Origin of the sequence: Mucilaginibacter sp. (genome assembly GCF_039921305.1) — a bacterium.
GTDB lineage: Bacteria > Bacteroidota > Bacteroidia > Sphingobacteriales > Sphingobacteriaceae > Mucilaginibacter.
This window is the reverse complement of the sequence record NZ_JBDSCA010000043.1, coordinates 229,615-287,285: the sequence shown is the minus strand read 5'-3', so window position 1 is coordinate 287,285 and position 57,671 is coordinate 229,615. Positions and strand designations below refer to the sequence as shown.

Here is a 57,671-nt window from a genome sequence, read left to right as displayed (position 1 = left end):
CTTTTTAATGGAGCATTTAGCCAACAATGACCTGAATGTTTTACCAGACTATTTGGCTAAAGCCAGCGAGCATGGCCTTGATCCTAAAATGTTCCAGACAGAAAAATTAAAATCTTTGCTGGCCAGGTTTTATGATAAGAAAGCGATAAAGACTACGGATGAAGCTTATGAGGATATGGCACAGCTGGAGCTGACCATTGCCAATTCGTTGATCAATTATTCGAACGCGTTGCAGTTTGGTGTGATGAACCCGAGAAGAATTTATGCTAATTATTATACCGCAACCAAACGCCCGGATAGTATAAGTATGAGCAGTGTTTTTGCGGTTAAGAGCCTTAAAACATTTTTAGATAGCATTCAGCCAAAAGACTCGCAATATGTTACCTTACAAAAAGCGTTGATAAGTAATGTGATTGTGCCGGGATTAACCAAAGAAGAAACCCAACGTACTTTACTGGTGAATTTAGAACGCTTGCGCTGGAAGAATAAGCCTTCCGAATCAAGGTATGTGCTGGTGAATATTCCCGCATTTGAATTGGATTTAATGGATGGCGGTAAATCAACCTTAAATATGAAAGTTTGTGTTGGAGAAGGCCGGAACAACGACCGCAGCGATAACCTGGTTGAATATGATGAAAGTGATAAGGTTGACAGACCTTTTCAGCGTGAAACACCCCAATTGAACAGCGAAATATATGTTGCCGAGGTTAACCCGATATGGAACATTCCGCAAAGTATTGCCGGGAAGGAAATTATTGTAGAAGCCGCCAAGGATAAATATTACCTGGCAAACAAAAACATTAATGTTTACAAAAACGAAAAACTTGTTGATGACCCTGAAACTATAGATTGGGCTAGTATATCTGACAGTGAAAAGGCTGAGTATTCTTTTAAACAGCAACCCGGAGAAGATAACTCTTTGGGCAAAGTTAAATTCCTGTTTAAAAACTCAAGCAGTGTTTACTTGCATGATACGCCCGCTAAGCTGGCCTTTAATAAACCAGTTCGCGCAGTTAGCCATGGTTGTGTACGGTTAGAAAAACCTCTTGATTTTGCACACGCCCTGTTTGGCGATGGCCCTAAATATAATTTAATAGCCAAGTACATGGGTGAGGATAAGCCGGAACCAACCAGCGTTATGCTGAATAAAAAGATGCCCGTTTATATAACGTATGTTACTTGTTGGGCAGAGCCCGGTGGAAACCTTCAGTTTAGGAAGGATGTTTACGGGTTGGATATTGTATTATACGCGCACTTACAAAAGTTTTTAGCAAACATATAAAAACAATAAAGGCGTTAAGGAAAACCTTAACGCCTTTATTATGAATATCTATAACTATTACAACATTGCTTTTTCGGGAGAATTGCTGTTATCCTGGAAAGCTAAACGAGCTGCCATGTTGGGGTTTAAGTACTTTGATGTATAGCTTGCATCGTTACCGTTGATGAATAATACATTTTTACCTTTTATGGTTTCTATAATGCGGTTGCAATATTGCGGTGCAACGGCAGGGCAACCCTGGCTGCGGCCCAAACGGCCTAACGCTTTGATAGAACCCTCGCCAACATACTCCGCGGCATGCAGTACAATATCACGTTCGTTTGCACGATCATTAAACCCCTGATCCATACCATTTAACCTTAATGAACGGCCATGTTTGCCCATGTAAACATTATCGGTAACATAAAAGCCCAAACTGCTTTCAAACGAATCTACATTGTTTGAAAAACGACTGGCAATATCATTACCGCTATTTGAGCCATGGGCTACCCAGGTGTTTAATACCAATTCCTTTTTTTGCAGATCAACGATCCACATCCGTTTGGTGCAGCTTGATTTAGCCAGATCAACAATGGTTATTACCGAACTGTTTGCCGATAATTTATTCTCTGTTTTTAAATTATAATAGCCAACTACGGCTTTTTTAAATACACCGGCATCCAAACCGCTTGATTGCAGATCGGCAGCTTGATAGATGCTTTCGACGTATTGGTTAAATAACTGGCCAGACAAGGCCTCGCTTGAAATTTCGGTTGAATCTTTAGTTGAAAAGCTGTTTGGTGTATAAACAGGGCTGCTAACGGTTAGCGACAGTACAAAACACACACATGGGATCCACAAAGATTTAATCATACTTAAATAAGTTAGTTAACAATTAATTAGTTAGGCGTTGTTATACGCAAGTTGTAAACAAAAAGTTAGGCTTATTGAGGTTGAAGTGCAAAAAGGTAAACTATTACGCTGTTTTATTGCTTAATATATAAATAACGATAAATGAAAGGAATTATTTTATCGTTTAATTATTAAATTGGTATATACAAAAAGCGGGGGCACTTTTGATGCCCCCGCTTTACTTAATTTTTGTTTGTTAAAATTTATATGCCAGTGTGGTTATAAATTGTGTTGGTGGTATTGGTGTAACACTGTAATTATCGTGAATTAAGTAATTCATGGTGTTGGTTACATTGGTTACAGCGGCCAGTAACGAAAGTTTTTTATAGGTATAACCAGCTGATAGATCAACTGTTGCAAAACCACCTACAGGTAATAAACGATTATATTTTTGTGTTTGGTTTATGGTATTGTTGTACCCTGCGTAACGGAAGCCTGTATAGAATGCAGATGCACCTAATTTAAACCCTTTTAGTTTAGGGCCATCAAATGTATAAAATAATGAGCCGTTAGCGGTATGGGTTGGGTTTATCACAATAGGTTCGCCTTCCAGATTTGAACCTGTTAAGCCGGTTGTGTTAGAGAAATAGGCGTGGTTATAACTGTAGCCCGTAATGAAGTAAAAGTTTTTTGACAGATTCCCGCTCAGATCGATCTCTAAACCATCGCTGGTTGTTTGACCACTGAATTTTTTAATTGTAGTAATTGAATTGGTGCTTCCGTCCTTTAACGTTGGTGACATTACAGCAAGGTTACTGTTTATAATACGATAGATGCTGACATTCAAAGCTATCTTACCATCAAACAATTGATTTTTTGAACCTAATTCATATTGGTTAACAATGGATGGCGATAGGGGTACATTATCAACATCGGTACCGGTATTTACAATAAAGTTGTTGGTGTATGAAGCATAAACGGATGTTCTATTTGATGGCTGATAGATTAAAGCAAACTTTGGTGAAAAGGCTTTATCATCTTTGGTAACAGTAGTATTAGGCGTAGATGACTCTGCACCAGTAGCAACATCTTTAATGTTCGTACGCATTATTTCTTGTATAGACCAACGGATACCTGCCAATACTTTAAATTTATCGCTTAAGCTAATTAGATCCTGCGCATAAGCTCCAAAACGAGAAACCGGGGCTGTGGTACGCGTGATATTGTTCGCTACAGGCATATCGGTACGTTGCTGGTACTTATCAAGGTCAACAATATTGATCAGATCGTATGAACTGGCTGTGCCATTAATTGTACCCAGGCCAGTAAAAGTGTATCCATTGGTTAAATTAACCACACGGGCAACATCGGTACCAATTAATACCTGGTGTGCAATTGCCCCGGTATTAAATTTACCGTTCAAGTTAGCCTGCGCGGTATAATTGTTTTCGGTTGTGTTAGCCCGGGCTACGCCGCGTGCCCAATCGCCTGTGGCGCTTACGCTGTTTGGCAAGCTTGAACCATATGAATCTATTTGGGTGCCCTGCGCCGAAGTAATAAATTTAAAGTGCCATGCATCATTAAACTGATGGTTAACCGTTAACGTTCCGGAGTATTGATCCATGTGGCTGTATGCCCAGGCGGTATTGATGAATTGAGAACGAGGAACAGCGGTTGGTATTTGCTGGCCTGTGTTTAATGTTCCAATACCCCAATCAGGTGTAAGGTTTGATTTCAGGTAATCGCCAGATAATAAAATGGTTGTTTTATCGCCCACTTTGTATAGCAATGATGGATTAACGTAAGCGCGTTCGGTTTTTACCTGGTTACGGTAGCTACCGTCGTTTTCATAGGTGCCCACTACACGGAAGGCAAGGTTTTTACTAATGGGCCCATAAACATCAATCGTTGGTTTATACATATTGTAACTGCCATAGCGCATTGATACTTCGCCACCAAAATCAAACTTGGGTTTTTTGGTCACCATGTTGATGATCAACCCGCCAGATACATTACCATATAACAAGGCCGAACCGCCTTTGAGGATTTCTACCGACTCTAATGTACTTGCTTCCGGGAAACCCGCGGTGTTGGTTAAAACACCATCTTTAAATATACTGCCCGAGCCACCGCCGATACTTATACTATAACCCCTGGCTGTAAATGTTTCGCCAACGCCACCTCGTGTTTGTGTTAATGTAACACCGCTTACGTTTCTTACAGCATCTCCTAATCTATTGATCTGTTGATCTTCGATCACCTTGTTACTTACTACGCCTGTGCTTTGTGGTAAATCCATCGGGCTGATATCTGCTTTTCCTAAAGCTACATGGGTGGTGTTAACGTTTTTACCCGAATTAATATTGATATCGCACAATTGATTGGCGTTTTGCGATAATGTAAAATTTAGTGTAGTTGTTTTACCCGGTTCAACCGTTACGGTTTGCTGCTGCTGTTTGTGCCCAATATAACTTATGGTAAGGTTATAACTACCTGAATTTAGATGTTGTATGATATAGTTGCCATTATCGGCCGTTATGGCTTGCTTATTTATTGATTTTATACTAACAGTTACACCAGCCGCGGGCTTGCCATCGCTGGTTAAAACCTGACCTTTAATATTTCCACGAGTAGATTGAGCCTCGGCATAGAAACTTGTTAATATCAGCAAATAAACCAAAACTGTTTTTGCGAATAGGTTGAGATAGAATTTTTTCATATTTATTTAGACCAATTATAAACAGTCGCAAAGAAATAGAAAATATCTTCACAAAACAATTTTATTTATAATTAGTCTAAATAGACGGAGATTGGTTTAGAATTTGCTTTTAGATGTTTTTAGCATCTATTATTTTAAAGAAATTATCGCGATAGGTATCGCCAACGGGAATTATTTTGTCTTTGATCCAAATGCGGCTGCGTTCGATGCTATCGATCTTGTTGAGTGCTACGATGTATGATTTGTGCACACGGATAAAATGTTTTTCGGGTAGGGCATCTTCCATTTTTTTCATGATCTGGAGGGTGATGATGCGCTCTGTTGGGGTAAATATGGAAATATAATCTTTTAATCCTTCGATAAAAAGGATATCGTGCAGATAAACTTTTTGGATCTTATGTTCAGTTTTAACGAAGATGAAATCGCTTAACAGATCTTTTTGTGTTGGCTCTGGCAATGCTGCAGCAGGCACTGGTGTTGTTGAGGGATTAATGATAGATTGCGCTTTTTGCACTGATTTGTAAAACCTGTCGAACGCGATGGGTTTTAACAGATAATCAACAACATCTAATTCATATCCTTCCAAAGCATATTCGGAATAAGCTGTGGTTAATATCACTTTGGCTTTACCGTTGGCTATTTTAAGGAATTGAATACCGGTTAGTTCGGGCATTTGAACATCCAGAAAAACCAGATCGGCTTCGCCATTTTGGACCAGTGACAGTGCCTCGATAGGGTTTGTGGTAGCTTTAATTAGAGTTAAAAACGGAATTTTGCGAATATAGTCTTCTAATATATGCAGGGCCAATGGCTCATCGTCAACTACCAAACATCGTATCATGGCTATAAATCTAAGGATAATTCGCTTGTGTACACCTCGGTGCCATCATCAATTTTCAATTGGTATTTATCGGGATACAGCAGATCAAGCCGGCGTTTTACGTTGTTAAGGCCTATTCCGCCGGTTGCATCCTTATTAAACTGATGTTTTTTGTTTTCCATTTTAAATGAAAGATGATCTGGCTGAACATCCATTAAGATATGGATAGGTGTGGCCGGATCATTAGCTACACCATGTTTAAAAGCGTTTTCGATAAAAGATATCAGCAAAAGCGGAACTATGCGCTGGCCGCTGATAAGCCCGTTCACTTCAAAATCAACAAAGGCTTTGTTGCCATAGCGTATTTTTTGCAGGTCGATATAGTTTTGCAGGTATTGGAGTTCTTTACCCAGGTCTACTTTATTATCGTTACACTCATAGAGCATGTAGCGCATGATCTCGGAGAGCTTCAGGATAGCTTCGGGTGTGGTTTCTGATCGCTGGTAGGCCAGCGAATAGATACTGTTAAGAGAGTTGAATAAAAAATGAGGGTTGATCTGCGATTTTAAAAAGGCCAGTTCGGCACTGAGGCGTTGGTTTTCCAGATCGCGCTGGATGCGCTCGTTCAGGAACCAGTCCATTGTAAATTTGAGTACAGTGCTTAGAAAAACAAATATCAAACTTGTGAAAAAGGCACTTTCGTAATAAGACACAAAGCCGATAGCTTCGTGCTTGCTACCCCGTATCAGCACATAATCTTTAAAATAAAGCGCTATTCCGTATTTAATAAAACCATAAACCAGTATCAGGATGAGTAGGTTTATATTGTAGATGAGGTACCTTTTTTTATTTAAAAATTTAGGTATCAGGAAAAGGTAATTGATGTAGAAAAGACTAATGTTTATTAATCCGTAAAGGCCAAAAATGACCAACAGCGCCAAGTTGCTCAGTTTTGTGCTGCTGTGCGTAATGAAGCTGAAGAAGGCTATCATACACACCCAAAAAGCTACATGGAAGAAAACTTGCCAGCCTTTTTTCATAATTTAATTAAAGGGACGAAAAAATATTTTTTACTGCATCTAAAGTAAAATAAATAACAATATAACAGACTGCCTTTAGATGTACCCTCTGATTTTACCGATGAACGGGAATTAACAGCCGACCAACGGGTTTGCACCTGTATTTGCCTGTTCATCTATAATTAGTGCCCGTTGGTCTAAATGTTTTTAGCAGGTTAAACCTTTGATGTTCTTTTGTATCATCAAAACAATCAAACAACAAACCTGTCATGAAAAAACTAATTACTAACACAAACCCATTCATACTTTTAATATTACCTGTATTATTTGCAATGGCAATAGGCGTTAACTACCAGTTTAAACAGGATAGCGCTGAATTAAAGAAAGTTGCAAACATTACAAATCAAAGTAAACAAGCTACCTCATTGTTCAATAAAAGTATAACTTTGTTTAAAGCGGTATGTTCCGTTAGTAAACAAAGAGAATGGTAATCAATACCGATCAGCTTTCTTTCCACTTTGGCGATCAGCAGGTTGTAAAATCACTGTCGCTACAAGTTCCGGAAGGGTGCATATATGGTTTCCTGGGCCCGAATGGGGCAGGTAAAACCACCACAATTAAATTACTGCTTAACCTGCTGCATCCGGATAACGGCACCATCAAAATATTTGATCAGGATATTACCACTCACCGGATCGAGATATTATCGCAAATAGGCTCATTGATTGAGCAGCCTGCCATTTACAGCCACCTATCCGGACGTGAAAATTTATGTAACCGGGCCTTGCTTTTGCAGGTTCCGGTTTCGCGCGTTGATGAGATGCTGGAATTGGTTAGATTAAAGCAAGCGGCCAATAAAAAAGCCGGGCAGTATTCGTTAGGGATGAAACAGCGTTTAGGTATTGCGCTGGCTTTATTATCTGACCCGAAACTGATCATTTTAGACGAGCCTACTAATGGGTTGGATCCTAATGGTATTATCGAGATTCGCGAGTTGCTGATGAAACTGGTTAGGGAACAGGGTAAAACCGTGTTTATATCGAGCCACTTATTGGCCGAGATTGAGCGGATGGCTACTTATGTAGGTATCATCAATCATGGTGAAATGCTTTTTCAGGGTAGTATTGAAGAATTACAGGGCCTAAGCAAACCATTGGTACACGTTGAACTGACAGACAGCGCCGATGCTGCCAACCTTTTAGGTCGCAGCGGATATACGGTTAGCGATGTGCGCGATGGTAACCTATTTATCCCTTATACATCAAAAGAAGACACAGGGAAGATCAATACTTTGCTGAACCAACATGGCCATGTGGTTTACGCGATTGGTAAGGTACAAAAGGACCTTGAGAATTTATTTTTATCCATTACCCAAAACTCGTAACAATGAAAGGATTTATATTATCACTACGTTCTGAGTTTTATAAGAGCCGCAAAACGCTGGGTTTTTGGTGTTCTATTATATTACCACTGGTTATTTGCTTATTGGTATTTGTTGGCTATTTAACCCATAGCGATAAAATGGGTAAAATGCCGGGGCAACTTTTATGGATGTCGTACGCGAGTATCATATTGGGGGTTATGGGTTCGTTGCTGCTCCCTATTTATGTTATTATTATTGGCTACTCGGTAAACAGCATTGAGCACAAGGCCGATACCTGGAAAACCTTGTTTTCGTTGCCTATTTCAAAATGGTCGGTTTATGCGGCTAAGTTTGTTTATGCCTTGTTTTTGGTGTTTATGTGCCTATTGCTCTTTTATGTTTTCACCATAGCGAGCGGCAACTTATTGAGCACTTTAAAGCCTGAGCTTAAGTTTAACGAGTTCCACATGGAGAGCTTTTTGGGGCAGGTTTATTTGAAACTGTTTCTGGCTTCGTTAGGTATACTTTCTTTACAGTTTTTATTGAGCCTGGTATGGGCCGACTTTTTGAAGCCGATGGGTATTGGTTTTTTAGGAACCATTGCCGGTATGATACTGGTGGGCGTTAAATGGGAATATAATTATTGGATACCTTACGCACACCCGCTTTTGGCTATTAACGGTTTATTTAAACAGCCAAAAACACCTACGCCAGCACCACCAACCTTAAGCGTTGAATTGTTTACCAACGAGATATACGTTAGCCTTGGCATAGCCGTAGTGTTTTTTATAGCCGGATTTTTTATTGTGCAGAAGAAAAGCGTAAAGTAGTTTTACAGCTCGTTAACCATAGCCTCGTACAGCTTATTGATCTCGATGGGTTTGCGGAGGAACCCGTTGAAGTAGGTCATGTATTCTTGCTGATGCTCGGCGGTTATATCTGCTGTTAGGGCAAATATGGGTTTGGTACAGTTAAAACTCTTCTCGTCGCGGATGCTTTTGGTGGCTTCAAAGCCGTCCATTTCGGGCATGTGGATATCCATCAAAATAAAATCGTAAGCTTTTAAGCGCGATTTTTCGAGCGCCTGTAAACCATCTTTGGCATGCTCGGTTTTCATTTTCCAGTTGGAGAGCAGTTTCATGGCAACCATGGCATTGATCATGTTATCTTCGGCCAGCAATACGGTTTTATCTTTCAGCAAATCTGATTGTGCCAGCGGCATTTTATTTGGTGTTGCTGAGCGATTGAGTTCCAGATCAAAATAAAATTCGGAACCCTGATCAAGTGTGCTTGCTACCTCAATATGGCTATCGTGCAGTTCCACAAGCTTTTTCACAATAGCTAAACCCAAACCGGAGCCCCCTTGTTTGCGGGTGGTGATCGATTTTGGTTGCGAGAAGCTTTCGAAAATTAATTCGAGGTGATTGCTGGCAATACCCGTGCCTGTATCACTAATTTTAATGCGCAGGGTATCTGTATCTCCATTGCTGCTTAGTTTATCAACCCTTACATCAATACGGCCGGTTTCGGTGAATTTGATAGAGTTGGTAATGAGGTTGCCGATGATCTGCGAAAGCTTGGTTTCGTCAACCAGGTACGATTCGCACAGGCCGATATCTAAAGTTAAAAACAGCTGCAGTCCTTTATTTTTAGCCAGGCTCTCGTAGGTGTTCTTTATGTTTTCGAGCAGCAATCCAAAATTTGTGGGGTGCAGTTCAAGCTTGCCTTTGCCGGTATCAAGTTTGGTAAAATCGAGGATGTCGTTAATGATGAGCAACAGGTTATTGGCGGCAAAACGTAGTGAATTAACAAATTGCTTTTCCTTTTTACCCACCTTATCGCTCAGCAAAGCGGCTATGGTTATTACCGCGTTTAATGGGGTTCGGATCTCGTGGCTCATGGTTGACAGAAACTCCTGCTTTACCAGCGCGGCTTGCTCGGCCCGGTTCTTTTTTTCGATGATCTCGGCTTTTTCAATTTGTACACGGGCCTCCCTCTCCAACGATTCCATTTTGGAAAGCAGGTCGTAATTCTCAATTATCTTTAAGGTCTGGGTATTGATAACGGCCTCTTTTTGTTCCAGATAGCGTTCCAAATATTTTAAGGCCTTAACAGGATTATTTTCCAGTTTAAAGATCTGATAAAGCTGGTAGTTACACCTGAATTTGATGATAACGATGTTGTATTGTTCGCTCAGTTCGAGGCCTTGTTTTAGTATTGTTTTGGCTTTTTCGTATTGATTAATTTCGACATACATTGCCGCTAATTTGCAATAGACCATACCCAGGCCCAGTTTTTCGCCCATTTCCTGATGAATGGCTATGGCATGCTCAAAATCACGTTCGGCTTTGTCAAAGTCTTTATTATAATCGTGCACTTTGGCCCGGGCGTATAATGAAAAAGCCAATCCGCGAATATCGCCCGTTTGCTTTTTCATGCTGATGGAACGCTCTGCCAGCTCCATCGCCTTTTCGGCATCGTGTTGTTTAATGTATAAACCCGATAGTGGGTTATAGGCATTTGATTCGAGGTTGGTATCACCGGCACTTTTTGCCGCATCTACCGATTCCTCGTATGATTTGATTGCGTTTTTTTGATCACCAAAATACTGATATATGGTGCCCAATGATTTTTGAACACGTGCCTGGTTATGGTAATCGTTATACTTGCGGTATGTGGCCAGGCAATCTATCAGGTAAACCAAACCCAAATGGTAATTATTGGTTTTGTAATAAATGCCAGCTATGCTGTATTTGGCATCGGCTATACCTTTCTCGTCGTGTAGTTCTTCAAAAAACTTAATGGCTTCTTCTGACCGGACCATTGAGTTATCGTACTCGCCCTGTATCATCGCGTAAAGCGCTAACTGGTTCAGGCTTTTACCTATCAGGTTTTTATTAGCTATCTTACGGCTTAGGGAAAGGGCTTTATTGGCGAGGTTGGTACTTTCTTTTAAATTGCTTATACGGCATGAGTACGCCTCGTCCAGGAGCGCAATAATTTGTTTGCCGGTTTCTGCTTCAACGGGTTCCATCTCAGGTTAAAATAAGCAATCAGGGTTAAAAGAGTTGCCAGGGTTAATTAGAAATTATCATTCTGACATGAAGTTTTAATTTGCCCTTAATTCAAATTTACCAAATAAAATATCATAACACACCTAGGCAAATAATTATTTTATATATGTATATTTCATAAACGATAATGAGGATATTTGAATTATGAACCGCATTGACCGCATATCTGCCATATTGATACAACTGCAATCGCGCAGGGTGACCAAGGCGCAGGATGTTGCAGATAGGTTTGGGATAAGCTTGCGTACCGTTTACCGGGATGTGAAAGCGCTTGAAGAAGCGGGAATACCGATAATAGGCGAAGCTGGCGTGGGATACTCTATTATGGATGGTTACCGTTTGCCACCTGTAATGTTTACCAAAGAGGAAGCGATATCGTTTTTAACTGCCGAAAAACTGGTAGAGCACCTAACGGATACGGCCAACAGCGCCAATTACAGATCGGCGATGTATAAGATCAAGGCCGTTTTACGCACTACCGAAAAAGACTTGCTGGAAGATATGGATACCCATATTGAAATTTTACAAGGGCGGCGGACCAGCACTATAAATCCTGATCTGAACGTAATTCAGCCGATTTTGAAAAGTATTAGTGAGGCTAAAGTTATCGCGTTAAAATACTTTTCGAACCATAGTCAGCAACATACCGAGCGCCTGGTTGAACCGGTTGGGGTATTTTATTTAGATGGTTACTGGCACCTGATAGCCTATTGCCGTTTGCGGGACGACTACAGAGACTTTAGGTTGGACAGGATACAGGATATCCGGCTAACAGAAGAAAATTTCTCGCGGAAGCACCCGCCATTGAAAAACCATTTGAAAAACTGGTATGAGGATAAGGACTTGCAGGAGGTGATTATCCGTGTAAACAAAAAGGCGGTGCCTTACCTGGGTGAGCAAAAATACTACAGCGGTTATATATCTGAACGCCACATGGATGATGATACGGTTGAGATGATATTTTTAACAGGATCAATAGAAGGTTTTGCGCGGTGGTATATGATGTATGGCGATATGGCTACGATAGTTAAACCGGATAAGCTGATCGATAGGGTGAAAGAGCTGATTGAAAATATTTCTGCAAAATTAGTTGGTACCGAGATTTCCTGCTGACATAGGGTTGTCATTAGCTGGTGTTTACTTTGTATTGTAAACCAAAAAATCAAACAGCTATGTCAATTATCAAAATGTTAGTTAAAGAAATGGAGCAGGAAGCTCAAACCACCCGCAAAATGTTAAGCCGCATTCCGGATGATAAATACCAGTGGGCGCCGCATGCTAAAAGCATGACCATACAACGTTTAGCCAACCACATTGCCGAGTTACCTGCCTGGGTAACTATGACATTAAATACCAGCGAACTGGATTTTGCCGCTAACCCGTACGAATCAACCTTTATTAACAACACAAAAGAATTACTGGAGCTATTTGAGAAATCGTTTGCCGAAGGTAAAGCGAGTTTGGAGCAAGCTACGGAAGCCGACCTGGAGCCTATGTGGACCTTACGCAATGGCGACCAGATATTGAGTTTATCAACTAAAGGCGAAGTTATCCGGATGGCTTTTAGCCAGATAGTGCATCACAGGGCACAAATGGGTGTATTTTTAAGGTTATTGGATGTACCGATACCGGGAAGTTACGGGCCAAGCGCTGATGATATGAATTTTTAATTTTTATTGTGAAACGAAGCAACCGCATGGTGGTTATGGCTCCATGCGGTTGCTTCGTTCCTCCTTTGACACCGTTTTATATTATGCCTTTTACCCTTTCCTGATACTCTTTAATTGCTGTTTTTGAGGCGCGTGTTAGCCAGCCATCAATCAGCAATTGTTTTAAAACTTCGGGTTGTACTGCTGCTAATTTAACCAGTACGTAATTAGAATTATCGTAGTGCGGGGTGATATAGAAAATATCAGGATCGGCTTTTATCAATGCGTCTCTGTTAGCAACCGGCATGGCCAAGGTTTCGCCATCTTCTTTCATGCGGGCCAGCAACTTTTTTTGGAAGTAGAAACCCTCGGTACCAAAACACAAACCTTCACGGGTTCCCGGTAAGGAAAGAACTACCTTGCGGATGAACTCAAGATAGATGATGGTGCTGGTATTCATTACACTAATGTAAAGCTTTTAAAACATTTTGACCGCAAATGCTTTTATCTGTTATGAGCATTTCCGACGAATCTTTCCGTGAGCAATTTAAACCGCTACACATACCGGCCCATTATCAGGATAGTAATAATGACCAGGATAAAATTGTTTATGCTTTGGCCCAGCTGGGCGAAGGAGCGGCTGACGAGGTTGCCGCCAAACTTGCCGAACTTGACCCCGCCATTGATGCCGCACGCTTTACCGCTGTGGCCGCTTCGGTGTTAAATAATTTGTTTGATAAGGGCCTGATCAAAGGCGCTGAAATATCCGGGAAAACCCGTTACGATCTGAGTAAAATTACCAAAGCTAATGATGGCGGCGTAAACCCGGATCTGCTGGCGCCGGGTTTGGATTAGTATGAGCCTTGTGTACCCGAGCGTAATTGCGCCGCGGTGCCTTCGAGTGTAATGTGCTTGAACATCTCTTTTAACTTGGCCACACGTTGCTTGTAAAATATACTACGATAGGGTTTTACCTCATCTAACAATTCCATTGCCTCTTGTGCCCAATCTTTAAGTTCTGCTACTTTATTTTCCTTATCAACCGCTGTCATAATCTGTATTTTTGAAATACAATTTTACTAAATTTATTAGTATTTGTCAAGTGTTTTTTGTACTTTTATTGTATGTAAGATGTATGAAGTAAGCGAGAATCAAGAGACAAGAATCAGGAATCAAGATTGAAAAAAATCCTACTTTATCCCCCTCTTAAATAATGACTGAAGGATTGAATGCCCGAATGATTGATTGAAAAAAACCTACTTTATCCCCCTCCATTATATAATGATTGAGTAAAACGAGAGAATTAATTTAAAAAATCCCCCTTATACCCCCTTCTTTGTTATTTAAGTTATTGATGTTATTATGAAAAATGAGTTGCAAGAGTTATACGGCAATATTGATATTTACCTGTTCGATCAGTTATTGAAAGGGACCTATGACGATTGTCAGTCTGTTATTGATGTGGGTTGCGGCGGGGGTAGAAACATCGTTTACTTTTTGAAAAACGGGTATGATGTTTTTGGTATTGACCCGAATGCCGGGACGATTGAGGCTGTTAAAGGTTTGTCGTTAAAGTTAGCGCCATTAAACCTTTTAGAGAACTTTGTGGTTGCGAATGCTGAAGACATGCCTTTTAGTGATGCTGCTTTCGATCTGGCTATTTGCAGCGCGGTGCTCCACTTCGCTAAAGACAATGCTCATTTCGACGCGATGTTGAATTCGATATGGAGGGTGATTAAGCCGGGTGGATATTTGTTTGCACGGTTGGCATCGGATATTGGCATTGAAACGCAGGTACGTGATATGGGTAATGGCCGCTATTTATTGCCCGATGGCTCGGAGCGGTTTTTGGTTAATGAACAAACATTGTTGCGATACACGCATAAATTAGGCGGACAACTGCATGAGCCCATTAAAACAACCAATGTGCAAAACCTGCGCTGTATGACCACCTGGTGCCTGCGTAAATTGTAAGCAAAGCAACCTACAAGGTTTAGCTGCCGTAATATTGATATGCCCAAGCCTGAAACCTTAGTGATATTGAGCCCCGGCTTCCCGGTTAATGAAGCGGATAGCACTTGTTTGCCACCACAGCAGGTTTTTGTACGCGCGCTTAAGCAAGCCTATCCTAATTTAAATATTGTTGTTTTGGCGTTTGAGTATCCCTTTGCCAAAGCAAGCTACCAATGGTTTGGTGTTGATGTGATTGCCTTTGGCGGAAAAAACAGGAACAAGTTATTCCGTTTGTTTAACTGGATCAAAATATGGCAGGTTTTGCGAAAGCTCAACAAGCAGAACAATGTTATTGGCCTATTAAGTTTTTGGGTTGATGAATGCGCTTTTATTGGGCATTACTTTGGCAAGCGATATGGCACAAAACATTTAAGCTGGATTTTGGGGCAAGATGCCAGACCGGGTAACCGCTATTTTAAGCTCATCAAACCAAAGGCGGAACAGTTAATAGCCTTATCGGATTTTGTTAGGAACGAGGTTTATAAAAACTATGGTATTATGCCCAAGCACACCATTACAACCGGTATTGATATTTGCCTTTTCGGCGAAAGCCCGCTTAAGCGGGATATTGATATTTTGGGGGCGGGATCGTTAATAGCACTTAAGCGATACGATGTTTTTATAGAGGCGGTGAAAACTATAGCGAGGTATATACCTAATGTAAAAGCGGTAATCTGCGGTAAGGGCCCCGAAAGGGAAAAGCTTCGAAGGCTGATCAAACAGCATGGTTTAGGTAAAAACATAGTGCTGAGGCACGAATTGCCGCATGCTGAAGTTTTGGGTTTAATGCAGCGCTCGAAGGTATTTTTACATACATCCGAATATGAAGGTTTTGGCGCCGTGTTATTAGAGGCCTTATATGCCGGGGCACAGGTTGTATCGTTTGTTAAACCCATGGATAAAGCTGTTGAACACTTACATGTGGTTAACAATTTTGAAGAAATGAATGCCCGGGTATTTGAATTGTTACTCGAAAAACAACTTGATCATACCCCTGTATTGGTTTACCCGATACAACAAGTAGCTATTGATATGATGAGCCTATTTTCTCAAAGTGATAGTGCTACTGCTTCTATCCTCGCGGCAATGGCTTCGGACGAGAGGGTTTCTTTGTAATGTTTTAAGGTGAACTCGCGCTGTTGAGCCATGTTCATCCCGATGGTTTTAAGTAGGGTGGTTAATAGAGCCTGCTGATTTCCTGCTTCGTAAAGGTGTCCACATTTGCCATTGTCGGTCATCATCCGGAAGGAAAGAATATCGGTAACAATAGGGATCACACCGCACGACATGGCCTCGCAAATTACGGCGCTTGATCCTTCGTAAAAGGAACCAGAAATAATGAAGTCGGCACCGTTGAACCAGTATAATAAATCAGCATGTGGGGTTTTTCCGACCAATACGATGGCATCACGAAGAGTAGGGTTATTATCCAATAGTTCAATAATTTCGGACAGTAATTCTTCGGTTTGGTAGATCATATATAACCGTGCCGAGGTATTGATTTTGACGAAGTTTAAAAAGACTCTAACTACATTTAACGGGTCTTTATTCTGATTCAAACGGCCAACCCACAAAAATATGGGGGCACCACTAATGCCGGTTATTGCCTGCGCGAGGGCTTTATCAATTGGACTAAATACGGATGAAACCTCCATTACACCGTGAATTTTATTGGGCGACGCCAGGTTGCCGCGGATAACCCATTCCATCCCCATATCGCGCGAAGCAAAAAGATAGGCATTGATACACCGGTCAGCTAATTTTTGGATCCTTTTTTTAATGCCCGTGTGTGGCTGTTCGGCGTGGTGCTGAGCGATCACTTTGATTTTGGAACCAAGCAATAATCGTAATTGGATGATCTGCGATGAAAAATGCAAGCCGTGAATAAATACGATATCCGGGTTTAAACTTTTGATGTATCGGTGTAGCTTAAACGGGAAATACCTACCCCATTTAGATAAGCGTTTGAATTGAAACTGAATACCATTTTGCAGGTATTCGCCTTCGTAATTTATCTGCTCAATGCTAATAATGGTATGATTTACAGCCAGCGCCTCCTGAATACAAACGTAAAAGTTAATACGGCGCAGCCATGCTTCGGGGGTATTAAACTCCGGCGTATATACATAGCTGGCAAAAACGATCTTCATTTAGTGAACAGATAAAAGGCCTTCCGCTGTTACAGGTAGCTTGGCTTCGGGATAGTATTGATGGATCTGATGGATCAATCCTGATAAATCACCCTGAACATATTTGCAAGTGCCATTTATTTCAATTTTACTGTAGGCATCGCGGTTAAGGTTGATTAATTGGACAGATAGTGTTTCATCAAACAGGCGGATATTTCCATGATGAATAACCAACAAGATATCTTCGGGCGTGATATCAAAAAATGAACTTACATGTGGTTTTACGATAACAATATCCGCATCCTTGCCTTCGGCAAGTTGGCCGCTGTTGGTTTTCCAAATGTGGGATGGATTAGTTGTTAATGATTGGTATAGCTCTTCATCACTCAACAAGGTGGTTTTTCGCGCCAGACGGATATGATCCCAGATATCCGAATTCCCCGTAAGGGTTGAATCTGTTCCGAAGAGTACGGTTGTGCTATCTTTCAATGCATTAACCGGGGCTGTTTTGTTCAGCAAAAAGTAATTGGTTTGGGGGCACCAAACTAAGGCCTTAAAATGTTTGGCTTGTTCCGGATTCATTGCTACGCCGTGTATACCAATCAAATCGCGTTGTAAAATATTCCAGCGGATCAATTCATCAATTTCAAACTCTGCGGCTTTGTCTGTTCCTTCGCCAATATGAATAACGGCCGGGATATTCAGCTTTAACGGGTTATTTAACCGTGGTTTCCAGTTTCGCTCAAGGCGGATGGAATGCAGGCTTTGGCAATGATCATGAACGGTGATCAACTCTTCGCCGGTATCGTGCTTTATGCCATGATCCACAACCGTAGTAACACCGCAAAGCAGGCTTTTATAAACGCCCCATTTGGCACGCAAGGCTACCGGGATAGCCAAAACCCGGTCAATTTGTTCTTTATAATTTGTATGAATGTAGTCGCCCCACTCTACATAGTTTGAATAGGTTTTGCAACCCAATTGCGGGAAAACGTTAAAATCCAGATGATCGTGCGAGTTGATCAAGCCGGGGATAGCCAGAGCATTCCCTAAATTTAATTGCAGCCTGTCGTCAAACTCGGCAAAGGGAGTATTTGATATGAAAGAGATCTGGGCGCCATCAATCCCGATGTTAAAAACATCGTTACTACCCATCAATTTCACATCATTTAAAACCATCATCCTTTTTTTAAATGCAATCCGTAAATCATGGGCATCCCTCTAAATTTCCAGTATACGTGCATCGCATTTTGTTTTATGTAGTAATGCATCACGGTATTATCAATTACTTTTTCGGCTTCGTTAATCAGTTCAAAATTTTGTTCTTTAAAAAAGGATTTGATCGCATCGGTTGGATGCACAAAATTGACTATCGGGATATGTGTATTCTGATATTGAAAGGTCCGTTTGCCCCCGGCGGCCAATGCTTTGGGATGAAAATCGGTAATAATGATATTACCTCCGGGCTTTAAAACCCGGCACCATTCCAACAAGGCCTCGTCCAGGTTTTCGATATGAGCAACCGTTAGGGTTGATATGATCAGGTCGTAAGTATTATCCGGAATATGCCCTAAAAAGTTATCTGTGATCTGCACTGTATCCGCATCCGGGAATTTGAGTTTTAAGCGGTTAAGCATCCCATCCGAAACATCGTAACCGGTTAATTTAGCCGGTAGGTTTTGGAAGAGCATAGGCCAGTGCCTGCCGGTGCCGCAACCTATATCGGCTATTACTTTATCCTTAACGGAAATATTGGCCATTAGTTGGGTAAAAACCACGCCGTCTAAGTAAAACATCAGGTTATCCGGTTGGTCGTCGTAATTATCGGCCCAAAGGTTATACGCCTCTTGCGAGCCCTTATCGGGGACATGAAAGGATTTGTATTTGATGATGTTCCTGATGGTTTGTATCACGGTCTGAAGATTAGATTTAACACAGTTGTAATTAGATACGTGCCGTTTTTAACAAGGGTTGCCAACACGATTATTATTTGTGACACAGGCAACCGGGCATAGGCATCCGGCGTATTCATAATATACAGTAACACTACATATACTTATCCAAAGCATGAATAAGGTTTTATTATTTAACCCCAAAAGCGCGAATGCAACTTATCGCATTCCCAATTCTATTTTAAATATCGCGGCATCTATTGATGACAAGTACGAATGGGTTATTGTAGATGGCAACCGCGAGGTTGATCCGCAGCAAACTATATTGGATTATCTGGCATCGGGAGATATAAAATACCTTGGTTTTACTGTAATGCCCGGCCCGCAATTGCGCCAGGCTATACCCATTGCCAAAGCGGTAAAAGAAAACTTTAAGGATACAACCATGATATGGGGTGGGTATTTCCCCTCTAATCACTCTAAAGTGGTATTAGATTCTGGATATGTTGATTTTATTATCAATGGCCCCGGTGATAACTGCTTTCCGAGATTGATTGATGCTTTGGAGAACTTTGAGCCTTATGAATTTATCAAAAACCTGATATACAAAGCCAATGGAACTATCGTAAAAAACGGGAAGGAAGATCTTTTAGATCAGGACTCCTTGCCAGCGTTACCCTATGATAAACTGGCTAAGTTTTACCCGATGGAAAAATACCTGGGTAAAACCTATCTGGGCGAAAAAACGCTGGCTTATCACTCCAGTATTGGCTGCCCGTTTACCTGTTCATTTTGCGCGGTGGTGCCAATTTACGAGGCAAGATGGAAAGCTAAATCGGCAAAAACGGTTTATAAAGATGTTAAGGCCATCAAGGATAAATGGGGTGCCGATGCGATAGAATTTCATGATAACAACTTCTTCGTATCTGAAAAACGGGCCGTTGAATTTGCCAAACTCATTATGCACGAAAACATGACCTGGTGGGGAATGGCGCGCATTGATACGATGGATAAATTTAAAGACGAATCGCTGGCTATTATCCGGGCGTCGGGCTGCAAGTGTATCTTTTTTGGCGCCGAAAGCGGCAACGACAAAGTGTTAGAGCAAATGGATAAAGGCGGCTCGCAAACCGGCGAGCAGATATTACGCTTTGCCGATCGGATGCGCAAGTTTGATATCATTCCCGAATACTCGTTTGTGTTGGGAACACCCGCGCCAACCCCCCCAGAAGTGCAGGAGCTGATAGATTTTGATATCGACTTTATTAAAAAGGTGAAAAAGATAAACCCCAATACCGAGATTGTGATCTATACTTATAGCCCGGTGCCTACTGAGGGATCGGAAATGTATAAAGAAGTATTGGCTAGCGGGTTTAAATTTCCGGCAACGCTGGAAGATTGGATAAGCCCTGCCTGGGAAAGTTTTGACTTGCGGAAAAACCCGCTTACACCCTGGTTAACGCCCGAGATGATAGACAAGATAAGAAACTTTGAAACCGTGCTGAACGGCCTTTACCCAACAGTTACCGACATTAGGTTAGGCCAGCTTAAGCGGAGGGCCATTAAATTAATGTCGGCCCTGCGCTATAAGAATAATCTGTTTAGCTACCCATACGAGATCAAACTTTTACAAAGAGTATGGCGCTATCGCCAACCAGAGATTCAGGGCTTTTAATTATGCAATCGCTACTACATACCTATAAACGCTATCGCACTTTGCAAACAGGTGTAATATCGGCTATGCCTATTGTGGTGTTAATGCCACATAGCGCCTGCAATTGCCGTTGTGTAATGTGCGATATATGGAAGGATAATAAAAACCTGAAGCAGCTTACCGAAGATGATATTATGGGGTTGCTATCATCTTTAAAAAAGCTCGGAACACAGCAGGTGGTAATGTCGGGCGGTGAAGCGTTGCTGAACAAGAATTTCTTTAAGCTATGCGAAATCTTAAAAAGCCACAACATCGGCATAAGCTTACTCTCAACCGGTTTAACATTAAAACATAACGCCGAACAAATATTGAAATGGGTTGATGATGTTATTGTTTCGATGGATGGTGATGAGGCCCTTCATGATGCTATCAGGAACATCCCCGGAGCATTTAATAAGTTGCGTGAAGGGATAGCTGCAATTAAGGCTATTAAACCTGATTATAAAATTACCGCCCGCTGCGTGATACACCGGTTAAACTTCCGCAATTGGGAAAACATTATTAGTGAGGCAAAAAATATTGGTTTGGACCAAATCAGCTTTTTACCTGCCGACGTAAGCAGCGAAGCATTTAACCGCCAAACCGGTTGGACCGAACCTAAGCAACATGAGATATTATTATCAGAAAGCGAGTTGTATGAGTTACAGGTAATTCTTCTTAATATTATTATTGATAAAATGGGCAACGGTTTTATTGCGGAAAGCCCTACTAAGCTGCAGAACATTTATGACTATTACGCAGCGTTTTATAACCGTGGTCCGTTCCCTTTTAAAAAGTGCAACGCCCCCTGGGTATCAACTGTGGTTGAAGCGGATGGCAGTGTTCGCCCATGTTTTTTTCACGGTGTTATCGGCAATATTCATACAGACTCTTTGTCGTCGATATTGAATAGTGATGATGCTATCCATTTTCGTAAAACACTTAATATGCAAACCAATGATATTTGTGTAAAGTGTGTTTGCTCGCTAAATCTTAATCCACGCACAAGCCTTAATTAAGCATGAGCAGCGATGTGAACATATTTAAAAATAGCGAGCCGCTAAAGTTTAACATTTTATATGTTATTCTATTTCTGGCTGTTTTACAGCTATTTATCGCGCTGTTTACCAATGGTTTTTTAATGTCGGCCGACGAGGCCATGTGGCATTATATCGGGCGCAATTGGTTCAGAAACGGGTTAATACCTTATTCTACCGGGGGTATAGATAATAAATCACCCTTGATATTTGCCATATTCGGCTTGTCTGATAAGCTTTTTGGCATCAATTATTGGTTTCCGAGGGTGCTGGGTACTATTTGCCAATCTGTAGGGATCTATTGTGTTTATAAAATAGCCACCCACTTTGCTAACAAACAGACGGGCCTGTTTGCCGTATTGTTTTATGGTCTATCGGTACTTTGGCATTGCGCTGATGGCAAATACGTGTCTTACACGGAAACGTACGAGATACTGTTTATCACCATAGCCTTTTATACTCTGCTTATTGCATCAAATAAAAGAGGTTTTTTTTTAAGTGGGGTATTATCAGCATTTGCTTTAGGCTTTCGCCAATCTGCCGCATTTGGCATCGTACCTATGTTTATTACAGCCTTCCGCAAGGGCTGGGTGTATAGCCTAAACTATTGCCTGGGTTTGTTAGTTGGCACCGCTTTGTTAATTGCCCTTTGTTGGTTGGTAGGTATTGATATTCACAAAATGTTATTCTACACCTTCGCCGATAACTATGGTCCGGGCAGTACTACAGACCATGTGTTAATGTGGCGTATGGAGCAGTTTTTCAATATGTTCCTTTACTCCGAACTGGTCTTGTTTTACCCATTAGTACTGGGCTATATTTTTATAAACCGCAAAGCCGACTGGCTTATAATCTGGCTCGTTGTTGAGTTTTTAGGTATTTGCATAGTTGGCAATTATGCCAGAGTGCATCTTAAAGAGATGTTACCGCCAATATCTATAATCAGCGCTTTAACGCTATCACACCTTATCAATGTTTATCAGCTTCCATCAAAACCTGTACTGGCCATTGTGTTTCTATGCTTTTTTCCCAGGTTATTGGAGCCGTTGGTTAACTTAAAGAAATTGCTGTCGGCCAAAACTCTAACTGCGGAACAATATTGCCGCGAACCATTCACACAACCAGAAGAGGAAGCTTGTAAAAAACTGGGCCAGTGGGTAAAAGCGAATACACCATCAACCGAAAAGGTTTTAGTAGCCGGCTATGGGGCGCAGGTACAGGTTTATACCGAACGGTTATCTCCAAGCGTTTTTTTTAACGCTACCCAACAAACGGAAGCCGATAAAAAAGTACTTTTTAAAGATATAGATTCACATAAACCCGGAATGATCCTTATTCCATTATTCCCCGAATACACCAAATATGTAGATGCCGAAGTACGGCAATACCTGGCCAACCTAGTAGCCAAAGAGTATGATGCAAGCCAGTGCCTTTATAATTATACCGTTTACCAAATAAAACAGAATGGCAAATAATATCCTCTTCACCCATTCATATTTTTTAAGGTTTGACCCTAAGCAATGGGAAACCGGACAGCCCTACCCACCATTGGGAACACTGTACGCAGCTGCTTTAATGCGTCAGAATGGATATAATGTTTCTTTGTTCGATACGATGTTTTCGAGCACGGCCGATGAGGTTAGCCAATCTATTATCACTAACGTTCCCAATTTTTTTGTGATCTACGATGATGGGTTTAACTATCTCACCAAAATGTGCCTCACCAATATGCGTGAAGCCGCTTTTAAAATGTGCAAACTGGCCAAGGCTGGTGGATGTACCGTTATCGTATCAAGCTCAGATTCCACCGATCATTACGAAGAATACCTGAAAGAAGGTGCCGATTTTATAATGATAGGTGAAGCTGAGAATACATTACTTGAGTTGGTAAACTCTATCACAAACAACAAGCATAATTATGATGAGATAACCGGGTTGGCATTTTTAAAAAATGGAGCAGCTAAAAAAAATCCGGGGCGTGGCGTGTTGAAAAACCTGGATGAGTTGCCTTTGCCCGCCTGGGATCTGGTAGATGTTGAACCCTATCGCCAAATGTGGCTAAAAAGTAAAGGCTACTTTTCGCTCAATATGGGTACTACGCGTGGCTGCCCTTTTAAATGTAATTGGTGCGCCAAGCCTATCTATGGCAGCCGGTATAACTCCCGCAGTCCGGAGAATGTGATTGAAGAATTGAAGTTTTTAAAAGAGCGATACAACATGGACCATGTTTGGTTTTGCGATGATATCTTCGGTTTAAAACCCGGGTGGGTAGCAGAGTTTGCCCGCTTAGTTAAACAGGAAAACCTGAACTTCAAATACAAAATACAAAGCCGCGCCGATCTGCTTTTGCAGGATGACCAGATTAAAGCGCTTGCCGCTTCCGGATGCGACAATGCCTGGATAGGTGCCGAAAGTGGTTCGCAGCAAATATTGGATGCCATGGATAAGGGTACAACCATTGAACAGATCTACACTGCTACACGCTTGCTTAAAAAGCACGGTATTAAGCCCTCATTTTTTATACAATTCGGGTATCTGAATGAGACCAGGGAAGACATCGCTTTAACAATAAAAATGATAAATGATCTGCTTCCGCACGAGATCGGAATTTCTGTTTCATACCCCTTACCGGGAACTGTTTTTCATCAAAAAGTTAAAGCGGCCATGCATAATAAAACCAACTGGACAGATTCGGACGAGATGGCTTTAATGTTCAGCAACACTTACCCACCGGCTTTTTATAAGCAACTGCATAAATATGTACATCAGAATTATCACATGCATTTAGCCCAGCATAACCTGATTAAATTATTTACCGACCCTCTAAACATCACATTAAAATCAATCAAAAAAGCCCTGTCTATTTTATATTATACCCCGGTTACACTGATTGAAAAAATAAAACTGGCACAAACAGAAAGGCTTGTATCATGACAATAGAATCCGGACAACTTAATGAGCAGGCTACTGCCGAGGCATTCAGCAAGCAGTCGGTGATATTTGATGAAATATATTCTAAAAACACCATCGTTAACTATAAACGTGAACGGGTGAGAACACACGTATTAAACTACCTTAAACCTAACAGCGCAATATTGGAATTGAATAGCGGCACCGGCGAGGATGCCGTTTTTTTTGCTCAACGCGGCCATTATATACATGCTACCGATATATCAACCGGCATGCAATTGGAATTGAGAAATAAGGCTGAACGCAACGGTTTATCCGATACCATCAGTACCGAATTATGCTCGTACACTCAATTAAATCAATTGCAAAACCGGGGGCCGTTTGATCATATATTCTCAAATTTTGCCGGATTGAATTGTACCGATAAGCTGGATGGTGTTCTATTATCATTATCTCCATTATTAAAACAAGGCGGTATGGCCACATTGGTTTTGCTCCCTAAGTTTTGCTTGTGGGAATCACTATTGGTATTTAAAGGGAAATTTAAAACCGCGGTTCGCCGGTTGTTTAGCAGTAATGGGGCAAAGGCGCATATTGAAGGCACTTATTTTAAATGCTGGTATTATAATCCCTCTTTTGTGATCAACACCCTTAAAGATTCTTTCGATCTGGTTGATTTGGAAGGTTTATGTACCATAGTACCACCATCGTACATTGAAAACTTTGCCGAAAAACATGCATCTGCATATAGCTACCTAAAGAAAAAGGAAAACGAGTTGAAGAAATCCTGGCCATGGAGATCTATCGGCGATTATTATATCATCACCCTAAAAAAGAAATAATTATACGTGCGCTAAGGTGCTTTCAGTATCATGCAATAACTCGTTCACTCGGCTCTCGTAACGGCGAATTAGTTTATGCTGAAAATTAACCGGATCGGGCTTTGCAAAATGTTTGGTTGCCGACATGCCCATTACAATACCTTTCATGTTCACCCTTTTTTGCAGTGTTTTTTTCAGCCAGCGGGAGGCGGTTATGTTACGCAACATATTATCAATAGCATTGCCCAGCTTATTATTGAAAGCTAACTCTATCAGGCGTTTTAACCCGGTGTTTCTTAATGGCCGGGCAGTTGCAACCCGCATGTAATTATTGGGCAGATAAGTAGTGGTCCACGCATTGACCGAATAAAACTTCTCGAATGTAATGTCGCCCTCTAAAGGTATCAGGGTTACAATTTCTGTAGCCGTGTAAATATTCTTTTCAACTATCTCTAAACCGTCTTCATCAATAAAATAATTCATGCAAAAAAAGTGTTCCTTGTTTACCAAAAAGGTTAATTTTTTAAGCATGTGTAATAAGGTGCGGGCTATCCAGAGACGGTTTTTAGCGGTAATGATAAACAGATCGATATCAGATTCATCATCGGCAAAGTTTTTTGATAATGAACCCGATATAGCAATACCACGCACATAAGGAAAGCGGATCAATATATGTCCTACTTTTTCAGCTATCTTAATTAATTCAGCAGCCTTGCTGTTACCCTCTTGTCGCCTTATAGCTATATTAGGGTCATTTTTTAAAGTATAAAAGCCATCAAACTTGTAAACCGAATCGGTAATAAGCAAATGGGAAAGTGTGGCATTAAACGCTTCGTTATCGCATTTATCGCCCAAAAATAAAAAGATCTCTCCCGCGGTAAGCGGATAGTTAAACACATCAAAATATGCGAGTGTTGCTATGATATTTTTATTGATACCCGACACGTTTCTATCTTTTAACTGATGGTTCTTCAAGCTGATTATTATTGATACCCTTTATATATAACACGGATAAACCGTTATTCCGGTTGCCCGGATTATCAAATAATTATTGCTTTTTAAGCTCTTTTATCCCACTATTTGTAAAAGCAAAAAACGAAAAGAATAAACCATAAAACATGGTTCCTTTATCTACATCCAACACGTTTTCGGATAAAGACACAATTACGATGAGTAAGATGAACGTGAGATAAAGAACATCTTTACTTGCCATCGCATTTTTAAAGCCATAGTACAGCGTGCTCAGGTAAATTAGTAATCCCAAAATACCGGTTGCTAATAACAGGCTCAGGTATTCATTATGTGCATTTAGCTTGTTTAAAAAAGAATTATATAGTTTTTTATCGAAATAACCCTTGCTGAGCAAATCAGTTTCGGCCCCCGAGCCATAACCTATTACCGGCGATTTGATTATTAACTCACCGGCAACTTTCCACCTTGATAAACGCGGATCGGTAATGTCACCGTTAGTTGATTGGGATATATCATCTTTCAGATCATTAAAAAAACGATCTCTGAATGTTTGTGATCTGGATAAGATCAATGTCGAAAATAGAACAACAGCAAAACTCACTATGATGAATTGCGACCGCTTACGTTTTCCCTTCAAAATAAAAAAGGGAAGAGCGATACATACCGCAATTAATATAGTCACGCAAACAGATTTTGAACTCAATTGAAGTAAGCCAATAGAAAGCAGTCCGCAACATGCACCGTAAAATAGTTTCGCGTTTATTTTTGTTGAGTTGATTAACACCGATAACAGATAAACCAGGGCCAAGCCAACTTGCAGCGCCAAAAATGTAGCATGCATTCCAACCGGATCCGAAAAGTTATGATTGGTGAACGCCGCTGAAAAAAGTGTTTCAATAGAGTAGCCATAATAATGGATAACCCGTAAAGCATCTAAATACAAATAAGCGATGGTTAACGTGCTGCATAAAGAAAAACCCAATAAAAAATTATCCTTATACTTTTTCAGATCAAGCGAAGTAGTTGAAAACAATATGGGTATAAGCAGAATTGCTAATTGCCTGCCCAATTCGGTAAATCCGGCACCTTTATTTGGTGAGTAGGCTATTCCCAAAAGGGTGATAAAGAAAGCTGATTGCAAAATCACGGTCCGGACATTGAATATTGACCGGACGTTTTCCTTTTTCAAATTGATCAATGTATGTAAACCAAAACTGATCAGGATGATATGGCTATAAAAAAGATCAAAGGGTAAACTGAAAAGTAGCAGCAGGATATGATAATAGCTTATTTTGTTGGTGAGGGTATCATCAATAACAAAAATCTGTTTTAAAAAGCTATGTGGATTTTTATCCGGAATAGCGTCAGTTTGTTTTTGCAGCTCAGCTTTGGTTACTGTTGTCTTATCAAAACCAGGTTCATCAAGCATGGTCAATTCTTCTTGATCACCAAAACCATATATGGCGTTATTGGCTTCCATTAAGTTAACGGCCTTTTGAGTGATAATAACACTCTAAAATATAGTCTTCGTATTGCTCTATCACTGTTTCCCAGTTAAATTGATTCTGTATTTTGTAGAGGTTGTTTTTGACCATTGCGCTTTCGGGAGCCTGGCGTTGTACGGTTTCAACGAGCTGACATACATCGGTAGCATTGTTAAAGTAAAAGGCGTCTGTTGTTAATACCGCCTGGTTAAACGGGTTATTATGCGCGGCTATTAAAGCCTCGCTGGCCATAGCCTCTAATAGCGATGGGTTGGTTCCGCCAACGCTATGCCCATGAAAATACAGATACGAGTTATTTTGCATTGACCTCACCTTGGTGTTATCAAAAATTGGCCCCTGAAACTGGATGCGCTCGTCGTTATTAAACTTGTTGGTGATAAATTTGCCAAAGCGGTTACCCGTGTCGCCAATCACTTTAAAGTTTTTGTTGGAGTTGCTCTTGTTAAACCCATCCAATATGGTTTCAATGTTGTTTTCGGGCTCCATCCGCGCCATTAGTAAAAAGTAATCGGGGTTTACATTGGCATTTAATGACACCACACTTCGTTCTTCATCCTCTAACAGATCTGCCCCATATGGGATATACTTGCTATCAATATCGTATTTTTCGCCGAGGTAAGATTTAATGGCGATAGAATCGGATATGTAGTAATCACTATGTTTTACAGCCAGCTTTTCGGCATATTTTAAAAACTCCTGTACTTTTTTAGAGTATTTGGAACGTTTCCATTCCAGGCCATCCATGTTAGTGATAATGGTGCTTTTTGAAGGATATAATTTGCCCCAAACAGAGCTGCTGGTATAACCCATCATTAATACCACATCAAACTTTTTGCGGCGGGCATCCATTATGCAATTAAAATCATACACAAACTGACCGGCGGCACCCATCAAATATTCAGGGTCGTAACAGTGCACAATGTCAACCCCGTTCCAGGTTGATTGCTGGTACGGATGGTTATGCGAGTTATACACCGACACCGAATGACCACGCTTAACCAAGCCTGCCGAAACATACTCGGATATATGTTCGAAGCCACCATAATGGTTTGGAATTCCGCGGGTTCCTAATATTGCTATCTTGAGTTTCATTGTATTAGTTAATACTTGAAATGTAGCCCGGGGGTTGCCTGCGATGTATTTATATTATTTGAGATTGATTGAATTTTACTGGGTTTATCTCTTAACCCAATGGTTAAAAGGTTATGAAACAAATACGCACTTTGCTGCCATTGGTATTTAGCCAATATTTGTTCAGCCGTGTTTTTGAGTCCCTTCTGCGATGGTGGATTCGCGATGATTGAAGCCAGTTTTGACTCAAACTCTTTTTCATTATCCGGGTTGAAAGTATGTGGTTCAAAAAACTCAAATTCGGCCATTGCTGTTGCAGATGAGCATAGAACCGGAACCTCACAAACAGCAGCCTCTAAAGGCGGTATACCAAAACCTTCTGCCTTTGATGGATAAACAAATAACCGGCTGGCCGCGTAAAAATTGTTTAGATCATCCTGTTTAACATTGGGAAACCAATGGAACAATGCTTTTTGATAGGGCGTTAGTTTTTGAATGATATCCTGTAAATCCTTAACCCTTATTGATTGCTGCCCAATAAATACCAACGGGATATTCTGTTTAAATAACTCCAGTTTTAGGTATTTGCTTAAAAGCAGCACATGGTTTTTTCTTGGTTCAATCCGGCTAACATACAGGATAAAGTTTTCTATACCGAATTTGGCTTTGATATTTTTCCGTGCAAATTCCTTTGAAATTTCAAGTTTGCTTACCCCGTTGGGAATAACCTTTATCTCTTCTTTCGGGATACCGTAATGATGGGCTATCCGCTCTTTTGAATAATTGGAAACGGTTGTTTTTATTGCCGCGTTTTTAATGCTCCTGCCAAATAAAAGGTTTCTGCTTACGCGATAGGCAAATGAAAAGCTATCGGGAAAGTCATTAAAAAGAACATCGTGCGTGGTTACAATATACTTGCAGTTGGGTTGCTGCATTGGTGCGATGTATTGAAAGTGGGCATAATCAAACTTGTGCTTTTTTATCAGTTCCGGTATATCAAACACAAGCCTTAATATCGCCGGTCTTCGCTTTTTATACAGCAATATGTTTTCCGGTTTAACTGATGGGAACAACTGTTTTACCTTATCCCCATCTTCCACTCCCCAATAAATATCCAGTTCGGGATACTTAAGCAATTGTGTATAAAGCTCCCTGATAAATGTTTGTGTTCCCTGGAAACCAGCATCAAATGAATGTGCATCAACAAACAGTTTAATGCATTTAGAGGCCATTGTACACCTCCTTTTCTTCGCGATAACGGATCAGTTTAGCCGGTACTCCTCCATAAACATTGTTAGCCGTATATAACCCTGCTTTTACAACCGCTCCCGCTGCTATAATACAACCATCTTCAATAACAGCACCATCCAAAATAGTGGCTTTGGCGCCAATCCAACAGTTTTTGCCTATGCGAATTCCTTTGTGAGTAACCCCTTGCAAGCGTATGGGTACATCTAAACTATCAAAAACATGATTCTCTGAATGAAAGCTTACATAATTGCCTATAATGGTATCGTCGCCAATTTCTATCCCGCCCGCGCATCCGTAAAAGCTATCATATCCCAAACCTACATTATTACCCACTCGCATGCCTTTGCCTAAAAACTGCAAGTTGCCAGTGCCTTCTATACGGGTGTTAATACCTACCGATACATTGTTGCCTAACCATATCCCCTTTTCAGAAAGCGCATCAATAAATACGCCTTGAGCAATGGTTACCGAACGGCCAACCTTAACTTTTGACCTTGCCTTAACTTTGGCTTTCGCCGATAAAAAAAACAGACCATTATTGCTGATGCCGCTTATATAACCATTAGCCAACATTACCATGCGGTCCAGCACCAATAAAAGGACATAGTACAGCGGAACCCGATGATCAATTTTATAATCATGCCCCTTCCACCTGGATATCAGTTTATTTAAAATGCGGATAAACATGGTCTATTTAATGGTATTATATAATTTGAGTAACAAACCCGCGGGCAAAAAAGATAACATGAACAAACCATAACTTCTCCAATCAAGCCTATTTACCTGCAGCACTTCTTTTAAGTTTTCACGGGCTTTTATTGGTTGATGATTGTTCCATAAAAACTTTTTAGCGAGTAAGGCATAGTAAGCCCCTTCCTTTATTTCGGGGCGATATTGTTCCCGGGCTATCCGGTATAGTTCATTTCCCTGTCCCTCGCTGATAGTTCCTTTTTGCAAGGCCGAGTATTTGATTTGCCTGAATTCACGAGGGCACCATTTTTCATCTATCGTTACCGATTCAGGATTTAAGCGCACCTTGATCAATGATTGCGAGAGGTTAAAAACCTTTCCTTTTTTTAGAATATTCCGCCATAAAAGATGATCCTCAAATCCCAAAGCATTCGGGTCATACCCTCCTGCAGCAATGATCTCATCCTTTTTATAAAATACGGTAGAGTGTATAAATGGGCAAAGTGTATAATCTAAATACTGCAACTGCTCATTACTATGCCCCGGTGGTTGATAGTTAAATACATAATTGCCCGCCATATCCATGTAGTCGGCAGCCGAGCCCAAAATATGGTAATCGGGATTTGATCCCATAAAACCGTACTGTATTTCTAACCTTTTAGGATGGCAAATGTCGTCGGCATCAAAACGGGCTATGTAATCGGCCCGGGCATATTCTAATCCTGTGTTTAAAGCTTTTGCCACGCCACCGTTATTCCGGTTGATCAGCACTATTCGGGTGTCATTAAATGATTTGATGACGTCAACCGTTGCATCTGTAGAGCCATCATTAACAATAAGTAACTCAAAGTTTGCGAACGTTTGCAGCAACACCGATTCAATCGCTTCAGCTATATATCGTGCCGCATTATAGGCGGGCATCAAAACGGTTATCACGGGTTTACTCGCTTCCATCAGATACAGTTTTAATAGCATTTTCTTTAATATTCACCAGCATCAACAATTCAAAAAACACGATGATGGATAATTGCTCAAACCAATAGTCAAGTAATAAAATACCGCTTATGAGTATTAATAATGGGATACCATAGGTGAGCTTTTTATAATCTTTTATAAAATAGCCCAGGTAAAAAACAACAAACGCTATTAACCCAATCAACCCATACTCGCTTAATAACTGATCGTAAACAGAATTTGGACTATTGATAAGCGAATGCCAATCGCCAGAGCGTCCGAAAAAATTAAGGTACAAATCCAAATGGTTGGTTAAAAAGCTACCGTTGATATAAGCATACTTTGCCGAAAACCCACCAGCTACTCCAAGATTTGTAGCCTTAAAGGCCATTTTTGATGAGAAGTTGCCAATGCCAGCACCTGTTAAAATTTTTTGCGGGTATTGCTGCAAATAGCTTAAGGTTTGCTGCATAGCCGATATTTTTCCAGGTACTATGCTTGCCATTTCCAGGCGCCTGGCTTCTGGCAAGCTATTTTTATGGGTGTTAACAAACGCTATCAATCTCCGGCGTTCATTGTTTGTATCTATTTTGTTCTGATACTCGGGTGAATGAATACTAGCTTTGGGTATTTGGGGCTTACGTGATGCAAGCCATTTTAAAATGTTGTTATGTTTAAGCTCCCATGCTTTCTTAGCATTGATCATGTAAATGGCTGCTGTTTTTTCCTGTCGCTCTTCTGTTGAAAGCACGCTATCAGGCTTTTGTGTGATGGATACAGGATACAGGTTAACAACCTCATTTGGTGGGTATTCGCGATACCTTAACCGATAGTACGTTCTATATAAGTACTCGTCATTTTGTGGCGAAATTTTGAACATAAAAACCCCAAGAAACATCAGGCAAACCACAATAATACTTTTTTGATCTTTTGTGGTTTTGAAAGCAAAGAGTAGTGCCAATACACCTGCCAGCATCAGGTTAATGGTATTGCTGCCTGTAAATAACATTATCGCCATGCATAACAGTACTATAGCCACATTTTTGCGGACAAGGAAATAAATAACACCAAAGGCGTTTAGCACCGCGTTAGTTGTAGACACATCAAACGTTATACCCTTAACATAATCTCCGGTACTGATAAAGTATTTTTGATACAAACCCTGAAAACGATAGGGATTAACATCGTGTATCTGGCAGATGATATTCAATAATACAAAGAGGGACACCGCCGCATTGATCAGGAAGAAAACCAGAATTGTTTTATGAATGGTTTCGATACCAATTGTTTCAACCATTAATTTAACCTGATGCATTGCCAGGATACACAACAACCAAAATCCGATCCCCAAAAGGCAAACAATATTATAATTGAGGGCGGTGTGGCTGCTGAATATTATCCAGTTTAAAACGGCAACGCCAATTACGATAGGATAAAAAAGTGGTAGCCGGGTGTTTTTAAAGCTAAATCCTATTTTAAAATCAACCTGTAATATATAGATGAGAATAATAGCCGCTACTTTAACTGCTATTTTAACATTCAAAAAGAGGATCAAAAAGACAAGCAATTTCCAATCTACAGAAGCAGCATGTTTTTTTAAATTAAACACCAAATTTTTAAACTTCATCTTTTATCAAATGCATTTGATCATAAAGAATACGGCTCAAAAAATGATTTGGTTGCCTGTAAAGTACCAATACCGATAAATTGGTCAGTTTAAAAGCGATGGGATGTTTTTCCAATCGCTCATTCGCAGTTGTTTCGTAAATAGCAGCGCGATCAAATAAATAGCGACAGCCAAAAGCGGGATAAGGATGTTGTTTTGCAATACATAACCAGCAATAAAACCAGCAATAACGGCACCTATGATACACCAAAACAATGATAGCCAAATTGTACTTAATCCCTTTTCATCATTCTTTTTAAGATAAGCAACACATTGGACCAACATAGCTAACAGGTAAGCTACCGCCGCGCCTTCGTTTTTAAAAAGCGGGATGAGTACTATATCACCTAAAACATTAATTATGAAGGTTAAAGTAATTACTCCCAATATAATTTTCAATCGCCCTTTAGCAAACCCAATGCTCCACAAAAAATTGTTAAAGTAAAGCAATGGCATCGATAGCGATAATATGAGTATGGTATTGGCGTTAACCGTTCCGTATTTGCCCGCTGTTATCCAATCTATGAGAGGTGCCCAGCATAAGTATAAAAGCAGTGCAACCAAAGTGGAAATGATCATCTCTATTCGCAGCAACCTATGCAAGTCGGCTATAGGCAGCTCTTTCTCTTTAAGCAATTGTGTAAAGCGCGGAACCAGCAGTGGGGCTATAGCCAATAAGGGCAATGTGCTTAATTCAAAAATTTTGTAGGCAAAACTATATTCTGCCAATTTTACTGATGATATCATTAAACCAATAAAGATCCAATCAAATCGGGCCAATGCCGATGTGAAAACAACCACACCAATTTGCGGAACAGATTCTTTGATTAGATGGATGTATTGTTTGCTATCCCAACTTATCGCGATGGGTATTTTAAGCTGATGTTTGAACAAAATGATGGTGAACAATAATTCGATGGCATCTCCCACAATAAAGATAAATACAACATAACTTAGGGTCAAACTATGCAATAAGAAGAGGACCAACAGTGCAAGCCCGCGAACAATATTGGATATTACCGACATCTGTGCCAGCACCTTAAACCGCTCGAAACCGGCCGCCAATTGTTTGAAAGGCGTAGAGATAAACAGCATCAATTTTCCGACACCTATGAACAACAACAGTTTATTATCGCCAAACATTTGCGGAGAAATAACATCAGCTATAAGTAGCAAAGTATAAAATACAAGCCCGCTTATAATAACATGGAACAGATAGGTTGACAATAACGAAGCGGGGGTTTCTCCGGATGCTATTTGACGAATGATAACCTGATCGATCCCAAAAGAAAGGATATTGAATGCGGCCAGCAAAATGGCTAAGGCCAGGTTGATTTGCCCGAAAGTGTTTTTATCCAAGCCTGTTGACAGAGCTAAGAATATCAATAAACCGAAAGCCTGGTTAACAACAAGCTGCAACGTATTTGCCGAAAGGTTATGAATTAGCTTACCCTTCATTTGCCTGTTTTGTTTGCTATTGGTGATCTATTAATATTCGGCTAAAACGGCTTCATCAATATATACTTGTTGCGGTTTTACAACAGTATTTGATTCTTCTAATTGTTGTAATAGTATATACTTAAGCCTGGTATGCTTAACGGTAAGGCTCGCTATTGCCCAGCCTTCAGTGCCATCTAAAAAACCAAGGCGGAACACGTAGTTCTTTACAAAATTGAACAAGGGCGATAAATATAGTTTAACAAAGGTTGATCGTTTCCCGTTAAGATAATACTTCCTTGCGCACAAATGCGCATAGTTAACGCTCTTGTTATGGAAATCGTTAATATCTTTAACCGAATAATGTTGCAGGTTACCTTGTAGCTTTTTACGCTGCACGCCGGCGGGAATATCCAGCGTTTCGTGTACCGGAGAATCGGACCACTTAACTTGTGTGCGGTTAAATAACCTGATGTGATGATCATGCCCCCATTTACCAAAACGGATCATCTTATCACCAAAGTAGGATCTGAATTTAATATCATACACCACCATTGAATCATTTAAGTTTAATTTAGATAGGGCGTTGATCAATTCATCATCCGGCACTTCGTCGGCGTCAATGCTCAATATCCAATCGTATTCGGCCAATTCAATTCCTTTGTTTTTATTGGCGGCGTACCCATCCCATTTTTTAGTATATACACGGCACCTGGCTTCCCGGGCTATCTGTACAGTATTATCGGTACTGCCATTGTCTATTATTACAACATCACGCGTGATAAGCAAGGCTTTATTAATGCTTTGAGCAATAATATCAGCTTCATTTTTAGTTATGATAACAACCGAAACAGGAACCATAAGATGATCGTATTAGAAATGAATTGTATAATCCATCACGAAAGCAAATGGTAAAAGGTTGCTTTGCATTATTAAATATTTACGGATCGGGGTTCGGTGTGATATATCATCAAAGGCGCATTAAATTAAATATCTGCAATACAGATATTTATAAATAAATTTACTTTTTTTATATACTACAGGCAACCATTAGCTTAAACCTAACGTGTTGTTGGTTAGATAGGTAATAGTTTTGTATACTATCGGGTTGTAACCTACATGGGCGAAGAAGAAGTACATCAACTGATTAACGGCTGCTTGAAACAAGACAGGAAATGCCAAAAGATGCTCTATAAGGCATTCTATGGCTTTGCCATGGGCATTTGTTTACGCTATGCCGGCAACCGTGATGAAGCCGCTGATGTGATGAACCAGGGATTTTTTAAGGTATTTACTCATATAGCCAAGTATGATGCCAGCCGCCCGTTTAAAGCTTGGTTAGGCAAAATAATGATGAACACATCTATTGATTATTATAGAGCCAATTTAAAAATGGCCTATACTGATGATCTGGATAAGGCCGAACATTTAACAGATGGTGAACTACCCGATAGGAAATTGAACTACGACGATCTGTTGAGTTTAATTCAACAACTACCACAAGCCTACAGAACTGTATTTAACCTTTTTGCGATAGAGGGTTACACGCACGATGAGATAGCGGTTATGCTAAACATTAACGCAGGCACATCAAAATCAAACCTGCATAAGGCGCGGCAAAAATTAAAGCAAATGATATTAGATATTGATACTAAAACAAGCACCGCAAATTATACAGGTTCGGGTTATTCATCAATAGTGGCAATAAGCACATCAGAAATAGGAAGTTATTTTAACAGGGGTATCCGGTAATGAAAAGAGATAAGGAAAAGGAATTAGATAATATATTCAGGGAGGGACTGCAAAACCCACCCCGAACAGCTAATTTCCGCGAGGACGACTGGGATGCCATGGAAGCCTTGCTCGACAAAGACAAAAAACGTGGCATTTTATATTTTTTACCTATCATAAGCGGAATAGCGGCAATGCTGGTTTTGGCTTTAGGTTGGTTTTTAATATCGCATCATGATAACCCGGTAATGGTTAAAAATAACCCGGTTAAACAACCTGTTTACAATACCCCAGGCTCAACCAAACCTATAGATACTGTAACAGAACATTCAGCTTCTGTAAGTACTCATAAAAATACAACCCAAGGTATTACTAACACCGGAGAGGCTTTTGCGATCAATAAACATGTTGCAAACAAAGGCAATAGTATTAACTATGCTATAAGCCGCTCTTCAAAAAACATGCGTTCTGCTAATGAACAAACAGCCCACAATGCAGAAAGTGATCTGTTTAAAGCCGATGGAAGTATGTTATCAGCTAACAATACAGACGTTCTTGCAGCCAATATCGCGCCCATTGATCTATCCGGGTTAAACACATCAAACGCACTTAACACCCGCTTCCCTGATAATAATAAACCCGAGATCGTATCCGCCAAAGCGGGAAATAAAGTGGTTAAACAAAGCTATTCAAAAAGGCCACAGCTGGCTATTACCGTTTTGGGTTCTCCAGATATTAACGGTGTAAGCTCCTTTAGTAATAGCATGGTTGGAACCAATGCCGGCATATTGTTCTCTGTAGGTATAACTAAAAAACTTACCGTTAGTACCGGCGCTCTTTATTCGAAAAAACCGTATCTAACCAGTTTTGCTGATTATCACAGCGTTTCGGCTTATAAGTTTAAAACCGACCCGGTTAGCGTTACTGCCGATTGCCGCGTGCTTGATATACCCATCAACATTGATTATCAGGTTTACAAAAGGGCAAAAAACACATTTAGTTTAGGTACAGGCATATCATCATACATTATGCTGCGCGAAAACTATCATTATAATTATGATTATACCGGAGTGGGGCCAAGTGATTATGATATTGCCAACAAAAACAAGCACATTTTGGGCGTACTTAATTTAGAGGCAACCTATCAGTACCAGCTCAATTCAAAATTCAGCATTGGTGTGCAGCCTTATATGAAAGTTCCGTTAACCGGTATTGGTTATAGCCAGGTAAAACTACAGTCGGCTGGTATAGCCGTTGGCGTTACCTGGAACATTAACCCAAAAAAGCCATAAGAAGCACTTAGTTAATGCCTACTTTTTAATACTGTTTTGAATATACCACTCTAAAGTCAATTCTTTCACTTTCTCGTTTACACGCGCAAACGTTTCTGTTTTGTCTTCACCTTTTATGTGGGCCAGTATTTCAACCTGTAGCTGCAATATCACATCCATTTTGGCACTGTTAAGCGCAAACTCTTTAATGGCAATAGGAGTAATATTAAACTCTTCGGCGGCTATAGTATTTTCGTTTTCCATCACTTTTGTTTTGATATTTAATAAGCATATATCATAGCGTAATGTTTTATTAAATTTTCTGAGGCTGTTTTAAGATAGTCTTCTTCTCTATTTAGCATCCTAAAAACAGCATACACCACTTCAATTTAATTGTTGGCGTAAATTCAGAGCTATTTAATGCATCGGTAATATTTTTAGTACCTAAATATGTAGTTTCGAAAAACTGCTTATATTACAGCACTAAACTTAATATGAAAATTGCTTGTTTAATTGTTACGTATACCTCTGCCAAACAAACTAAAAGGCTGGTGGATAAACTTAATAATGGCGATTTTGATTTTTACATCCATGTAGATAAAAAGCTATCTATGGACACTCATAAAATACTATTCAATATGCCAAACGTCTTTTTTATTAAAGACAGGATCGACATTAAATGGGCAAGCTATACCAGCGTGAAAGCCACCTTTAACGGCTTAAAACAAATTGAAGCATCGGGCATACAGTATGACTTTGTTAACTTAATGAGCGGACAGGACTATCCCATTAAATCAGCCAAATACATCAGCAGTTTTTTAAGCAAGCACAAGGGCAAGCAATTTATCCATTATAAAGATTTTGACGAGTGGACCGGCGCGCAGGGCCGTATTGATAAGTACCACTTTGCCGATATGCACTTTAAAGGCAAATACTATATTCAACAGTTTGTAAACCTATTTATAGATAAACGCAAACCACCCGAAAACATCAAACCTTACGGCTACTCTACCTTTTGGACACTCACCTTAGATTGCGCACTATATATTGTAGAATATGTAGAAAGCCACCACGATGTTCAAACCTATTTTAAATACACCTTTGGCAGCGATGAGTTTATTTATCAAACAGTGATTATGAACTCGATATATAAAGATGATGTGATCAACAACAATTACCGCTATGTTGATTGGACCAACGGTGGTTTCCGACCAAAGTTTCTGGCAACCGAGGATTACGATAAGCTCATTGCATCAGATTGCTTGTTCGGCCGGAAATTTAACATCGATATTGATGAGCATATTTTAGACCTCATTGATAGCGAAAACGCAAAGCAAGATTCATAATCTAACCTAAATGGCCTATATTATTGATTTAGACAACTACAAAGATGAACGGGGCACACTTACGGTAATAGACCATGTGCTGCCTTTCAAAATAAAAAGATCGTACTATATTACCGACCTTAACCATTTAGAGCGCGGCGGCCACAGGCATCTGGAGTTGGTTGAAGGAATAATTGCCCTGCATGGGAGTTTTACCGTTGGTTTGCACGATGGAACAAAAAGGCAAGAGATCGTATTAGACAACCCTCACCAATGCTTAATTATTGAGGTTGGCGAGTGGCACCACTTTTACAATTTCAGTTTGGGAGCTATTTTGCTATCCCTGGCATCTACACATTACGATCATTCGGATTATATTTACGAACCATATTCTTAAAGCATGATCCCATACGAAGATCTGAAGCAGCTAAATGCTCCCTTTGAAGATCAATTCCGGGCAAAGTTCAACAGCGTGTTAGCCAATGGCTATTACATTTTAGGCCGGGAGGTTGAGGCCTTTGAAAAAGCCTTTGCTCAATACAACGCTGTACCCTATTGTGTTGGTGTTTCAAACGGGTTAGATGCTCTCATACTATCACTAAAAGCACTAAATCTTCCCGGGGGTAGCGAAGTTATTGTACCTGCAAATACCTTTATAGCAACCATTTTAGCGGTAATGCAATGCAATTTGGTGCCTGTAATGGTAGAACCGGATATCAAAACCTACAATATTGATCCTTCAAAACTTGAAACGGCAATCACCTCAAAAACCAAAGCCATTATTGTAGTTCACCTTTACGGGAAGTGCTGCGATATGGACCCAATAATCAACATCACAAAAAAACATAAGCTATACCTACTCGAAGATAGCGCGCAAGCACATGGCGCCACCTACAAAGGTAAACAGGCCGGTACCTTTGGCGATTTTGGCACTTTCAGCTTTTATCCAACCAAAAACCTGGGTGCTTTGGGCGATGCCGGTGGTATACTTTGTAAAGACCCAACCTATAACACCAGGCTCCAGCACCTGCGTAATTACGGCTCCGATAAAAAATACTACAACGAAGTTGTCGGCTTTAATAACCGCCTCGACGAAATGCAGGCTGCGTTCCTGAATGTAAAACTACCTTATCTCGATGCTATTAGCGCGCATAAAAACAAACTGGCTAACCTGTACCTAAACAACCTGAATAACAATTTCATATTGCCAGATAAGCACCCCGACTTTTACGATGTATACCACATATTTAACATCCGCCATCCGCGAAGGGATGAATTGAAGAATTACCTCGAAAAACAAGGCATTGGTACAGGTATTCATTATCCGGTTGCACCGCACCAGCAAAACGCCCTAAAACATTTGTTTGTTGGGCAGCAATTTCCCATTTCCGAGGAAATACACAACACCACGTTAAGCCTGCCATGTTCATATTTCCATACCGAAGCTGATGTTTTAACGACTATTAATGCCCTAAACCAATTTGAATAATCATCAAATGGAAATAGCTGATGTCTTAGTGATCGGAAGTGGCGCCGCGGCAACCATCACTCTCATCGAGCTTTTCACAAAGCTTGTTAATGAGCCGTCTTCCCATCCAAAACTCAATATCACTATAGTTGAAAAGCACCATGAGTTTTGGAAAGGTATACCTTACGGTTCACGCTCTTCGGTTAATTCGTTAACCATTACCGCCATCTCCGATTTCATCTCATCTGGCAAAGAAAAAGACCTGTTCTTTACCTGGCTAACAGAAAACTTTGATAGCTGGAGTGCTTATTACCGCTCAGTTGGTGGGCTGGCGGCCGAAACCTGGCTCGAAGAAAACCGACCCCTGATCGAAAAAAGCGATTGGGCAGCTATCTATTTACCCCGCTTTGTGTTCGGCATATATATGCAGAGCAAAATGCTTGGTTTGCTAAAACAAGTTCAGGAAAGCGGTTTGGCTAATATCACTCAAATACAGGCTGAAGCTATTGGAGTAAAATATACCGGTGGTGAATACTACGCAGTAGAATTAGAGTATCCCGATAGATCAACGACCACCGCAAACACCAAAAAGATGGTTGTAGCCATTGGCTCGGCACCAGTGAAAAAAAATGCCGGGCAGCATAACAATGATAATTACGTTTACATTAACGACCTGTACCAACCCGCCTTAGACGATAACCTGCAAACACTCAAGCAAGCCTTTGCCACAACGCCGGATCCACAAAACAGAAACCTGCTCATCATCGGCTCCAACGCAAGCTGTATCGAACTAATGTACCTCTTAGATCATCGTCCGGACTTATTAGAACTAACCAATCAAATTGTCACCATATCCCAAACGGGCATAATGCCTTATCATATTTCGGATACCCGCTATGATGTCTATCCATGCCAAAATCTTGACCACGTTAAAGCGACCGGAGGTTATGATATCCACACCCTTATTGAGGCCACCAAAAAAGATCTCGCCCCGGCGGTACAGCAAGGTGTTATTGTTCCTTACGTGGATAGGGTGATCGGCTATACGCTCGAACTAATGCAACCATTAGACGAAGATTCCAAAAAGCTATTCTTCGGGGTATATGGCCCGCACTTAACGCGCCTTATTCGTCGCTCCGGACCAGCCTACAAAGCCGCGGCCAATAGTTTAATAGCTAAACAAAAGCTCCATCTCTTAAAAGGCTCATTTCTCAATTTGGAACCAGGCGAAAATGGAGCCCTATTAAATTATCTTGATCAGGATGGCCATCAAAAAACAGATGAACGGCCTTTTAAGGTGATCATCAATTGTTCCGGCGCAAACGAACTGCACGATTCTTCATCCAGATTGATCCGCAGCCTGGTTGAGCAAAACCTCTGCCATGTCAATTTATCTGGCAAAGGCTTCCTGGTGAACGAAAGCTTTGAGGCAGCCCCCAATCTGTACATTATGGGCCCGCTATTGGGGGGCAACATGAACAAACGTATCCACTTCTGGCATCTCGAAAACGTAGCCCGTCTATTATATTTAGCTCCATATCTTGCAGAGCATCTATTATCCTGATAGTTTTGTAGTCTATGAGCAACCCCAAAGTACGCATCAATCAACTTTCAAACATTGAATGGCTTGATGGCTCATTATGCACCTATACTATATCCCATTCAAACCACATCTGGCAAATCAACATCCCTTCAAACCTTAAACATATTAATGCTATATCTAATTTGCTTACCGCCGATGAACACGAAAGGGCAAACCGCTACTACCGCGAAAAAGACAAGCAACGCTTCATTTTAGCCCGTGCCATACTCCGGCTTTTGCTTGCGCGATACCTTAACCGGGATGCCAAACAGTTGATCTTCGAGATCGGCGAGAACAAAAAGCCCCACGTTAAAGGCGATACCAACCTCCATTACAATGTATCCCATTCCGGCGATTATATCCTGATAGCAATCTCCGATTCCGAAGTAGGCGTTGACGTAGAACAACCTGACCTCAACATGCATTACGAAGATATCATGGACATCAGCTACAGCAAACCCGAAGCTGATTTTGTCAAGGCTTCAGCAAATCCTTTGCAAACGTTTTACCTGTTATGGACCCGCAAAGAAGCCTTGCTAAAAGCGACAGCCAAAGGGATAGATGATGCCCTCAAACACATCCCGGGCATTGATGGTACCCACAACACCCTGCACAGTACCATAGGCTCAGAAAAAGACTGGATTGTTCAAAGCTTTCCAATCGATAACCAACACATCGGCAGCATCGCATCAGCATATTCAGAAAACACCTTCTGGGAATTTAAATTACTGCAATAACCACAATAACAAAACAGGGGTATAAGGGGGGGTTTTAAAATTAATTCTCTCGTTTTACTCAATCATTTCCTCAAAGGGGGGATAAAGTAGGTTTTTTTCAATCAATCATTCAGGCATTCAACCCCTGTCTGCCGACAGGCAGGCTTCAGTCATTATTTTAGAGGGGGGATAAAGTAAGAATTTTCACACCACATCTTCCCTGTCTGCCGACAGGCAGGCATCTTACCTGATACATCTTACATTCAAAAAAGTACGCAAAACAACTCAAATATCAATGCTTAAGCTCTTTCAATTCCTACAGCACCAACTGATAAATATCCTTCAAATTCCTACCCAACTCCTTATAATCCAAACCAAAGCCAACTACGAATTTATTCTCAATCTCAAAGCCAACATGTTTTAATTCGGATATCTCCAACTCTACAGCATCCGGCTTGTAAAGCAGGGTACAGGTTGATACCGATGCCGGTTTCCGGCTTTGCAATTTATCAATCAGGTAGCGCAACGTGTTTCCCGTGTCTACAATGTCTTCAACCAATATTACATCACGGCCTTCTATGTCTACGTTCAGGTCAAACTCATCTGTTATCACACGCTTGCTTTCTAAACCACCCGCGTACGATGATAGCTTCATAAAGGCAACCTGCGCCGGTATCTCAATATACTTCATCAACTCGGCTATAAACATAAAGCTGCCATTCAAAACACCGATGAAGATCGGGTTACGGGCTTCATATTCCACGGTCAACTCGGCACCAATTTGCTGGCATCGGCTGTTGATAGCATCGTAATCTATCATTTTCTTAAAACTGAGGTCGGCTACGTGTATGATCATGTAGCTAAATTACTAAAATAGCATTAGCAATCCCTAAAAACTAACACTCAAATATTCTTTATCTTTACCGCTTAATGGATCACCAGATTTACACCCTGCCCAACGGCATCAGGCTCTTACATAAACACGCCGCATCTACAATAGCGCATTGCTGCTTTTTAGTAAACGCCGGCGCACGCGATGAAGCTCCCGGCAAAGACGGCCTTGCTCATTTTATTGAGCACCTGCTTTTTAAAGCTACCGAACGCCGCAACACCAACCAGATATTAAACCACCTGGAATTGGTTGGCGCCGATTTAAACGCCTATACCACAAAAGAATATACCTGCATCCACGCCTCGTTTTTAAAGGAGCATTTGGAACGCGCTATTGACCTCACCGAAGACCTGGTTTTCCATTCCACCTTCCCCGAAGAGGAATTGGTGAAAGAGAAGAGCGTGATCTTAGACGAGATCGCTTCCTATCTGGACCAGCCAGACGAAGCCATACAGGATGATTTTGAAGACATCCTATTTAAAAACCATCATCTGGGCCGCAACATTTTAGGTACATCGGCCTCGGTTAGCCTTTTAGATAAGCAGGATATCAGCAACTTCATCACTCAAAATTACAACACTCATCAAATGGTTTTTGCCGTTTTGGGCGATTATGATTTTAAGAAACTGATCCGGCTGGCCGATAAGTACTTTGGCCATGTTAAAGCAAACACGACCGAAAAAAACCGGATCAAACCCGAAGTTAACCGGGGGGAAATAGTAAGATTTTCAAAGCCAATTTCGCAAACACATGGCGTTATTGGCAGCCAGGCTTACTCATCATCAAACCCTAAAAAGAACGGATTACTATTGCTCAATAATATTTTGGGCGGGATAGGCATGAGTTCAAGGCTTAATCTGCAAATTCGCGAAAAATACGGCATCGCTTACAGCATCGAATCTAATTATTCCGCATTCTCGGATGTTGGCCTGTTCACCATTTACTTCGGAACGGATACAGAGAAAGCCGAACGCGCCATCAAACTGATTCATAAAGAACTCAAAAAGCTACGCGATCAAAAACTCGGAACATTACAGCTCCACCAGGCAAAAAGAAAATTTGTAGGCCAGATAGCTTTAGGCGAAGAGAACCGGATTGGTTTGATCATCGCCATGGCTAAAAGCTTATTGGATTTTGGTCACATTGATACACTTGAAGAAATTTTTGCCAAGATAAATGCTGTTACTGCCGAAGAAATGCAAAATATAGCCAATGAGATTTTTGATATGAATCAGATGATAACATTGCTATTTGAGCCTAATGAATAAACTCTTATTTTTGCAGTGATGAAATATCCTATCATAGCATACGGCGATCCGGTTTTACGTAGAATGGCTACCAACATTGAGCCCGATGAATATCCCCACATTAAAGAATTGGTTGAAAACATGTACGAAACCATGTATGCCGCCCGTGGTGTTGGTTTAGCCGCGCCGCAGGTAGGTATGTCTATGCGCTTATTTGTGGTTGATGCATCACCTTTTGATGATGATGAGCCCGAATTAAAGGATTTCAAAAAAACGTTTATCAACGCTAAAATACTCGAAGAAACCGGCGAAGAATGGCCTTTTAACGAAGGTTGCCTAAGCATCCCCGATATACGTGAGGATGTTTATCGCAAACCCGTTGTACGCATATCTTATTACGACGAAAACTGGAAACATCACGAAGAAACCTTCAAAGGATTAGCGGCCCGGGTTATCCAGCACGAGTACGATCATATTGAAGGGAAACTGTTTACCGATAAACTAAGCCCCTTGCGCAAACGCCTGATCCAAAAAAGATTAACAGATATTTCTAAAGGCGATGTAAAGGTTGATTACCGGATGAAGTTTCCGGCCGTAAAAAAGGGTCGTTAATTATCGCTTACACCGCGGCTTTTATTACCCGCTGTAATTTCTTTGATAAACGCGCCCCATGCAAATGGGTTAAACAGCGGGTTGGTGTATGAGTGTTGGTTCATCAGGTTCTGAGTTTCGCCCTGCGACCATGCATTTTGAATCTCTTTACTATCACGAGGCAAAGTTCTGCCCAATGAGGCGATTGATTTTCCGCTCAGGTTTTTACGGGCAATTTCCAAATCATCATCCGCTATCTTCATGGTCATAAAATCCTTTTTAAACTCATCCGTAGTGGCCCAGGGGAAAACATGCACTACAGGCAAATTGATTGATTTACCATTCAGTTTTACCTGCAAGGTATAGCTATGATCTTTAACGTTTGATGGGATAATAACCACGGTAGAAGAGTAGCCAATAGATGTAAAACGCAAGGTATCGCGCTCATGTGCTACAAAAGAAAAATAACCTTTATAGTTAGATAGGTTAACCTGGTTTTTATTGCTCACATTAGTGATGGTAGCGTAGGGGATAACCGTACTACTATCCGCACTCAAAACAACGCCCGAAAATTGTACCAGATCATCACTATTTTGCTGCGCAAAAGCAGATGATGCGGTAATGATAGTCAGCAATATGAAGATCAGGCGCTTCATTTTATAAACACTATTTTTAATCTCTATCAATGTTAAACAATCTTAGTTGTACTAATTACGCAAATTTTGAGCCAATAGTATATTTAAGCTTGTAACATTTAACACACTTTAACTTATCGTAAATTCTCGGGCAAAATTGCTGCCGGGTCGTCAATGTCGGTTAAGTTAATGGCTTCAACACCTGTAATCTCCGGAACAACTTTCATAATAGCCTGCTCAATACCCGCCTTAAACGTCATGATACTCATGGGGCATGAGCCGCACGAGCCCAACAATTTTAATTTAACCACACCTTCCGGGGTAATCTCGTCGATAGATACATTACCACCATCTGTCTCCAAATACGGACGAATAGTATCTAAAGCCGCTTCCACCTGTTCTATCAATGTCATTGTATAATAATTTACTGTAAAGATAAATAATTTATTGTATATCTGCCGGTTGCGGCGCCCTGGCATTTACTATCGATACTTGCTGGGCCACACGTTCAGCCAGGTCTATAAACGCTTTCGACATCGGGTTTGCATCATCCAGTATCAAAGGCTTACCGGCATCTCCAGATTCGGTAATGCCTTTTACCAATGGTATCTGCCCCAAAAACGGCGCGCCTATTTGTGCCGCCAGCTTTTGGCCGCCGCCTTCTCCAAAAATATAATACTTATTGTCTGGCAATTCGGCCGGTACAAAGTAGCTCATGTTTTCTATCACACCCAATATTGGCACATTAATGGCTGGCATCATAAACATGCCAACTCCCTTGCGGGCATCGGCCAAAGCCACGTTTTGAGGGGTTGTAACGATCACAGCCCCCGCTATCGGGAAACCTTGCGTAATGGTGATATGAATATCGCCCGTTCCAGGCGGAAGGTCAACTACCAAATAATCCAACTCGCCCCATTCGGCATCGTTAAACAATTGTTTTACCGCGGTTGATACCATTGGCCCACGCCATGGCACCGGTTGATCAGGATCGGTAAAAAAGCCTATCGATAACAATTTGATACCGTATTTCTCAATAGGCTCAATCCTCGTCTTGCCGTTTTCTTGAGTAGCCCGGGGTTTAGCTCCCTCCAAACCAAACATAATGGGTACCGATGGGCCATAAACGTCTGCATCTATCAAACCAACCTTAGCGCCGGTTTTAGCCAAACCGATAGCCAAATTAGCCGCCACGGTTGATTTACCAACACCGCCCTTGCCAGATGCTACGGCTATTATATTTTTGATCCCCGGCAAACTATTGTTGCTTTGGGTTGTCACACGTGAAGTCATGTTGATTGATACTTCTGCCTCTTTGCTCACAAAATGCAATATCGCGTTACGGCAGGCGTTCTCAATCATGGCCTTTAGTGGGCAGGCCGGGGTAGTCAATATTACCGAAAAGCTTACCTTGTTGCCATCAATCACAATGTCTTCTATCATGTTAAGGGTAACCAGGTCCTTTTTCAGATCGGGTTCTTCAACATTACCGAGGGCGGTAAGTACTTGTTCTTTGGTTATCATTTTTTAAAATACAAATAAATATAAAACAGCTTGTGCCGGAGTTTGTTACAATAAATTCAATGGCAGGAAACCGTTGTAAAGATAAGATTATTAGTTTTGGTTAAATTTTACTGATGCATCGCCTAAACCGTAAATATATCCGCATTGGCGGAATTGTACTAATTTGTTTATTTATTCTCGTTTTAATTGGGGGCATCATTGCCTTTAATAAGCGCGAAAAACTGCTGCAATCAGCTATTGACAAAGCTAAGCTAAAAGCCAAAATCGAGTATAATTTAGATGTAAAAATAGGCTCTGCTAACTTTGTGGGGCTAAGTACCGTTGCTTTTAAAGGAATAACCGTTGTGCCCCAAAACCGCGACAGCCTTTTAAAAATAAGCGACTTTGAAGTTGGCATAAAAATATGGCCCCTAATTTTAGGTAATATTAAACTGGCTTCGGTTAAACTGGATAACGGCATCCTCAATTTAACCAGTTCGCACGGCATCCGTAACTTCGATTTTTTGTTTAAAAAGAAGCGCGATACCACGGCAAACCGCCCCGGCAGCGATATCTCTGTTGTAGCCAACAACCTCATTAACCAGGTGCTTTATAAAATCCCCGATGAACTCGACCTCAAAAACTTTGTGGTTAAATTCCATAGTGATAGCATCAATGTCAACATTTTGGCTAAAAGCGCGCTCATCGAAAATAGTAACCTAACGTCAACCATCATCGTAAACAACGGCGAATCAACTTTACACTTTACCGGAAAAATGCGCCCGTCGGATAAGTTTATCGATGTGAAGCTTTACGCTGATAACAAGGCTGTTGAATTACCCTTCATCCAAAAAAAATACGGACTTAAAATAACCTTCGATACCATTAGCACCCAGGTCAAAAAGGTAGAGCGTAGCGATGGCGAAACCCGCATATTTGGCTATTGGTCGGTTAGAAACCTGCTCATCAATCATCCTAAAATAGCAGCTAACGATATCATTGTACCTTCCGGCTCAATTGATGCCAATGTTTTTATTGGTCAAAACTATATCTCTATTGATAGTTCGTCGGTAATTCATTTAAAGGATGTTACCGCTAAGCCGTACATCAAATACACTCTTAAACCGGTTAAGGTTTACGAGTTAAAGCTACATACCGATTATACCGATGCTCAAAAAATATTCAATTCCTTCCCGCAAGGTACATTTGACGCCCTTGAGGGGATACAGGTTGCCGGCAAGCTATCATACAATCTCAATTTCTATCTGGATACCTCAAAACCCGATGATGTTCAATTTGATTCAAGCTTAAAGCAGGATAATTTCCATGTAGTAAAATACGGCCGTACCGATTTAAGCAAACTTAATGGTCCGTTTGTTTATACTCCTTATGAAAAAGGGAAACCTATGCCCTCGCGCCAGATCGGGCCAAGCAACCCGGATTATACACCGCTATCAGAAATTTCGCCCTACCTGCAACATGCGGTAATGACGGCCGAAGATCCAACCTTTTTTAAACACAATGGATTTGTTGAAGAATCACTCCGTAAATCAATCGCTGTTGATTTTAAAGAGAAGAAATTTAAACGCGGTGGCAGCACCATCTCTATGCAGTTGGTTAAAAACGCCTTCCTGAGCCGCCAAAAAACCATGGTGCGTAAAATTGAAGAAACGCTAATTGTTTGGATGATTGAGAACACGCACATCATATCCAAACAACGCATGCTCGAAGTTTACTTCAACATTATTGAATGGGCACGCAATGTATATGGTATTGGCGAAGCATCGCGATACTACTTTGGCAAAACGCCATCGCAACTTAATCTGGGCGAAAGTATTTATTTGGCGAGCATTGTACCCAAGCCAAAATCGGGTTTATACTATTTTGAGCCCGACGGTAGTTTAAGGGGCAGCCTGCAAGGCTACTTTAACTCGTTAGGTAATATGATGAGTATGTACGGCTATACGCAGCGCGATAGCACCGGTTATGGCTTTTACGATGTTCGTTTAAAATCGGCCCTGCGCCGTGCAGTGCCCGCAGCGGATACCACCGAAATTAACAAATTACTGAAACAGGCTGATGATGATGCCGATGTTCCGGTGGTTGTGGTTCAGCCCGAAAAGAAGCCTAACTTTTTCCAGCGTTTGTTTGGTAAAAAGGATACCACAACCAAGAAGAAAGATGTAGCTGTTGCCGATACGAGCCCCGTAAAAACCAAAAAAGAACTCCGCCAGGAAAAACGTGAGCAAAAACGAAAAGAAAAAGAAGCCCGTAAAAAACTGGAAGAGCGGGGCTTATTCTAATACCATTAATCCAACGTGTCTGGATATAATAATTAGTCTATTTCACTTAATTCAATATTCTCCCAGGTTTGTTTGGCGTAGTACCGCATCATCACCCAATAAAGTAATGCAGCCGGAATAATGGCTATCCAGATTACCATTTCCCATTGTGCCAAAAAGTAGTGGGCACCTCCAAATAAAAACGTGGCCAGGGTTAACATCAGGCTTACAAAAACTTTACCTCCCGCTTGCTTCACTAATACAGGGCGCGAAAACGGCAATCCCTTCACCATAAACAAAGCCATTACAATACCATAAAGTTGCAATAAAATAAAGGCGAGTATAATATCATTAATAATTTGCGGCCCCCAAATGGCTATACTGGCAATACTTAGAACAATAAAATAAGGCAAAATGTAAAGTGTACTAATAGCCTTATACATACCGGCCAAAATTTTTCCGGGCTTATCAATAGGCAAAGCATAATACACCCACGATGCTTTGTACTTTTCACTTTGCGATATCTGCTGCAATATGGCCGACATAACAAGCGAACTAAAGTATAACAGAAAAATATAACTCCGCCCATGCTGTATCCTGGTAAGTTGCGTAGCCATATCTCCTTTACCTGATAAGATAAAATAAGCAAAATATACCGGTATAAACGCAAACTGAGGGTAAACCTTCGTTTTAAACTCGCGTGTGCGCGATGCCAGTTTCCAGGTAATTCTAAACCCGGCATTCTCTATCGGATCGGGCGCGATAAGGTTGGCTACATTATCAATAATGCTCCTCTTCTTTACCTTCTTGTTTTCAGGCTTGGCAACAGATCCGTCCGACATCGCGATTATAGATAAAGTCCGGTTAAAGCCCGGGGCCAGCACCTTAACTACAAACCAAATACTTACAAATGGCAACGCAAAGCCAAGTGCTGCAATACCTGTAGCTGCCAGGCCAGATCTTCCCGCGTGCAATACGGCTTCGTTTATGGCGGCTATCCAAACCGGGGGCAAAAAGTACGACCATCGATGGCTCAACATATCATAACTGGCCAGTGTAGACATATCGATCAATCTGGGCAGCAATCTGTACCCACCAAACATCATAATGGAAAAAAAGATCTGGAAATAAACGATAATGTCCTTAAACTTTTGCGCGCTTACCGATCGCATCAGCACCAGGTAAATCATGTTAACAAAAAATATACTGAGCAACGTTGCCAAAATGATCTGCACAAAAAATAACGGAATCGCCGCAACCCCATCAATAAACCCGATCATGATCATACCCGGTAAACCCTGTAACAGCGCCAGTTTTAATACATAGACACTAATGTGCAATATCCGCGCTACTGCAACAGTACGATCATTAACCGGTCGTGGTGCAATGATATATTGGTCGCGAACATCGATCAGCACATTCGTAAAATCGGTGATGATCATTACCGAAAGCAACACCATAAACGCGCTAAAATATACGGTTTGGGCAAGCAGCGGTTTATCTAAAATAAACAATATCATTCCGTACAACGCCCCAAAAAACAAACTCCCCAAAATAGCGAACCATGATGTAGAGGTTTTTCTCGGCTTATCCTGGTTTTTGTTGGTCACAATTCCACGTGGTCGCCTGTCATCAATAATAAGCTTAATGCGCAGTATCTCGTGCAGTTGAACCGTGTTGATACCCGCACGTTCCATAAGTGGGTTAAACTGCGCTATTATCCATAAAAATAACTTATCTATCATAACAGCGGTTAGTCAAAAGCGTTCATAATAGCATCCGTTTCGTGGCTTGAGGTATCCCGGCCGGTTAGCTTGGCAAATATTTGTTCCAGCGTATCGCTATGGTTTTGCTTGAGCGATTCAAAAGTTCCATCTGCAACGATCTCTCCCTTGTTAATCAGCAATATCCTATCAGACACCTTCTCAACCACATCCATCATGTGCGAACAATAGAATATCGTTTTGCCTTCCTGCGATAAGCGGACAATTAATTCTTTAACGGTGATAACCGCGTTAGCATCCAATCCCGAAAGGGGCTCGTCCAAAACAATGATCTGCGGGTTATGGATAATGCCCGATATAAGCAATACCTTTTGCTTCATCCCTTTGCTAAAGGTATCCATCCTGTCGTTCAGGTTCGCTGTTAAACCAAACGCGCCCAAAAGTTTTTGTGAGCGCTCGGTAACCACATCTTGCTCCATGTTGTTAAGCTTGCCAATAAAATCAAGGTATTCCATCGGGGTAAGCACTTCGTATATCTCCGCATTCTCGGGCACATAGCCTATCAGCTTTTTGATCTCTTGAGGGTTATCGGCCATGTTAAGCCTGTTGATAACTACTTCACCCTCAAAATCGGGTATCAAACCTGTCAAAATTTTAACCGTGGTTGATTTACCAGCGCCATTGGGGCCGATATAGCCAATAACCTGGCCCGGAAAAATATCAAGTGTTAAATGCTTTAAAACCGTTTTTGCCCCGTATGATTTCGACAGGCCGCGTATTTGTATAATAGGATCGGTACTCATCTTTTTATGTTATTAACAACGTCAAAAGATAGCTAAAATATCCCAACTATATCATCATCAATATAAAAGCAAAAAGCCTCTCAAAATTGAGAGGCTTTGCCAATTAAAGGGAAAGGGTTATGTATAATAAAGTGTTCAGCGTTAATCAATGTTTTTTTTCTTCAGGTATATTCAACATCGTGAATAGTGATATTGCGGTGTTGAGCGCATCTTTGTTAACAGGTTTTTTCAGGTACGAAAGAGGTTCGGTACTCATTGCATCCGCTATCATTTCCTCGTCTGATATTGAGGACAGAAATATAAACGGCATATTCAAATTAGCTTTAATATAGCGCGCAATAGCAATTCCCGTTTCCGGGCCACGCAACATAATATCGGTTATCACCAGGTCTGCTTCGGTTTGTTGTAAGCCTTTCACAGCATCATCGTATGATTCTGCAACCCCACAAACCGAGTGCCCCATACCCTGCAACGTATATTTTAACAGCGTTGCCAAAATAGGCTCATCTTCAACTATATAAATATTCAGCTTAGTCATATCTTAATTTAGGCCCAATATTACTATGTGATTTAGGCGCTTAAACTAAATTGGGGAAGTGCAAAGATAGCCCATATCAGCTCCTAAGCCTAGTATAGGGTGGTGGACAAATGGGGGACAACCTTGTGTTTTGCTTATTGGAGAATGTTTCCGTAAATCAATATTACAGTTTCGATATCTCGTGTTCCATATCGGCGTCAAGCTGCAATCCCATCTTTTTACGCAGGCGCTGTTTAGCCTTTTTTATGCCGTCGGTGGTTATGCCAAGCATGTTTGCCATTTCGCGGTTACTGAGTTGTAGCTTCATCAGGGTTAAAATACGGGTGTCTGTGCCAGATAGCCCTGGAAAGTTCTTCTTTATTGCCAGCAAAAACCCGGCATGTACCCTTGAGAATATTACTTTAAACTCGTCCCAGTTTTCATCAGTCATAATATGCGCCTGCATCATTTTTTCAAGATGCTCGGCCTCGTCCCTATTAACAACCTTGGTTTCAAGCCGGTCAATTTCTTTTCTAAAATTTTCGATCACCACATTCTTTTTCCGGATGCTCTCGGTATATAGCAGCAATTCCGATTCGGCATTTTTTAGTTCTTCATCAACCTGTTTTTTTTCTGTTATCAGCTTACTCTTATCCTTTTTAACCTTTAACAGCTGTTGGTTGTATATCAGTAACGATATCACAATCAAAAAAAACAACACCATAATAATAGCATTCCGTTTTAACGCCCCCAGCTCGGCATCGGTTTTTAGCTGATTGATCAACACCTGGTGATTCGCCATTTCCCAACCTAATTTAGTCCGCTCAACAGCGGCCACATTATTCCGTTGTTGCAAGCTATCTTTAGCCTGTTCCATGCTTTTTAGGTAAGCTATACTTTCGGCAAGCTTCCCTTCCAACTCACTCAGTTCGGCTTTTAGAGCGTAATATTCTATCTTGAGTTTTAAGCCATCGTGTACTACCTGTATCAATTTCTCAACCTCACTAAGCCTGCTGCCGGCCTGGTTTAAATTACGGTTCACCAAACTAATTTTTGCTAACCTAAGTAAGGCATGCGCGGCATTGGCACCTTCACCATATTTTAGCGATGTAGTATAATCCGTCGTAATAAACGGTAAAGCCTCGCTATAATGCCCTTGCATAAAATAAACCGACCCAATATTGCCGGTACTAATAGCCACCCAGGCAGTATCCTTGTTATCCTTACTCAATTTGAGCGCGGCATTGAAACAGGAAAGCGCTTGTTCAAATTCTTTATTGTTCCGATAGATCAACCCCATGGTATTAATGGTACCGATCTTTGTCCTCGGAAAACTTATAGGATACTTTAGCGCTTCCTTAAGGTATAACATCGCATTCTCGTAATCCCCTAAGTCATAATAAAAGCTGGCTTCTTGTGTAAGGTAAGCAGAAATATTGGGCACTTTATCAAAACCTACACTTCTAAATACATCCTGTGCTTTTAAAAAGTACTTACAGGCATCAACACTACGCCTATAGGTGTAGTAATACAATCCCATTTTATGCTGATAGATCCCAACATCGGCAGTCATGTTATTAGCCAGCGCAAAATCAATCGCCTTTTGGTAATACGATGTACTTATTGAATTAAACCCTCTATTAACCGAAAAGTAGTCGGCCCGCATTTCAAAAACAGCAGCTTCAAGTTGCTTATCTCCATCACGTTGAGCAAAACCAACCAGTTCATCCAGCTTGCGCATCACGCTTGCCGAATCAACTTTTCTGAAGTTACTCTTATAGATATCCATCGCCTTGGCGGGACGCGCTTGCTTCGGCAGGTCCTTAATTCCGTGGAAAACATTGGCTGTATCCGCTGCCAGGGCCCCGTTATCCGGTAAACAAAATAGCAGCATACAAACCAGCAATGCAACATGCACTGGTTTTATACCCATACTAATTTGCTCCAACATTTTCATTGTCTGGCCAGTAGCTATGTTTTTATGAATAAGGTAGATGTAAAACGGCTACAATTTACAAATACTTAACGCAGCAAGCAATATAGATTCGGTCCAATAACCAGAGTAACCACAATAACAAATTATGGGTATATATGGGTGTTTTTTCTTTCTGCCATTGCGAGGAACGAAACGATGACAGGGGGATATTGTAAGACTTTTATGTGGTTTTCCCCTTTATTTTCGCGGGTTGGGTAATTTTATTCGGATTTGACATCCTTGCGATTCTTATACAAAAGTACGGAAATCTGTTGAAATTATAGGCCTTTAGTTGTTCTAAATAGAACAACCGCATACAACTTACCCCGCCCAATTCTCCCTATCCAAACTCCTGTAATGAATAGCCTCGGCCAAATGTTCTATTTCAATATTGTCGCTTCCGGCCAGGTCAGCAATCGTACGCGAAACCTTTAATATCCGGTCATATGCCCTTGCGCTCAATCCTAATTTTTCCATCGCTTTCTTCAACAGGTTTTGTCCCGCTTCATTGATCTGGCAAAGATCACGTACCATTTTAGTGCTCATTTGCGCGTTCGAATGCATTCCCGTTTTATCAAACCGCTTGATCTGTATTTCGCGTGCCTGTATCACCCTATCCCGTATGCCCTCGCTTTTTTCGGCCAACCTGTCCGATGATAGCTCATCAAAATTTACCGGCGTAACTTCAACATGCAGATCGATCCTATCCAACAAAGGTCCCGAAATTTTACTCAAATATTTTTGTACCACTCCCGGCGGACAAACACAATCCTTTTCGGGATGGTTATAATAACCGCAAGGGCAGGGGTTCATACTCGCTATCAACATAAAGCTCGATGGGTAATCCACCGAAAACCTGGCTCTCGAAATGGTAACCTTTCGCTCCTCCAAAGGCTGGCGCATCACCTCAAGCACCGTACGCTTAAACTCCGGCAATTCATCCAGAAACAAAACCCCATTATGTGCCAGCGAAATCTCACCAGGCTGCGGGTTTGTTCCTCCGCCAACAAGGGCTACGTCCGAGATCGTGTGATGTGGGCTTCTAAACGGTCTAACCGTAACCAGCGCATCGCTCGCGGCCAGCTTCCCGGCAACGGAATGGATCTTGGTAGTCTCTAACGATTCCTGCAAACTCAGCGGGGGCAGTATCGATGGCAACCTCCGGGCCAGCATCGTTTTCCCCGCCCCCGGCGGACCGATCAATATTACATTATGCCCGCCAGCAGCGGCAATTTCTAATGCTCGTTTAATATTTTCCTGCCCGCGCACCTCGCTAAAATCACTATCGTAATTGTTAATGCTGTTGTAAAACTCTTCGCGGGTATTAACTATCTCTCGTTCAAGCTTGGTTGTTCCATTAAAAAAGCCAGCCACATCTTTAATGCTTTCAACACCATAAACTTCAAGGTCGGTTACAATGGCGGCTTCACGTGCGTTTTGTTTGGGTAAGATGAATCCTTTAAAACCTTCTTTTCGCGCTTGTATAGCAATCGGTAAAGCACCTTTAATGGGCTGCAAAGTACCATCTAAGGATAGTTCTCCCATAATGATATACTTTTCAACCTCATCTGCATTCATTTGATTTGAGGCTGCCAGTATACCAGCAGCAATAGTTAAATCGTATGATGAACCTTCTTTTTTAATATCGGCAGGAGCCATATTAACTACCACCAGTTGTCTCGGAAAATGGTATTTGCAATTTTTGAAAGACGAGTCTATCCTAAAATAACTTTCCTTAACGGCGTTATCCGGAAGCCCCACAATAAAGAATTTCGTTCCCGGCGAAATATTTACCTCAACTGTAATGGTTGTGGCTTCAATTCCGTAAACGGCACTGCCAAAGGTTTTAACTAACATATATTTTATTATTCAGCAAGGGCAAAAGAAATAGGGAAAACATATTCCGATCTTACCGGCTTGCCATTCAACATCCCTGGTAACCAATCGTCGTCCATCATCAACGCAACCCGTAAAGCTTCTTCGCCCAAGCCGTTCTTCACATTTTTTTTGATCCTATAATTAGTGGCGTGCCCATGCTCAGCAACAGTTACCGCAATAAGCACCTTGCCCATGGTATTATTCTCTTTGGCTTTCGCCGGATACCTGATAGCCCGCACCAGCAACAACTGCTGTCTTCTGTCTCCCGGTACATAAACAGCCGGATGGTCTAACACAGCATACAGTGTATCACTACCATTTATAATCGCACTTTTTAACGTATCAGCAACCGCGGGTTTATGATCTATCCATGTATTTCCCGGCATATTGTATTTATCAATATTATCGTTCCATTCATAAAACTCCCAAACACCAACCGCAACACCGTCTTTGTAATATCTTTTGGACGATAGCTTTCCCGCATAACCATACTCCTGCCATATGCTATCCTTCTTATTGTTTTTATAATACCCTTCGGTTATCAACCTTCCCCATTGATGTTTTTTGTACGATCCCTGTTTGATAGCCGTGTCCGATTTCAAAACTTCGTAGATTTCCTTAATCGTCGATCTCGGGTTATCACTGCTTACCTTTTTCAGCTTTTGCGACATCACACTTAGTGGCAGTAAAATAAACAATACCGGTAAACTATATTTCATTTGGATAAATGTTT

Annotated in this window: 54 protein-coding genes (1 of these 54 running past the window's edge); 24 read left to right on the top strand and 30 right to left on the bottom strand. The window is 41.0% G+C overall.

Annotation, left to right across the window (positions count from 1 at the left end):
- Positions 1-1,282 carry the 3' portion of a L,D-transpeptidase family protein gene (locus ABIN91_RS13665; RefSeq protein ID WP_348051673.1) on the top strand. Its footprint begins 164 nt before the window's first position, so the window shows 1,282 of its 1,446 coding nt (coding positions 165-1,446); its start codon lies off the left edge, out of view; it ends in the stop codon at positions 1,280-1,282.
- Between the two features lie 57 nt (positions 1,283-1,339).
- On the opposite strand, the gene ABIN91_RS13660 is transcribed toward ABIN91_RS13665, so the two are convergent.
- From ABIN91_RS13660 to ABIN91_RS13645, 4 genes are all read right to left on the bottom strand, one after another.
- Positions 1,340-2,134: a murein L,D-transpeptidase catalytic domain family protein gene (locus ABIN91_RS13660; protein ID WP_348051672.1), complete on the bottom strand. Its 795-nt coding sequence runs from the start codon at positions 2,132-2,134 to the stop codon at positions 1,340-1,342.
- Between the two features lie 235 nt (positions 2,135-2,369).
- The gene (locus ABIN91_RS13655) at positions 2,370-4,832 is read right to left on the bottom strand and encodes a TonB-dependent receptor (protein WP_348051671.1); all 2,463 of its coding nucleotides are present in this window, start codon (positions 4,830-4,832) and stop codon (positions 2,370-2,372) included.
- Between the two features lie 109 nt (positions 4,833-4,941).
- Positions 4,942-5,673, bottom strand: coding sequence for a LytTR family DNA-binding domain-containing protein (locus ABIN91_RS13650; RefSeq protein WP_348051670.1), 732 nt, complete (start codon positions 5,671-5,673; stop codon positions 4,942-4,944).
- Positions 5,674-5,675: 2 nt separating this feature from the next.
- Positions 5,676-6,692, bottom strand: a complete 1,017-nt coding sequence (locus ABIN91_RS13645) for a sensor histidine kinase (protein ID WP_348051669.1) — start codon at positions 6,690-6,692, stop codon at positions 5,676-5,678.
- A 248-nt stretch (positions 6,693-6,940) separates the two neighbouring features.
- Between ABIN91_RS13645 and ABIN91_RS13640 the strand changes: the two genes are divergently transcribed.
- The 3 genes from ABIN91_RS13640 to ABIN91_RS13630 are packed head-to-tail and all read left to right on the top strand — an operon-like array spanning position 6,941 to position 8,864.
- The gene (locus ABIN91_RS13640) at positions 6,941-7,162 is read left to right on the top strand and encodes a hypothetical protein (protein ID WP_348051668.1); all 222 of its coding nucleotides are present in this window, start codon (positions 6,941-6,943) and stop codon (positions 7,160-7,162) included.
- Complete coding sequence (locus tag ABIN91_RS13635) at positions 7,156-8,055, top strand: ABC transporter ATP-binding protein (RefSeq protein WP_348051667.1); 900 nt, start codon at positions 7,156-7,158, stop codon at positions 8,053-8,055. Before ABIN91_RS13640 ends, ABIN91_RS13635 begins: the two co-directional genes overlap by 7 nt.
- A gap of 2 nt (positions 8,056-8,057) precedes the next feature.
- Complete coding sequence (locus tag ABIN91_RS13630) at positions 8,058-8,864, top strand: ABC transporter permease (protein WP_348051666.1); 807 nt, start codon at positions 8,058-8,060, stop codon at positions 8,862-8,864.
- Positions 8,865-8,866: 2 nt separating this feature from the next.
- Here the strand turns inward: ABIN91_RS13630 and ABIN91_RS13625 are convergent, their stop codons facing one another.
- Positions 8,867-11,068 (bottom strand): ATP-binding protein, encoded by a 2,202-nt coding sequence (locus tag ABIN91_RS13625; RefSeq protein ID WP_348051665.1) that lies wholly within the window; start codon positions 11,066-11,068, stop codon positions 8,867-8,869.
- 184 nt (positions 11,069-11,252) lie between these two features.
- On the opposite strand from ABIN91_RS13625, the gene ABIN91_RS13620 reads away from it, so the two are divergent.
- Entirely contained in the window at positions 11,253-12,221 is a 969-nt protein-coding gene (locus ABIN91_RS13620; protein WP_348051664.1) for a YafY family protein, read from the top strand.
- Positions 12,222-12,280: 59 nt separating this feature from the next.
- Complete coding sequence (locus ABIN91_RS13615) at positions 12,281-12,778, top strand: DinB family protein (protein WP_348051663.1); 498 nt, start codon at positions 12,281-12,283, stop codon at positions 12,776-12,778.
- Positions 12,779-12,854: 76 nt separating this feature from the next.
- Here the strand turns inward: ABIN91_RS13615 and ABIN91_RS13610 are convergent, their stop codons facing one another.
- Complete coding sequence (locus tag ABIN91_RS13610; protein WP_348051662.1) at positions 12,855-13,217, bottom strand: hypothetical protein; 363 nt, start codon at positions 13,215-13,217, stop codon at positions 12,855-12,857.
- A 53-nt stretch (positions 13,218-13,270) separates the two neighbouring features.
- Between ABIN91_RS13610 and ABIN91_RS13605 the strand changes: the two genes are divergently transcribed.
- Complete coding sequence (locus ABIN91_RS13605) at positions 13,271-13,612, top strand: hypothetical protein (protein WP_348051661.1); 342 nt, start codon at positions 13,271-13,273, stop codon at positions 13,610-13,612.
- Here the strand turns inward: ABIN91_RS13605 and ABIN91_RS13600 are convergent.
- Positions 13,609-13,809 (bottom strand): hypothetical protein, encoded by a 201-nt coding sequence (locus ABIN91_RS13600; protein WP_348051660.1) that lies wholly within the window; start codon positions 13,807-13,809, stop codon positions 13,609-13,611. The two genes, ABIN91_RS13605 and ABIN91_RS13600, sit on opposite strands and share 4 nt — an antisense overlap.
- 310 nt (positions 13,810-14,119) lie before the next feature.
- Here ABIN91_RS13600 and ABIN91_RS13595 point away from each other — a divergent pair, with 310 nt between their 5' ends.
- Positions 14,120-14,731, top strand: coding sequence for a class I SAM-dependent methyltransferase (locus ABIN91_RS13595; RefSeq protein WP_348051659.1), 612 nt, complete (start codon positions 14,120-14,122; stop codon positions 14,729-14,731).
- Between the two features lie 39 nt (positions 14,732-14,770).
- Entirely contained in the window at positions 14,771-15,886 is a 1,116-nt protein-coding gene (locus tag ABIN91_RS13590; RefSeq protein WP_348051658.1) for a glycosyltransferase, read from the top strand.
- Here ABIN91_RS13590 and ABIN91_RS13585 read toward each other — a convergent pair.
- The 3 genes from ABIN91_RS13585 to ABIN91_RS13575 are packed head-to-tail and all read right to left on the bottom strand — an operon-like array spanning position 15,820 to position 18,812.
- Complete coding sequence (locus ABIN91_RS13585) at positions 15,820-16,920, bottom strand: glycosyltransferase family 4 protein (RefSeq protein ID WP_348051657.1); 1,101 nt, start codon at positions 16,918-16,920, stop codon at positions 15,820-15,822. The two genes, ABIN91_RS13590 and ABIN91_RS13585, sit on opposite strands and share 67 nt — an antisense overlap.
- Positions 16,921-18,081: an amidohydrolase family protein gene (locus tag ABIN91_RS13580; RefSeq protein ID WP_348051656.1), complete on the bottom strand. Its 1,161-nt coding sequence runs from the start codon at positions 18,079-18,081 to the stop codon at positions 16,921-16,923.
- A complete protein-coding gene (locus tag ABIN91_RS13575) occupies positions 18,078-18,812 on the bottom strand; it encodes a class I SAM-dependent methyltransferase (RefSeq protein ID WP_348051655.1) in 735 nt (244 codons plus the stop codon). Before ABIN91_RS13575 ends, ABIN91_RS13580 begins: the two co-directional genes overlap by 4 nt.
- A 154-nt stretch (positions 18,813-18,966) precedes the next feature.
- Between ABIN91_RS13575 and ABIN91_RS13570 the strand changes: the two genes are divergently transcribed.
- The 5 genes from ABIN91_RS13570 to ABIN91_RS13550 are packed head-to-tail and all read left to right on the top strand — an operon-like array spanning position 18,967 to position 25,273.
- Positions 18,967-20,466, top strand: a complete 1,500-nt coding sequence (locus ABIN91_RS13570; RefSeq protein WP_348051654.1) for a radical SAM protein — start codon at positions 18,967-18,969, stop codon at positions 20,464-20,466.
- Positions 20,467-20,468: 2 nt separating this feature from the next.
- Positions 20,469-21,503, top strand: a complete 1,035-nt coding sequence (locus tag ABIN91_RS13565) for a radical SAM protein (RefSeq protein WP_348051653.1) — start codon at positions 20,469-20,471, stop codon at positions 21,501-21,503.
- Between the two features lie 2 nt (positions 21,504-21,505).
- On the top strand, positions 21,506-22,996 hold the full coding sequence (locus ABIN91_RS13560; protein ID WP_348051652.1) for a glycosyltransferase family 39 protein: 1,491 nt from the start codon (positions 21,506-21,508) through the stop codon (positions 22,994-22,996).
- Positions 22,986-24,455 carry a radical SAM protein gene (locus tag ABIN91_RS13555; RefSeq protein WP_348051651.1) on the top strand — a complete coding sequence of 490 codons (1,470 nt, stop codon included), beginning with the start codon at positions 22,986-22,988 and terminating at the stop codon, positions 24,453-24,455. The genes ABIN91_RS13560 and ABIN91_RS13555 overlap by 11 nt, the downstream gene beginning before the upstream one ends.
- Positions 24,452-25,273 (top strand): class I SAM-dependent methyltransferase, encoded by an 822-nt coding sequence (locus tag ABIN91_RS13550; protein WP_348051650.1) that lies wholly within the window; start codon positions 24,452-24,454, stop codon positions 25,271-25,273. Before ABIN91_RS13555 ends, ABIN91_RS13550 begins: the two co-directional genes overlap by 4 nt.
- Here the strand turns inward: ABIN91_RS13550 and ABIN91_RS13545 are convergent, their stop codons facing one another.
- The 9 genes from ABIN91_RS13545 to ABIN91_RS13505 form a co-directional block, all read right to left on the bottom strand.
- Complete coding sequence (locus tag ABIN91_RS13545) at positions 25,274-26,227, bottom strand: hypothetical protein (protein ID WP_348051649.1); 954 nt, start codon at positions 26,225-26,227, stop codon at positions 25,274-25,276. It abuts the gene before it with no gap.
- Positions 26,228-26,300: 73 nt separating this feature from the next.
- Entirely contained in the window at positions 26,301-27,704 is a 1,404-nt protein-coding gene (locus tag ABIN91_RS13540) for an O-antigen ligase family protein (RefSeq protein WP_348051648.1), read from the bottom strand.
- A 4-nt stretch (positions 27,705-27,708) separates the two neighbouring features.
- The gene (locus tag ABIN91_RS13535) at positions 27,709-28,821 is read right to left on the bottom strand and encodes a DUF1972 domain-containing protein (protein ID WP_348051647.1); all 1,113 of its coding nucleotides are present in this window, start codon (positions 28,819-28,821) and stop codon (positions 27,709-27,711) included.
- 8 nt (positions 28,822-28,829) lie between these two features.
- On the bottom strand, positions 28,830-30,032 hold the full coding sequence (locus ABIN91_RS13530; protein ID WP_348051646.1) for a glycosyltransferase family 1 protein: 1,203 nt from the start codon (positions 30,030-30,032) through the stop codon (positions 28,830-28,832).
- On the bottom strand, positions 30,022-30,738 hold the full coding sequence (locus ABIN91_RS13525) for an acyltransferase (protein WP_348051645.1): 717 nt from the start codon (positions 30,736-30,738) through the stop codon (positions 30,022-30,024). The genes ABIN91_RS13530 and ABIN91_RS13525 overlap by 11 nt, the downstream gene beginning before the upstream one ends.
- A gap of 3 nt (positions 30,739-30,741) precedes the next feature.
- Positions 30,742-31,695: a glycosyltransferase gene (locus ABIN91_RS13520; protein WP_348051644.1), complete on the bottom strand. Its 954-nt coding sequence runs from the start codon at positions 31,693-31,695 to the stop codon at positions 30,742-30,744.
- Positions 31,682-33,322 (bottom strand): hypothetical protein, encoded by a 1,641-nt coding sequence (locus ABIN91_RS13515; protein WP_348051643.1) that lies wholly within the window; start codon positions 33,320-33,322, stop codon positions 31,682-31,684. The genes ABIN91_RS13520 and ABIN91_RS13515 overlap by 14 nt, the downstream gene beginning before the upstream one ends.
- Positions 33,323-33,406: 84 nt before the next feature.
- Positions 33,407-34,819, bottom strand: coding sequence for an oligosaccharide flippase family protein (locus ABIN91_RS13510; protein WP_348051642.1), 1,413 nt, complete (start codon positions 34,817-34,819; stop codon positions 33,407-33,409).
- Between the two features lie 30 nt (positions 34,820-34,849).
- On the bottom strand, positions 34,850-35,659 hold the full coding sequence (locus tag ABIN91_RS13505) for a glycosyltransferase family 2 protein (RefSeq protein ID WP_348051641.1): 810 nt from the start codon (positions 35,657-35,659) through the stop codon (positions 34,850-34,852).
- 258 nt (positions 35,660-35,917) lie between these two features.
- Between ABIN91_RS13505 and ABIN91_RS13500 the strand changes: the two genes are divergently transcribed.
- Together ABIN91_RS13500 and ABIN91_RS13495 are read left to right on the top strand one after the other, a co-directional pair.
- Positions 35,918-36,550 (top strand): sigma-70 family RNA polymerase sigma factor, encoded by a 633-nt coding sequence (locus ABIN91_RS13500; RefSeq protein ID WP_348051640.1) that lies wholly within the window; start codon positions 35,918-35,920, stop codon positions 36,548-36,550.
- Complete coding sequence (locus tag ABIN91_RS13495; protein WP_348051639.1) at positions 36,550-37,821, top strand: hypothetical protein; 1,272 nt, start codon at positions 36,550-36,552, stop codon at positions 37,819-37,821. The genes ABIN91_RS13500 and ABIN91_RS13495 overlap by 1 nt, the downstream gene beginning before the upstream one ends.
- An 18-nt stretch (positions 37,822-37,839) precedes the next feature.
- On the opposite strand, the gene ABIN91_RS13490 is transcribed toward ABIN91_RS13495, so the two are convergent.
- A complete protein-coding gene (locus tag ABIN91_RS13490; RefSeq protein WP_348051638.1) occupies positions 37,840-38,064 on the bottom strand; it encodes a hypothetical protein in 225 nt (74 codons plus the stop codon).
- A gap of 230 nt (positions 38,065-38,294) precedes the next feature.
- Here ABIN91_RS13490 and ABIN91_RS13485 point away from each other — a divergent pair, with 230 nt between their 5' ends.
- Genes ABIN91_RS13485 through ABIN91_RS13465 form a run of 5 tightly spaced genes read left to right on the top strand, consistent with a single transcriptional unit; the run spans position 38,295 to position 42,912 of the window.
- The gene (locus tag ABIN91_RS13485; protein ID WP_348051637.1) at positions 38,295-39,146 is read left to right on the top strand and encodes a beta-1,6-N-acetylglucosaminyltransferase; all 852 of its coding nucleotides are present in this window, start codon (positions 38,295-38,297) and stop codon (positions 39,144-39,146) included.
- A gap of 10 nt (positions 39,147-39,156) precedes the next feature.
- Positions 39,157-39,522: an FdtA/QdtA family cupin domain-containing protein gene (locus ABIN91_RS13480; protein WP_348051636.1), complete on the top strand. Its 366-nt coding sequence runs from the start codon at positions 39,157-39,159 to the stop codon at positions 39,520-39,522.
- Between the two features lie 3 nt (positions 39,523-39,525).
- Positions 39,526-40,614 carry a DegT/DnrJ/EryC1/StrS family aminotransferase gene (locus ABIN91_RS13475; RefSeq protein ID WP_348051635.1) on the top strand — a complete coding sequence of 363 codons (1,089 nt, stop codon included), beginning with the start codon at positions 39,526-39,528 and terminating at the stop codon, positions 40,612-40,614.
- Positions 40,615-40,621: 7 nt separating this feature from the next.
- Positions 40,622-42,157 (top strand): FAD/NAD(P)-binding protein, encoded by a 1,536-nt coding sequence (locus tag ABIN91_RS13470; protein WP_348051634.1) that lies wholly within the window; start codon positions 40,622-40,624, stop codon positions 42,155-42,157.
- Positions 42,158-42,171: 14 nt separating this feature from the next.
- Positions 42,172-42,912 carry a 4'-phosphopantetheinyl transferase superfamily protein gene (locus ABIN91_RS13465; RefSeq protein ID WP_348051633.1) on the top strand — a complete coding sequence of 247 codons (741 nt, stop codon included), beginning with the start codon at positions 42,172-42,174 and terminating at the stop codon, positions 42,910-42,912.
- A 295-nt stretch (positions 42,913-43,207) separates the two neighbouring features.
- Here the strand turns inward: ABIN91_RS13465 and hpt are convergent, their stop codons facing one another.
- Positions 43,208-43,747 carry a hypoxanthine phosphoribosyltransferase gene (gene hpt, locus ABIN91_RS13460; protein WP_348051632.1) on the bottom strand — a complete coding sequence of 180 codons (540 nt, stop codon included), beginning with the start codon at positions 43,745-43,747 and terminating at the stop codon, positions 43,208-43,210.
- A 74-nt stretch (positions 43,748-43,821) separates the two neighbouring features.
- Here hpt and ABIN91_RS13455 point away from each other — a divergent pair, with 74 nt between their 5' ends.
- A complete protein-coding gene (locus tag ABIN91_RS13455; protein WP_348051631.1) occupies positions 43,822-45,051 on the top strand; it encodes a pitrilysin family protein in 1,230 nt (409 codons plus the stop codon).
- An 18-nt stretch (positions 45,052-45,069) separates the two neighbouring features.
- Positions 45,070-45,642, top strand: coding sequence for a peptide deformylase (gene def / locus ABIN91_RS13450; RefSeq protein WP_348051630.1), 573 nt, complete (start codon positions 45,070-45,072; stop codon positions 45,640-45,642).
- Here def and ABIN91_RS13445 read toward each other — a convergent pair.
- From ABIN91_RS13445 to ABIN91_RS13435, 3 genes are all read right to left on the bottom strand, one after another.
- Positions 45,639-46,277, bottom strand: coding sequence for a carboxypeptidase-like regulatory domain-containing protein (locus ABIN91_RS13445; RefSeq protein WP_348051629.1), 639 nt, complete (start codon positions 46,275-46,277; stop codon positions 45,639-45,641). The genes def and ABIN91_RS13445 overlap by 4 nt on opposite strands.
- Positions 46,278-46,390: 113 nt before the next feature.
- The gene (locus ABIN91_RS13440) at positions 46,391-46,669 is read right to left on the bottom strand and encodes a NifU family protein (protein WP_348051628.1); all 279 of its coding nucleotides are present in this window, start codon (positions 46,667-46,669) and stop codon (positions 46,391-46,393) included.
- Positions 46,670-46,700: 31 nt separating this feature from the next.
- Positions 46,701-47,780 carry an Mrp/NBP35 family ATP-binding protein gene (locus ABIN91_RS13435; RefSeq protein WP_348051627.1) on the bottom strand — a complete coding sequence of 360 codons (1,080 nt, stop codon included), beginning with the start codon at positions 47,778-47,780 and terminating at the stop codon, positions 46,701-46,703.
- A 113-nt stretch (positions 47,781-47,893) separates the two neighbouring features.
- On the opposite strand from ABIN91_RS13435, the gene ABIN91_RS13430 reads away from it, so the two are divergent.
- Entirely contained in the window at positions 47,894-50,062 is a 2,169-nt protein-coding gene (locus tag ABIN91_RS13430; RefSeq protein WP_348051626.1) for a biosynthetic peptidoglycan transglycosylase, read from the top strand.
- Between the two features lie 32 nt (positions 50,063-50,094).
- Here the strand turns inward: ABIN91_RS13430 and ABIN91_RS13425 are convergent, their stop codons facing one another.
- The 6 genes from ABIN91_RS13425 to ABIN91_RS13400 all read right to left on the bottom strand — a co-directional run bounded on the left by ABIN91_RS13425 (position 50,095) and on the right by ABIN91_RS13400 (position 57,657).
- On the bottom strand, positions 50,095-51,786 hold the full coding sequence (locus ABIN91_RS13425; protein ID WP_348051625.1) for a hypothetical protein: 1,692 nt from the start codon (positions 51,784-51,786) through the stop codon (positions 50,095-50,097).
- 8 nt (positions 51,787-51,794) lie between these two features.
- Positions 51,795-52,568, bottom strand: coding sequence for an ABC transporter ATP-binding protein (locus ABIN91_RS13420; RefSeq protein ID WP_348051624.1), 774 nt, complete (start codon positions 52,566-52,568; stop codon positions 51,795-51,797).
- 145 nt (positions 52,569-52,713) lie between these two features.
- Positions 52,714-53,106 carry a response regulator gene (locus ABIN91_RS13415; protein WP_348051623.1) on the bottom strand — a complete coding sequence of 131 codons (393 nt, stop codon included), beginning with the start codon at positions 53,104-53,106 and terminating at the stop codon, positions 52,714-52,716.
- Positions 53,107-53,269: 163 nt separating this feature from the next.
- Complete coding sequence (locus tag ABIN91_RS13410) at positions 53,270-55,018, bottom strand: tetratricopeptide repeat protein (RefSeq protein WP_348051622.1); 1,749 nt, start codon at positions 55,016-55,018, stop codon at positions 53,270-53,272.
- 363 nt (positions 55,019-55,381) lie between these two features.
- On the bottom strand, positions 55,382-56,917 hold the full coding sequence (locus ABIN91_RS13405; RefSeq protein ID WP_348051621.1) for a YifB family Mg chelatase-like AAA ATPase: 1,536 nt from the start codon (positions 56,915-56,917) through the stop codon (positions 55,382-55,384).
- A gap of 8 nt (positions 56,918-56,925) precedes the next feature.
- Positions 56,926-57,657 carry an energy transducer TonB gene (locus ABIN91_RS13400; RefSeq protein ID WP_348051620.1) on the bottom strand — a complete coding sequence of 244 codons (732 nt, stop codon included), beginning with the start codon at positions 57,655-57,657 and terminating at the stop codon, positions 56,926-56,928.
- Positions 57,658-57,671 lie beyond the last annotated feature (14 nt).

Excerpts from the sequence above, each read along its gene's own strand:
- ABIN91_RS13660 (WP_348051672.1), bottom strand. The coding sequence starts at position 2,134 with ATGATTAAATCTTTGTGGATCCCATGTGTGTGTTTTGTACTGTCGCTA.
- ABIN91_RS13655 (WP_348051671.1), bottom strand. The coding sequence starts at position 4,832 with ATGAAAAAATTCTATCTCAACCTATTCGCAAAAACAGTTTTGGTTTAT.
- ABIN91_RS13650 (WP_348051670.1), bottom strand. The coding sequence starts at position 5,673 with ATGATACGATGTTTGGTAGTTGACGATGAGCCATTGGCCCTGCATATA.
- ABIN91_RS13645 (WP_348051669.1), bottom strand. The coding sequence starts at position 6,692 with ATGAAAAAAGGCTGGCAAGTTTTCTTCCATGTAGCTTTTTGGGTGTGT.
- ABIN91_RS13640 (WP_348051668.1), top strand. The coding sequence starts at position 6,941 with ATGAAAAAACTAATTACTAACACAAACCCATTCATACTTTTAATATTA.
- ABIN91_RS13635 (WP_348051667.1), top strand. The coding sequence starts at position 7,156 with ATGGTAATCAATACCGATCAGCTTTCTTTCCACTTTGGCGATCAGCAG.
- ABIN91_RS13630 (WP_348051666.1), top strand. The coding sequence starts at position 8,058 with ATGAAAGGATTTATATTATCACTACGTTCTGAGTTTTATAAGAGCCGC.
- ABIN91_RS13625 (WP_348051665.1), bottom strand. The coding sequence starts at position 11,068 with ATGGAACCCGTTGAAGCAGAAACCGGCAAACAAATTATTGCGCTCCTG.
- ABIN91_RS13620 (WP_348051664.1), top strand. The coding sequence starts at position 11,253 with ATGAACCGCATTGACCGCATATCTGCCATATTGATACAACTGCAATCG.
- ABIN91_RS13615 (WP_348051663.1), top strand. The coding sequence starts at position 12,281 with ATGTCAATTATCAAAATGTTAGTTAAAGAAATGGAGCAGGAAGCTCAA.
- ABIN91_RS13610 (WP_348051662.1), bottom strand. The coding sequence starts at position 13,217 with ATGAATACCAGCACCATCATCTATCTTGAGTTCATCCGCAAGGTAGTT.
- ABIN91_RS13605 (WP_348051661.1), top strand. The coding sequence starts at position 13,271 with ATGAGCATTTCCGACGAATCTTTCCGTGAGCAATTTAAACCGCTACAC.
- ABIN91_RS13600 (WP_348051660.1), bottom strand. The coding sequence starts at position 13,809 with ATGACAGCGGTTGATAAGGAAAATAAAGTAGCAGAACTTAAAGATTGG.
- ABIN91_RS13595 (WP_348051659.1), top strand. The coding sequence starts at position 14,120 with ATGAAAAATGAGTTGCAAGAGTTATACGGCAATATTGATATTTACCTG.
- ABIN91_RS13590 (WP_348051658.1), top strand. The coding sequence starts at position 14,771 with ATGCCCAAGCCTGAAACCTTAGTGATATTGAGCCCCGGCTTCCCGGTT.
- ABIN91_RS13585 (WP_348051657.1), bottom strand. The coding sequence starts at position 16,920 with ATGAAGATCGTTTTTGCCAGCTATGTATATACGCCGGAGTTTAATACC.
- ABIN91_RS13580 (WP_348051656.1), bottom strand. The coding sequence starts at position 18,081 with ATGATGGTTTTAAATGATGTGAAATTGATGGGTAGTAACGATGTTTTT.
- ABIN91_RS13570 (WP_348051654.1), top strand. The coding sequence starts at position 18,967 with ATGAATAAGGTTTTATTATTTAACCCCAAAAGCGCGAATGCAACTTAT.
- ABIN91_RS13565 (WP_348051653.1), top strand. The coding sequence starts at position 20,469 with ATGCAATCGCTACTACATACCTATAAACGCTATCGCACTTTGCAAACA.
- ABIN91_RS13560 (WP_348051652.1), top strand. The coding sequence starts at position 21,506 with ATGAGCAGCGATGTGAACATATTTAAAAATAGCGAGCCGCTAAAGTTT.
- ABIN91_RS13555 (WP_348051651.1), top strand. The coding sequence starts at position 22,986 with ATGGCAAATAATATCCTCTTCACCCATTCATATTTTTTAAGGTTTGAC.
- ABIN91_RS13550 (WP_348051650.1), top strand. The coding sequence starts at position 24,452 with ATGACAATAGAATCCGGACAACTTAATGAGCAGGCTACTGCCGAGGCA.
- ABIN91_RS13540 (WP_348051648.1), bottom strand. The coding sequence starts at position 27,704 with ATGGAAGCCAATAACGCCATATATGGTTTTGGTGATCAAGAAGAATTG.
- ABIN91_RS13535 (WP_348051647.1), bottom strand. The coding sequence starts at position 28,821 with ATGAAACTCAAGATAGCAATATTAGGAACCCGCGGAATTCCAAACCAT.
- ABIN91_RS13530 (WP_348051646.1), bottom strand. The coding sequence starts at position 30,032 with ATGGCCTCTAAATGCATTAAACTGTTTGTTGATGCACATTCATTTGAT.
- ABIN91_RS13525 (WP_348051645.1), bottom strand. The coding sequence starts at position 30,738 with ATGTTTATCCGCATTTTAAATAAACTGATATCCAGGTGGAAGGGGCAT.
- ABIN91_RS13520 (WP_348051644.1), bottom strand. The coding sequence starts at position 31,695 with ATGGAAGCGAGTAAACCCGTGATAACCGTTTTGATGCCCGCCTATAAT.
- ABIN91_RS13515 (WP_348051643.1), bottom strand. The coding sequence starts at position 33,322 with ATGAAGTTTAAAAATTTGGTGTTTAATTTAAAAAAACATGCTGCTTCT.
- ABIN91_RS13510 (WP_348051642.1), bottom strand. The coding sequence starts at position 34,819 with ATGAAGGGTAAGCTAATTCATAACCTTTCGGCAAATACGTTGCAGCTT.
- ABIN91_RS13505 (WP_348051641.1), bottom strand. The coding sequence starts at position 35,659 with ATGGTTCCTGTTTCGGTTGTTATCATAACTAAAAATGAAGCTGATATT.
- ABIN91_RS13500 (WP_348051640.1), top strand. The coding sequence starts at position 35,918 with ATGGGCGAAGAAGAAGTACATCAACTGATTAACGGCTGCTTGAAACAA.
- ABIN91_RS13495 (WP_348051639.1), top strand. The coding sequence starts at position 36,550 with ATGAAAAGAGATAAGGAAAAGGAATTAGATAATATATTCAGGGAGGGA.
- ABIN91_RS13490 (WP_348051638.1), bottom strand. The coding sequence starts at position 38,064 with ATGGAAAACGAAAATACTATAGCCGCCGAAGAGTTTAATATTACTCCT.
- ABIN91_RS13485 (WP_348051637.1), top strand. The coding sequence starts at position 38,295 with ATGAAAATTGCTTGTTTAATTGTTACGTATACCTCTGCCAAACAAACT.
- ABIN91_RS13480 (WP_348051636.1), top strand. The coding sequence starts at position 39,157 with ATGGCCTATATTATTGATTTAGACAACTACAAAGATGAACGGGGCACA.
- ABIN91_RS13475 (WP_348051635.1), top strand. The coding sequence starts at position 39,526 with ATGATCCCATACGAAGATCTGAAGCAGCTAAATGCTCCCTTTGAAGAT.
- ABIN91_RS13470 (WP_348051634.1), top strand. The coding sequence starts at position 40,622 with ATGGAAATAGCTGATGTCTTAGTGATCGGAAGTGGCGCCGCGGCAACC.
- ABIN91_RS13465 (WP_348051633.1), top strand. The coding sequence starts at position 42,172 with ATGAGCAACCCCAAAGTACGCATCAATCAACTTTCAAACATTGAATGG.
- hpt (WP_348051632.1), bottom strand. The coding sequence starts at position 43,747 with ATGATCATACACGTAGCCGACCTCAGTTTTAAGAAAATGATAGATTAC.
- ABIN91_RS13455 (WP_348051631.1), top strand. The coding sequence starts at position 43,822 with ATGGATCACCAGATTTACACCCTGCCCAACGGCATCAGGCTCTTACAT.
- def (WP_348051630.1), top strand. The coding sequence starts at position 45,070 with ATGAAATATCCTATCATAGCATACGGCGATCCGGTTTTACGTAGAATG.
- ABIN91_RS13445 (WP_348051629.1), bottom strand. The coding sequence starts at position 46,277 with ATGAAGCGCCTGATCTTCATATTGCTGACTATCATTACCGCATCATCT.
- ABIN91_RS13440 (WP_348051628.1), bottom strand. The coding sequence starts at position 46,669 with ATGACATTGATAGAACAGGTGGAAGCGGCTTTAGATACTATTCGTCCG.
- ABIN91_RS13435 (WP_348051627.1), bottom strand. The coding sequence starts at position 47,780 with ATGATAACCAAAGAACAAGTACTTACCGCCCTCGGTAATGTTGAAGAA.
- ABIN91_RS13430 (WP_348051626.1), top strand. The coding sequence starts at position 47,894 with ATGCATCGCCTAAACCGTAAATATATCCGCATTGGCGGAATTGTACTA.
- ABIN91_RS13425 (WP_348051625.1), bottom strand. The coding sequence starts at position 51,786 with ATGATAGATAAGTTATTTTTATGGATAATAGCGCAGTTTAACCCACTT.
- ABIN91_RS13420 (WP_348051624.1), bottom strand. The coding sequence starts at position 52,568 with ATGAGTACCGATCCTATTATACAAATACGCGGCCTGTCGAAATCATAC.
- ABIN91_RS13415 (WP_348051623.1), bottom strand. The coding sequence starts at position 53,106 with ATGACTAAGCTGAATATTTATATAGTTGAAGATGAGCCTATTTTGGCA.
- ABIN91_RS13410 (WP_348051622.1), bottom strand. The coding sequence starts at position 55,018 with ATGGGTATAAAACCAGTGCATGTTGCATTGCTGGTTTGTATGCTGCTA.
- ABIN91_RS13405 (WP_348051621.1), bottom strand. The coding sequence starts at position 56,917 with ATGTTAGTTAAAACCTTTGGCAGTGCCGTTTACGGAATTGAAGCCACA.
- ABIN91_RS13400 (WP_348051620.1), bottom strand. The coding sequence starts at position 57,657 with ATGAAATATAGTTTACCGGTATTGTTTATTTTACTGCCACTAAGTGTG.